The organism is Janthinobacterium paucivorans (assembly GCF_051380805.1).
Lineage (GTDB): Bacteria > Pseudomonadota > Gammaproteobacteria > Burkholderiales > Burkholderiaceae_D > Janthinobacterium > Janthinobacterium lividum_D.
The window spans coordinates 1-48484 of record NZ_JBNYXR010000023.1; the positions used below are offsets into that span (position 1 = coordinate 1).

General features: G+C 61.4%; 50 protein-coding genes and 1 rRNA gene. 18 read left to right on the top strand and 33 right to left on the bottom strand.

Annotated elements, in window-relative coordinates; translation table 11 throughout:
* Nucleotides 1–112: 112 nt before the first annotated feature.
* From ACQ4V8_RS20805 to rsmB, 8 genes are all read right to left on the bottom strand, one after another.
* Nucleotides 113–1393: an EAL and HDOD domain-containing protein gene (locus ACQ4V8_RS20805; protein WP_436572122.1), complete on the bottom strand. Its 1281-nt coding sequence runs from the start codon at nt 1391–1393 to the stop codon at nt 113–115.
* 148 nt (nt 1394–1541) lie between these two features.
* Nucleotides 1542–2321, bottom strand: a complete 780-nt coding sequence (locus ACQ4V8_RS20810) for a class II glutamine amidotransferase (protein ID WP_029496042.1) — start codon at nt 2319–2321, stop codon at nt 1542–1544.
* Between the two features lie 77 nt (nt 2322–2398).
* The gene (locus tag ACQ4V8_RS20815; RefSeq protein WP_010393222.1) at nt 2399–2656 is read right to left on the bottom strand and encodes a BTH_I0359 family protein; all 258 of its coding nucleotides are present in this window, start codon (nt 2654–2656) and stop codon (nt 2399–2401) included.
* 171 nt (nt 2657–2827) lie between these two features.
* Entirely contained in the window at nt 2828–3229 is a 402-nt protein-coding gene (locus tag ACQ4V8_RS20820) for a hypothetical protein (protein WP_010393220.1), read from the bottom strand.
* Nucleotides 3226–3945 (bottom strand): response regulator, encoded by a 720-nt coding sequence (locus ACQ4V8_RS20825; protein WP_010393218.1) that lies wholly within the window; start codon nt 3943–3945, stop codon nt 3226–3228. The genes ACQ4V8_RS20820 and ACQ4V8_RS20825 overlap by 4 nt, the downstream gene beginning before the upstream one ends.
* A 98-nt stretch (nt 3946–4043) precedes the next feature.
* On the bottom strand, nt 4044–6341 hold the full coding sequence (locus ACQ4V8_RS20830) for a sensor histidine kinase (protein ID WP_029496041.1): 2298 nt from the start codon (nt 6339–6341) through the stop codon (nt 4044–4046).
* Nucleotides 6341–6973, bottom strand: coding sequence for a DUF4390 domain-containing protein (locus ACQ4V8_RS20835; protein WP_010393214.1), 633 nt, complete (start codon nt 6971–6973; stop codon nt 6341–6343). Before ACQ4V8_RS20835 ends, ACQ4V8_RS20830 begins: the two co-directional genes overlap by 1 nt.
* Nucleotides 6945–8372, bottom strand: coding sequence for a 16S rRNA (cytosine(967)-C(5))-methyltransferase RsmB (rsmB, locus tag ACQ4V8_RS20840; protein WP_010393212.1), 1428 nt, complete (start codon nt 8370–8372; stop codon nt 6945–6947). The genes ACQ4V8_RS20835 and rsmB overlap by 29 nt, the downstream gene beginning before the upstream one ends.
* A 376-nt stretch (nt 8373–8748) precedes the next feature.
* Between rsmB and argS the strand changes: the two genes are divergently transcribed.
* The 7 genes from argS to ACQ4V8_RS20875 are packed head-to-tail and all read left to right on the top strand — an operon-like array spanning nt 8749 to nt 14979.
* Nucleotides 8749–10458, top strand: a complete 1710-nt coding sequence (argS, locus tag ACQ4V8_RS20845; protein WP_070345823.1) for an arginine--tRNA ligase — start codon at nt 8749–8751, stop codon at nt 10456–10458.
* A 20-nt stretch (nt 10459–10478) separates the two neighbouring features.
* Complete coding sequence (locus tag ACQ4V8_RS20850) at nt 10479–11195, top strand: SPOR domain-containing protein (protein WP_010393208.1); 717 nt, start codon at nt 10479–10481, stop codon at nt 11193–11195.
* A gap of 9 nt (nt 11196–11204) precedes the next feature.
* Entirely contained in the window at nt 11205–11876 is a 672-nt protein-coding gene (locus tag ACQ4V8_RS20855) for a thiol:disulfide interchange protein DsbA/DsbL (RefSeq protein WP_010393206.1), read from the top strand.
* 46 nt (nt 11877–11922) lie between these two features.
* Nucleotides 11923–12705: an SDR family oxidoreductase gene (locus tag ACQ4V8_RS20860; protein WP_070345825.1), complete on the top strand. Its 783-nt coding sequence runs from the start codon at nt 11923–11925 to the stop codon at nt 12703–12705.
* Nucleotides 12706–12720: 15 nt separating this feature from the next.
* Nucleotides 12721–13524, top strand: a complete 804-nt coding sequence (locus ACQ4V8_RS20865) for a biotin--[acetyl-CoA-carboxylase] ligase (RefSeq protein ID WP_070345826.1) — start codon at nt 12721–12723, stop codon at nt 13522–13524.
* 4 nt (nt 13525–13528) lie between these two features.
* Nucleotides 13529–14287: a type III pantothenate kinase gene (locus ACQ4V8_RS20870; protein WP_010393201.1), complete on the top strand. Its 759-nt coding sequence runs from the start codon at nt 13529–13531 to the stop codon at nt 14285–14287.
* Nucleotides 14281–14979, top strand: coding sequence for an SPOR domain-containing protein (locus tag ACQ4V8_RS20875; RefSeq protein WP_436572116.1), 699 nt, complete (start codon nt 14281–14283; stop codon nt 14977–14979). Before ACQ4V8_RS20870 ends, ACQ4V8_RS20875 begins: the two co-directional genes overlap by 7 nt.
* Nucleotides 14980–15048: 69 nt before the next feature.
* Here the strand turns inward: ACQ4V8_RS20875 and ACQ4V8_RS20880 are convergent, their stop codons facing one another.
* The 6 genes from ACQ4V8_RS20880 to ACQ4V8_RS20905 form a co-directional block, all read right to left on the bottom strand.
* Nucleotides 15049–16092 carry a septal ring lytic transglycosylase RlpA family protein gene (locus ACQ4V8_RS20880; protein ID WP_010393197.1) on the bottom strand — a complete coding sequence of 348 codons (1044 nt, stop codon included), beginning with the start codon at nt 16090–16092 and terminating at the stop codon, nt 15049–15051.
* Nucleotides 16092–17207: a rod shape-determining protein RodA gene (gene rodA, locus ACQ4V8_RS20885; protein ID WP_010393195.1), complete on the bottom strand. Its 1116-nt coding sequence runs from the start codon at nt 17205–17207 to the stop codon at nt 16092–16094. Before rodA ends, ACQ4V8_RS20880 begins: the two co-directional genes overlap by 1 nt.
* 73 nt (nt 17208–17280) lie before the next feature.
* Nucleotides 17281–19248: a penicillin-binding protein 2 gene (gene mrdA / locus ACQ4V8_RS20890; protein WP_070345828.1), complete on the bottom strand. Its 1968-nt coding sequence runs from the start codon at nt 19246–19248 to the stop codon at nt 17281–17283.
* A gap of 12 nt (nt 19249–19260) precedes the next feature.
* Nucleotides 19261–19773 carry a rod shape-determining protein MreD gene (mreD, locus tag ACQ4V8_RS20895; protein ID WP_010393191.1) on the bottom strand — a complete coding sequence of 171 codons (513 nt, stop codon included), beginning with the start codon at nt 19771–19773 and terminating at the stop codon, nt 19261–19263.
* Nucleotides 19770–20828, bottom strand: a complete 1059-nt coding sequence (gene mreC, locus ACQ4V8_RS20900) for a rod shape-determining protein MreC (protein WP_070345829.1) — start codon at nt 20826–20828, stop codon at nt 19770–19772. Before mreC ends, mreD begins: the two co-directional genes overlap by 4 nt.
* A 101-nt stretch (nt 20829–20929) precedes the next feature.
* On the bottom strand, nt 20930–21973 hold the full coding sequence (locus tag ACQ4V8_RS20905) for a rod shape-determining protein (protein WP_010393186.1): 1044 nt from the start codon (nt 21971–21973) through the stop codon (nt 20930–20932).
* Between the two features lie 351 nt (nt 21974–22324).
* On the opposite strand from ACQ4V8_RS20905, the gene gatC reads away from it, so the two are divergent.
* The 4 genes from gatC to ACQ4V8_RS20925 all read left to right on the top strand — a co-directional run bounded on the left by gatC (nt 22325) and on the right by ACQ4V8_RS20925 (nt 26844).
* Nucleotides 22325–22627, top strand: coding sequence for an Asp-tRNA(Asn)/Glu-tRNA(Gln) amidotransferase subunit GatC (gene gatC / locus ACQ4V8_RS20910; protein ID WP_010393184.1), 303 nt, complete (start codon nt 22325–22327; stop codon nt 22625–22627).
* 51 nt (nt 22628–22678) lie between these two features.
* Entirely contained in the window at nt 22679–24175 is a 1497-nt protein-coding gene (gatA, locus tag ACQ4V8_RS20915) for an Asp-tRNA(Asn)/Glu-tRNA(Gln) amidotransferase subunit GatA (RefSeq protein WP_010393182.1), read from the top strand.
* A gap of 37 nt (nt 24176–24212) precedes the next feature.
* Nucleotides 24213–25688, top strand: a complete 1476-nt coding sequence (gene gatB / locus ACQ4V8_RS20920; protein WP_436572123.1) for an Asp-tRNA(Asn)/Glu-tRNA(Gln) amidotransferase subunit GatB — start codon at nt 24213–24215, stop codon at nt 25686–25688.
* Between the two features lie 118 nt (nt 25689–25806).
* The gene (locus ACQ4V8_RS20925) at nt 25807–26844 is read left to right on the top strand and encodes an oxidoreductase (RefSeq protein WP_436572117.1); all 1038 of its coding nucleotides are present in this window, start codon (nt 25807–25809) and stop codon (nt 26842–26844) included.
* 59 nt (nt 26845–26903) lie between these two features.
* Here the strand turns inward: ACQ4V8_RS20925 and ACQ4V8_RS20930 are convergent, their stop codons facing one another.
* The 4 genes from ACQ4V8_RS20930 to ACQ4V8_RS20945 all read right to left on the bottom strand — a co-directional run bounded on the left by ACQ4V8_RS20930 (nt 26904) and on the right by ACQ4V8_RS20945 (nt 29509).
* A complete protein-coding gene (locus ACQ4V8_RS20930) occupies nt 26904–27368 on the bottom strand; it encodes a hypothetical protein (RefSeq protein ID WP_010393174.1) in 465 nt (154 codons plus the stop codon).
* Between the two features lie 65 nt (nt 27369–27433).
* Nucleotides 27434–27625, bottom strand: coding sequence for a YqaE/Pmp3 family membrane protein (locus ACQ4V8_RS20935; protein WP_010393172.1), 192 nt, complete (start codon nt 27623–27625; stop codon nt 27434–27436).
* Nucleotides 27626–27718: 93 nt separating this feature from the next.
* Nucleotides 27719–28594 (bottom strand): alpha/beta fold hydrolase, encoded by an 876-nt coding sequence (locus tag ACQ4V8_RS20940; protein ID WP_010393170.1) that lies wholly within the window; start codon nt 28592–28594, stop codon nt 27719–27721.
* A 21-nt stretch (nt 28595–28615) separates the two neighbouring features.
* Nucleotides 28616–29509 carry a LysR family transcriptional regulator gene (locus tag ACQ4V8_RS20945; protein WP_010393168.1) on the bottom strand — a complete coding sequence of 298 codons (894 nt, stop codon included), beginning with the start codon at nt 29507–29509 and terminating at the stop codon, nt 28616–28618.
* Nucleotides 29510–29634: 125 nt separating this feature from the next.
* On the opposite strand from ACQ4V8_RS20945, the gene ACQ4V8_RS20950 reads away from it, so the two are divergent.
* Together ACQ4V8_RS20950 and ACQ4V8_RS20955 are read left to right on the top strand one after the other, a co-directional pair.
* Complete coding sequence (locus ACQ4V8_RS20950; protein ID WP_128089100.1) at nt 29635–30378, top strand: sulfite exporter TauE/SafE family protein; 744 nt, start codon at nt 29635–29637, stop codon at nt 30376–30378.
* Nucleotides 30378–30620, top strand: coding sequence for a GNAT family N-acetyltransferase (locus ACQ4V8_RS20955; protein WP_436572118.1), 243 nt, complete (start codon nt 30378–30380; stop codon nt 30618–30620). The genes ACQ4V8_RS20950 and ACQ4V8_RS20955 overlap by 1 nt, the downstream gene beginning before the upstream one ends.
* Here ACQ4V8_RS20955 and pyrE read toward each other — a convergent pair.
* The gene (gene pyrE / locus ACQ4V8_RS20960) at nt 30617–31279 is read right to left on the bottom strand and encodes an orotate phosphoribosyltransferase (RefSeq protein ID WP_010393161.1); all 663 of its coding nucleotides are present in this window, start codon (nt 31277–31279) and stop codon (nt 30617–30619) included. The genes ACQ4V8_RS20955 and pyrE overlap by 4 nt on opposite strands.
* Before the next feature lie 108 nt (nt 31280–31387).
* On the opposite strand from pyrE, the gene ACQ4V8_RS20965 reads away from it, so the two are divergent.
* Nucleotides 31388–32164, top strand: coding sequence for an exodeoxyribonuclease III (locus tag ACQ4V8_RS20965; protein WP_010393158.1), 777 nt, complete (start codon nt 31388–31390; stop codon nt 32162–32164).
* Between the two features lie 6 nt (nt 32165–32170).
* Here ACQ4V8_RS20965 and ACQ4V8_RS20970 read toward each other — a convergent pair whose 3' ends face one another.
* The 13 genes from ACQ4V8_RS20970 to ACQ4V8_RS21030 form a co-directional block, all read right to left on the bottom strand.
* Nucleotides 32171–33049 carry a pseudouridine synthase gene (locus ACQ4V8_RS20970; RefSeq protein WP_208760700.1) on the bottom strand — a complete coding sequence of 293 codons (879 nt, stop codon included), beginning with the start codon at nt 33047–33049 and terminating at the stop codon, nt 32171–32173.
* Nucleotides 33050–33083: 34 nt separating this feature from the next.
* Nucleotides 33084–33986: a M48 family metallopeptidase gene (locus ACQ4V8_RS20975; RefSeq protein ID WP_010393154.1), complete on the bottom strand. Its 903-nt coding sequence runs from the start codon at nt 33984–33986 to the stop codon at nt 33084–33086.
* A complete protein-coding gene (locus tag ACQ4V8_RS20980) occupies nt 33967–35226 on the bottom strand; it encodes an AmpG family muropeptide MFS transporter (RefSeq protein WP_010393152.1) in 1260 nt (419 codons plus the stop codon). The genes ACQ4V8_RS20975 and ACQ4V8_RS20980 overlap by 20 nt, the downstream gene beginning before the upstream one ends.
* Nucleotides 35226–35837: a methionine biosynthesis protein MetW gene (gene metW, locus ACQ4V8_RS20985; protein ID WP_010393150.1), complete on the bottom strand. Its 612-nt coding sequence runs from the start codon at nt 35835–35837 to the stop codon at nt 35226–35228. Before metW ends, ACQ4V8_RS20980 begins: the two co-directional genes overlap by 1 nt.
* Nucleotides 35834–37033 carry a homoserine O-succinyltransferase MetX gene (metX, locus tag ACQ4V8_RS20990; protein ID WP_082260910.1) on the bottom strand — a complete coding sequence of 400 codons (1200 nt, stop codon included), beginning with the start codon at nt 37031–37033 and terminating at the stop codon, nt 35834–35836. The genes metW and metX overlap by 4 nt, the downstream gene beginning before the upstream one ends.
* Nucleotides 37034–37239: 206 nt before the next feature.
* Nucleotides 37240–38982 carry a phosphoenolpyruvate--protein phosphotransferase gene (gene ptsP, locus ACQ4V8_RS20995; RefSeq protein WP_070346564.1) on the bottom strand — a complete coding sequence of 581 codons (1743 nt, stop codon included), beginning with the start codon at nt 38980–38982 and terminating at the stop codon, nt 37240–37242.
* Between the two features lie 44 nt (nt 38983–39026).
* Entirely contained in the window at nt 39027–39296 is a 270-nt protein-coding gene (locus ACQ4V8_RS21000) for an HPr family phosphocarrier protein (RefSeq protein WP_010393142.1), read from the bottom strand.
* 92 nt (nt 39297–39388) lie between these two features.
* Nucleotides 39389–39793 carry a PTS sugar transporter subunit IIA gene (locus ACQ4V8_RS21005; RefSeq protein ID WP_029496035.1) on the bottom strand — a complete coding sequence of 135 codons (405 nt, stop codon included), beginning with the start codon at nt 39791–39793 and terminating at the stop codon, nt 39389–39391.
* A gap of 2 nt (nt 39794–39795) precedes the next feature.
* On the bottom strand, nt 39796–40764 hold the full coding sequence (gene gshB / locus ACQ4V8_RS21010) for a glutathione synthase (RefSeq protein ID WP_010393137.1): 969 nt from the start codon (nt 40762–40764) through the stop codon (nt 39796–39798).
* A 97-nt stretch (nt 40765–40861) separates the two neighbouring features.
* Nucleotides 40862–42160 (bottom strand): glutamate--cysteine ligase, encoded by a 1299-nt coding sequence (gene gshA / locus ACQ4V8_RS21015; protein WP_010393135.1) that lies wholly within the window; start codon nt 42158–42160, stop codon nt 40862–40864.
* Between the two features lie 204 nt (nt 42161–42364).
* Nucleotides 42365–43900: an ammonium transporter gene (locus ACQ4V8_RS21020; RefSeq protein ID WP_436572119.1), complete on the bottom strand. Its 1536-nt coding sequence runs from the start codon at nt 43898–43900 to the stop codon at nt 42365–42367.
* A gap of 11 nt (nt 43901–43911) precedes the next feature.
* Nucleotides 43912–44250, bottom strand: coding sequence for a P-II family nitrogen regulator (locus ACQ4V8_RS21025; protein ID WP_010393464.1), 339 nt, complete (start codon nt 44248–44250; stop codon nt 43912–43914).
* Nucleotides 44251–44261: 11 nt separating this feature from the next.
* Complete coding sequence (locus tag ACQ4V8_RS21030; protein WP_436572120.1) at nt 44262–45029, bottom strand: TorF family putative porin; 768 nt, start codon at nt 45027–45029, stop codon at nt 44262–44264.
* A gap of 269 nt (nt 45030–45298) precedes the next feature.
* Between ACQ4V8_RS21030 and ACQ4V8_RS21035 the strand changes: the two genes are divergently transcribed.
* The 4 genes from ACQ4V8_RS21035 to ACQ4V8_RS21050 all read left to right on the top strand — a co-directional run bounded on the left by ACQ4V8_RS21035 (nt 45299) and on the right by ACQ4V8_RS21050 (nt 48314).
* Complete coding sequence (locus ACQ4V8_RS21035; protein WP_029496062.1) at nt 45299–45547, top strand: accessory factor UbiK family protein; 249 nt, start codon at nt 45299–45301, stop codon at nt 45545–45547.
* Nucleotides 45548–45658: 111 nt separating this feature from the next.
* Nucleotides 45659–47179, top strand: a complete 1521-nt coding sequence (locus tag ACQ4V8_RS21040; RefSeq protein ID WP_010393461.1) for a YifB family Mg chelatase-like AAA ATPase — start codon at nt 45659–45661, stop codon at nt 47177–47179.
* A 64-nt stretch (nt 47180–47243) separates the two neighbouring features.
* Nucleotides 47244–47789 carry a hypothetical protein gene (locus ACQ4V8_RS21045; protein WP_436572121.1) on the top strand — a complete coding sequence of 182 codons (546 nt, stop codon included), beginning with the start codon at nt 47244–47246 and terminating at the stop codon, nt 47787–47789.
* Between the two features lie 180 nt (nt 47790–47969).
* Nucleotides 47970–48314: a DUF1840 domain-containing protein gene (locus ACQ4V8_RS21050; RefSeq protein ID WP_010393459.1), complete on the top strand. Its 345-nt coding sequence runs from the start codon at nt 47970–47972 to the stop codon at nt 48312–48314.
* Nucleotides 48315–48374: 60 nt separating this feature from the next.
* Here ACQ4V8_RS21050 and rrf read toward each other — a convergent pair.
* A 5S ribosomal RNA gene (gene rrf, locus ACQ4V8_RS21055) occupies nt 48375–48484 on the bottom strand; the annotation flags it as partial.

Here is a 48484-nt window from a genome sequence, read left to right on the forward strand (position 1 = left end):
GCTGATCATCGGCGCCATGATGCGCAAGCTGGTGCACGTGGCATTCGGCGTGCTCAGGTCAGGAAAAATATTTGATCCGACCTTGCACGCCGCTTGACGGGGATAACAGTATCTACAGCGCATACCTGACAACGTTATCGCTCCATTCGTAGGCAGCCATTTCCAGCTCCACCAGGTCGTCCGGCGACATGGCCAGGTCGCGCAAGGTTGGCACGATCTCGCCTTCCATGTCTTCGATGCGCTCGATGCATTCGGCCAGGCGCAGCAAGTCGCCGTAGAAGCCTTCGCGCGACAGCAGTGCGGCGGCCACTTCATCGGTGACTTCGATCTGCGTGAGGATTTCCGACATCGGCACGCCGAACAGGGTATCCATCAGGGACATGATGCCGACCGTAAAGGCGATATCGGCCAGATGGGCATTGTTAGGGCGCAGTTTATGCGCGAGCAGTTCAAGCAAGCGGCCGCGCGTGGTGGCCAGCATCAGCAGCGGCGTCATGCTGTGGCCGCGCTTGCTTGGCTCGGCGTAGAGCATGATTTGCAGCCAGCGTTGCAATTGGCGACGGCCCAATACGGTCACGGCCTGACTCAGCGAATCGATGCGCTGACGCGCGCCCACGGCAGGCGTATTCACCAGACGCAGCAGATTCAGGGCCAGCGACACGTCGCGTTTGATGGCGCGCTCGATATCCATATTGCCGGCATCGGACGTGACCAAGGTCATCAGCTCCATGACCGCCAGTTGCGAAGGCGACAGTTTCTTGCCCGTCATGATGGCGGGCTTGGCGAAATAATAGCCTTGGAAATAATCGAAGTCCAGGTCCAGCGCCAATTTGAATTCTTCGCGTGTCTCGACCTTTTCCGCCACCAGTTTCTTTTGTTCCTGCTTGAAACGGGGTGCCAGCGCTGCCAGCACTTGCGGGTCGACCGTGCTCATGTCCATCTTTACATATTGCACCAGTGGCAACAACTGCTGCACTTGCGACGTATCCGACACCACGTTTTCCAGCGCGAAGGCGAAGCCATGTCCGACCAGTTCGCTGATGCGCGCGCGCACCTCCGGCGTGACGAGCATCGATTCGACGATTTCAAGCACCACTTTTTCGCGCGGCAAAAACACGAAAATGTCGCTCATGATCACGTCGGCATCGACGTTGACGAAACCGAGCGCATCGCCGATGACCCGTTCCATTCCCAGTTGGGAGGCATGGGCGATCACGGATGCCGTGGCGGACAGGTCGCTGGAAATATTGGCGGGGCCTACCGGAGCATTGCGGAATAGCAACTCATAGCCAAACAGGGCTTGATTGCGGTCAAGGATAGGTTGTCGCCCCAGATAAAACTCGCGCACGCGCAAGGGTTTCGGGGTGATGTCGTTGCTGGAAATATCGATCATTAAGTCTTCATCAATCAGGTCGAGTGACACCGGCAGCGCGGCGCCCGCATCAAGGTTCACTATTGACAATACTTTAGCTGAATTTTTGCCCGCACTGTGAGTATTTTGGCAGTAATCAAGCGTATTGTCGTCAACAAATTAGGCCAAATCAGGCCACTGGCATCTCTTGCACTATTGCGTCGACAAATAATTTCAATTCGCCCGGCGCAAACGCCGTCCATTGCTCATTTGTCGTCAGCGGCTGAGTAGCGATCAAGGCCACGCGGTCCTGCGGCGTCGTCACCTGGGAAAAGTCCACGCTCAGGTCGTCGTCAGAGAGTTTAGCAGTTGGAAACGGATGTTGTCGCACCAAATAATGCAGACTGGTCGAGCAATGGGCAAACAGCGCCTCGCCGCTCGACAACATCATGTTGAAGGTGCCGTGGGCGGCGATGCTGGGCAACAACTGCGCCAAGGCAGCGTGCAGTTGCGGCAACGCCGGCGGGGCATCGCCAAAGCGCGCGTGCAGCTCCTGCAGCAGGTAGCAGAAAGCGAGCTCGCTGTCGGTGCAACCGACGGGACGGTAACTACCCGTCAGCACGGGAAAGAATTCTTTCAAATCGCCATTATGCGCAAACACCCAGTAGCGGCCCCACAGTTCGCGCACGAAGGGGTGGCAGTTTTCCAGCGCTACCCGGCCTTGCGTGGCCTTGCGGATATGCGCGATGACATTGCGCGACTTGATGGGATAGCGTTTGATCAGTTCGGCCACGGGCGAGGCGATCGCCGCCTGGTGGTCGACGAAATGGCGCACGCCGGCGCCCTCGAAAAAGGCGATGCCCCAGCCGTCGTGGTGGGTATCGGTCTGGCCGCCGCGCATGGCGAAGCCGGTAAAACTAAATACAATGTCCGTAGGAACATTGCAATTCATTCCAAGAAGTTGGCACATGGTCTGTTTGCAGCAGGATAACCGGGCCACCATACCATGCCGCCCGGCGGATTGGTATGGTGGTGATAGCCATGCGACTAGTGCAACAGCACTGGCTGGCTCATGAGGGAATCGTAGCTGCCCAAAAATTCATCGATTTCTTCCATGCTGGGTTCGCTGGCGATCAATTCGGTGACGTCGCGGCGGAAATGCTGGGCCAGGACGCCGGCGATAAAGGTTTCGCGCTTGCCACCCTTGTCGACGATTTCATAGCCGCCAAAACGCAGCGCTTCCAGGTCGACGTCGGCGCCAAATTCCACCACGCTGTATTGCTCGCTGTTATAGATCAGATTCATTTTGCATCCTTCGCTCAGGCAGGAGAGGCTCCTGCGGTTTCAGAACAGAGGTGGGGCTGACACGCCGCCATTTCAAGCGCCGCACCATCCAACGGGCTACACAGTTGTAACGAGATGCAAATGCAACTGCAACTGCCATCATTCCATGTTGAAATCGTCAATCAGTCGCGCTCAGGAAACCGCTATGTCGGCTTGCAGCGCCAGCAAGCCATCATAGGGGCTGGCCGTAAGCCAGGTGCGCAATTGTTCGATGTGCGAGGCGTCGGCCAAGCTGACGAACAAGCGCGCCGGTGGATGGCGCAGCAGACGATTCAATGTTACACGCAATACGAGATTACCGCTGCAGCATAGGCAGCCGGGTGCGATGCGCAACAATTGCAATGGAAACGCTAAAGAAGGGGGGACTTGCGCCGCCAGGTCGGCCAGGATGGCGTTGCCATCGGCCAATCCCTCGAGGATCACGGCAGCTGCTTCATGCGGCGCCAAGGCTTGCGCGATGGCTGCCTCTCGTGCGGCGGCGCTCCCGCCGCTGACCAGGGTCAGCGGCGTTGGACGCCGCACGCCTGTCGTCACAGGCTTTTCTTGGCCAGCTTGCCCGGTTCGACGCCTAGCTGTTTCAGCTTGCGGTACAAATGGGTGCGTTCCAGGCCCGTTTTTTCCGCCACGCGGGTCATGCTGCCGCCTTCGCGCCCGAGATGGTGTTCAAAGTACATGCGCTCGAACGCATCGCGCGCCTCGCGCAGCGGCAAATCGAACGACAGGTTGTAGCCATGGCCTTCGGCCACCGCCGCTACGGCGATGCCTGGACGCACCATCAGCTGTTGCGGCGCGCTGCCGCCAAAGCTAGGCACTGGATGGCTGCTTTCCTCGGCCACCACGGGTGCGACTGCACGCGGCGCCACACTCGGCGCGCGCACGGTTTCCTGTGCCCGCGTCAAGCCTTGCTGGACCGCTTTCAGCAGTTTTTGCAGGGCAATCGGTTTTTCCAGGAAGTTCATGGCACCGATGCGCGTCGCCTCGACTGCGGTGTCGATGGTGGCGTGGCCCGACATCATGATCACCGGCATGGTCAACAAGCCATCGCGCTGCCACTCCTTGAGCAGGGTCACGCCATCGGTGTCGGGCATCCAGATATCGAGCAGTACCAGATCCGGCGCGCCCGCGGCACGCGCTTCACGCGCCTGCTGCGCATTTTCGGCCAGCTGGATAGCATGTCCTTCGTCTCCCAATATTTCCGAGAGCAACTCACGGATACCCATTTCATCATCCACTACGAGTATGTTTGCCATTCGTGTCTTGCCTTCCTCATTTCGCCGGCCGTCGCGCACAAGATGCACACGGCGGACAACTATGATTTTATTAGTGTTTTAAATACTAAACCAGACCCTCACGCCAGGAAATCCTGCGCGGAAGTGTCGGGAGCTAACTTTAACAGCAAAATGACCAGCGAAGCGCCATTGCCGTCGACCCGGTTCTCGATATCGATGCGTCCGCCGTGTTCATCGATAATTTTCTTTACCATCGCCAGGCCCAATCCCGTGCCGCGCGCCTTCGACGTCACATAAGGTTCGAAGGCACGCGCCAGGATTTTTGGCGCGAAACCAGGGCCATTGTCGGTGATGGCGAGCCGCACGGCGATTTTCACGCCGCCGTCCGCACTGCGATAATGAATTGCTTCCGTCCTTACGTCAATCCGCGGATGCGGCGAGTCCGGCAGCAGGTCGGCCATGGCGTCCTGCGCGTTCTGCAGCAAGTTATGGATAACTTGGCGCAGCTGGGTCGGATCGCCCATCACCATCGGCAGATTCGGCGCCAGCTGCGGGTGGATGATATCGCCATCATCGCCGCGCAGATAGAGATTCAGGATCTCTTCGATCAGTTCGTTCAGGCGCAAGGGCATGAGCACGGCCGGCGGCGTGCGCGCATAATCGCGGAAGTCATCGACCATACGCTTCATCGCGTCGACCTGCTTGACGATGGTGCTGGTGGCGCGGTTGAGCAGGTCGGCGTCGGACTGCTCCAGCTTGCCCTCCAGCTTCATCTGCAGGCGCTCGGCCGACAACTGGATGGGCGTGAGTGGATTCTTGATTTCATGCGCCAGGCGGCGCGCCACCTCGCCCCAGGCGATCGAGCGCTGCGCGGAAATGACGTCGGAAATATCATCGAACACGACGATGTAACCGCTGCCAGACTCCAGCGGCAAGCGCGAGCCGCGCGTCAGCAAGGTGATGTCATGCTCGTCGGCGCTACTGCCGAGGCGGCGCGGAATCTCGATCTGGCGCTGCCAGTGCAGGCGCTGCTGGTTGCGTCCCGAGGCCGATTGCGCGCTTTGCGCCGTGAAGGCGCTGATGATGGCACCGCCAAACTCTTCCATTCCAGTAATATTCGCCAACGGCTGCCCCACCGTGCTCATGCCCGAATGCTGCAAGATGCGCTCGACCGATTCATTGCACGTCACCAGTTTGAAATCGCCGTCGAGTACCATCACGCCAGCCGACATGTTCGCCAGCACCGATTCCAGGTGGGCCTTGGCGTTTTGCAACGCGGCGCGGTTGCTTTCCACGGCCGTGCGCGCGTCGAGTAACTGACGCGTCATGATGTTGAACGATTGCGTCAGTGTGCCCAGTTCATCCTTGGTCGCGACGATGGGGCGCGGCGACAGGTCGCCCTCGGCCACGGCACGCGTGCCTTCGGCCAGCAGCAGCAGAGGCTGGGCCAGCTTCCCGGCGATCAGGAAAGCGCTGCCGATGGCGCCAAAGATCGCCAGCAGCAGGGTCAAGGTGAGAATTTCCATGTACATCTTGCGCAAGCCCACGCGCGCGACAAAACGTTCTTTGTATTCGCTGTAGGCGGCGCGCAGCACCTCGCCATTGGTCGCCAGTTTGGGCGGCACCGCCTGCAGCAGTTGCAGGTAGCGTGGTGAGACGGAGGGTCCCGGCACGCCCACCAGCACCCGCAGGCGCAGGCTGGCGGCCGTTCCCAGCGATGCCGGCATGCCACCACGGAAACCACCACCACCCGACTCCGTGCCATCGTCGTGCAATTCCAGCCCCCCTTCGGCGGAGGCATAACCGGCTGGCGCAGCAGCCTGCACCAGCATGGCCGGGGTGGGTAAGTCGGCCGCACTGTGCGGCCCGGCGCTGGCCAGCAGCACGCCGTCGCCGCTGACAATCATCACATTTTGCATGCCCTCTTCGCGCAACAGGCTCGTCAGCACGGCCGGACTGGTCACCGGGTCGGCACCAAGTTCCTTGACGGCCTTGTGTCCCCGGTGGTCCAGTTCGACCAAGGCCGCATCGAGGCCGGCGCGACCCAGCTCAATCCCCGATTCCAGCGCCGCTTCGATCTTGACGTTGAACCAGGATTCGATGGAGTGGGATACGAATTGCACGGAGACAAGGAAAACCACCAGCCCCGGCAGGATACCGACGGCGGCGAACAGCATCACCAGGCGCGTCATCAGCTTGGAACCAAATTTGCCGCTCTTGTAGCGCGCGTACAGGCGTCCCAGGGAAATGCCCACCAACGCCAGCAGGGCCACGGCCACGGCGGCGTTCAGGCCCAGCAGCCAGGTGTAATAGCGGTCGAAAAAGCCGGAATTATTGGAAGCCGACGCCAGCAGGAACAGCAAGATACTGACAATGCCGCCGCCCACCACCAACAGATAGCGCAATACTTGACTCACTACTCCGCCGTGTACAAGAAGGTTTTTTTATTCGAAGCCAGGCGCCAGTCGCTATTGTTGAAGGCATTGACCTGTATCGGCTTGGGCAGGTAATCGCGGTCCATGCCCATGCGCAAGGTGACGTTATACGTCTGTCCCACTTTCAGCGCGCCGCGGCGCGCCACCTGCCAGCGGCTGGGACGGCGGATCAAAAACAATGCGTCGTCGAGCGTGGGGAAACTTTGTTGCAAGCCACCACCTGACACATGATACTGGCGCGTCAACACGTTGTACGACAGCTTGCTGGTCTGGCGTGCCACGATGGCTTTTTCATCGAACCAGTACCAGCGAGGCCGGGTCAGTTCGATTTCCGTCGTGAAATACAGCGGCACGCCATGCTGCACGGCATCATCGAGGTCGTGATTGAGATCAAACGAATAACTGGCGGCCAGCTTGTAGCCCTCCTCACTCGACTCGATGTAGGCACGGGTGATGTCGACCACGTCGGCGGCATGCGCGCGCGGCATGCTGCATGCCAGCATCAGCAACAGGGCCAGGAGTCGGAAGATGCGTGTTGTCACGAGTGTGCCGGTGGTGTCGGTAGGAAAAGGTTCGACGGATCGCTCAAGCCGCATTTTTTTGGAATAGCGCATAGAACAAACCGTCATGGTCCTGCTCCGCGCTGCCAGTCGGCAACAGCTGGCCAGGCGCTGTCAATCGGGTGGCATTATTGCGCACCGCAAATGCCGCCGCCTGCGCCTCGGACTCCTGCGGCCACAATGAACATGTCACGAATAACAATTTACCATCGGGGCGCAGCATCTGCCACAGGTTGTCCAGAATTTTGGCGGAAAGTGTTGCAAGTTGGAACGCATCACCCTTGCGGCGCAACCAGCGAATGTCCGGATGGCGGCGCACGATGCCCGAGGCAGTGCACGGCACGTCGGCCAGGATGCGGTCGTACTGCTGGCCGTCCCACCACGCGCTCGATTGCGCATCCTGCGCCTTCAAGCTTGCGTCCAGGCCCAGGCGCTCGAGGTTTTCCGCGATGCGCGGCAGGCGCTTGGCGTCGGCGTCGATGGCGGTGACCTGCACATCGGCCAGTTCCAGGATATGGCAAGTCTTGCCGCCGGGCGCCGCGCAGGCGTCGAGCACGCGCATGCCATCTTGCAAGTCCAACAGCGGTGCGGCCAGTTGCGCACCGGCATCCTGCACGGAAACGACGCCCTGCTCGAAGCCGGGAATCAGCGCCACGCCGATGGGCTTATCCAGGCGCACGGCAAACGGTCCCACCTGACGCGCCGCGATACCCGCTTCGGCCAGCACGGCCAGATACGCTTCGAGCGTGCTCTTGCGACGATTCACGCGCAGGGTGAGGGGCGGCACGGCATTGCCGGCCGTCAAAATGGCTTGCCAGTCGCGGGGATAGGCCAGGCGCAGTGAATCGATCCACCATTGCGGATAATTCCATTGCGCCACCGGTTGCTGCAGGGCCGCTTCCAGCAAGGACTTGCGCTCACGCAAGAAGCGACGCAATACGGCATTCACCATGCCCTTGGCGTGCGCCAGGTCAGGATGCGAGGTGGCCACCGTGACAGCTTGGTCGACCACGGTGAATTCTTCGTACGGCTGCTCGTCCGGCTCGGCCGACATCAGCGACAGTGCGCAGCACAGCAGCGCGGCGAGCATCGGCGGCTCGGGCGCCTTCGACGTCATCAGGCCGACCAGGGTTTCGCTGCGGCCCAGCTGGCGCATGGTGCGGTAGGAAATATCCTGGATTGCGCCGCGCGCCTGCGGGCTGGCATTCGATTGCGTAAATACCTTGGCCAGCGCCTGCGGCAAGGCCGTGCCCGTGCGCACTTGCGCCACGGCATTGGCGGCGCCGAGCAGGCAGAACGCCAGCGAGTCGGCGCGCAAATCGGGCTGGAAGCCTGGCTGCAAGACCGGTTTCAGGTCAGGATGATAGCTGGGACGCAATTTCGGTGCGGCAGAGGCGGACGCCTGGCCTGGCGCCGGCTTGGTTTTCAATTTCAGCGTGGGGCGCTTGTTCATAGTTATCCGGTGTGGCTGCGCGCGGCTGGCGGCATGGAGGAAAATACGCGGCCGCGCGTCATCAATAAAGGGTCGATTGTAGCGTTTGTGGCGCCCTCTGGCCCAAGCGATTGCAGCGATAAGGGCAATTTACGGAAAAAAACTGCATATATACAAGCAGAATGGGTCATGCTGATGTTTTCATGCACCAACATGGGCATATTATCCTGACAATATCGAGAAATGTGCTGGCTCGGCAACCTTGCCAGCAAGCGTATTGTTCCCGCCGGCAAACCAGTATAATTGACGCAGTCTGGGCGGCCTCGGTACTGGCCGTCCGTTTTGCTTTGTGATTCATTCTATTCATTCTTAACGCGGTTCCACCGCCATCCTGCTCATGCTCGCCCAACAGAAACAAGAAATCATCGCCCTGTTCCAGGCCGCCCTCGCTCCCGTCCTGGCCGGCACTTCGCTTGAGCCATCCGTGGTGCTCGAGCGACCACGCGACGCATCGCATGGCGACGTCGCCTGCAACATCGCCATGCAACTGGCCAAGCAGCTGAAACAGAATCCCCGCGAACTGGCGCAAACCATCGTCGCGGCCGTACTGGCCAATCCGGCTGGCCAGGGCCTGATCGAGGCAGTGGAAATCGCCGGTCCCGGCTTCATCAACGTGCGCGTCTGCGCCGCCGCCAAGCAGGCCGTGGTGAAGGCCATCCTCGGTGCAGGCGACAGCTATGGCCGCGGCACGGCAGGCGCCGGCCAGCAGGTCATCCTGGAATTCGTCTCGGCCAACCCGACCGGTCCGCTGCACGTGGGACACGGCCGGCAGGCAGCGCTGGGCGACGCGCTGTCCTCGCTGTTCGACGCGCAAGGCTACCAGGTGACGCGCGAGTTCTACTATAACGACGCGGGCGTGCAGATCCAGACCCTGGCCAATTCGGTGCAGGCGCGCGCGCGCGGCTTCGTGCCGGGCGACGCCGAATGGCCCGAGTCCGCCTATAACGGCGACTACATTGCCGACATTGCCAACGACTTCAAGGCCGGCAAGACCGTCTCGGCCAGCGACGGCCAGCCTGCCACTGCCAATGGCAACATCGATGACATCGAGTCGATTCGCCCGTTCGCCGTCACCTACCTGCGCAACGAGCAGGATATCGACTTGCAGGCGTTTGGCGTAAAGTTCGACAATTACTACCTCGAATCGTCGCTGTACGCGGACGGCAAGGTCAATAGCGCGGTCGAAACGCTGATCAAGGCAGGCCACACCTACGAGCAAGATGGCGCACTGTGGCTGCGCACCACCGACTTCGGCGACGACAAGGACCGCGTCATGCGCAAGACGGACGGCAGCTACACGTATTTCGTGCCGGACGTGGCGTATCACCTGGTGAAATGGCAGCGCGGCTTCATACAGGCCATCAATATCCAGGGCAGCGACCACCACGGCACCATTGCGCGCGTGCGCGCCGGCCTGCAAGCGGTCGACATGGGCATCCCGCAAGGCTACCCTGACTACGTGCTGCACAAGATGGTCACCGTCATGAAGGACGGCGAAGAAGTAAAAATTTCCAAGCGCGCCGGCTCCTACGTCACCGTGCGCGACCTGATCGAATGGTCGGGCGGCGGCGACATCACCAAGGGCCGCGACGCCGTGCGCTTCTTCCTGATCTCGCGCAAGGCGGACACGGAATTCGTCTTCGACGTCGACGTGGCGCTGAAAACTACGGATGAAAACCCGGTGTATTACGTGCAGTACGCGCATGCGCGCATCTGCCGCATCCTGGAAAACTGGGGCGGTGATGAAAGCACGGTCGCCGGCGTTGACTTGTCTCCCCTGACGGCGCCGACCGAAGCGACCCTGCTGGCGACCCTGGCCGCCTATCCGGAAATGCTGGCGCGCGCGCAAGCGGAACTGGGACCGCATCAAGTCGCCTTCTACCTGCGCGACCTGGCTGCCAACCTGCACAGCTTCTACTTCGCCGAAAAAGTGCTGGTCGAGGACGAAGCCGTCAAGCTGGCCCGCCTGGCCCTCGTCATCGCCGCGCGCCAAGTGCTGCGCAACGGTCTGGCACTGATCGGCGTGTCCGCGCCGAACAAAATGTAATCGCGAAGGTCATACCGCCTATGAATCACGCTTCCTCTTGCGCTTCGCGCGCCTGGCCGATCCGACGCCAGCAGGGTAATACCCTGGTCGGCATCATCATCGGCCTGGTCATCGGCCTGGGCATCGCCGTGGCGGTTGCCCTGGTGATCACCAAGGGTGCCTCGCCCTTCACCGACAAGTCGGGCAAGGCTGGCAAATCGGCCGAACCGACGGCCGGCCAGATCAGCGACCCGAACAAGCCGATGTACGGCAACAAGGAAGCGGCCAAGGAAGCGGCGCGCGACTTCTCCAAGGAGCCACGCGAGATCGTCACGCCGACGCAGCCAGTGGCGCCCGCGACAGCTACCGCGCAGCAGCCGAAGGCACCGCCGCCGGACGCATTACAGGAATTGATCGGTACCCTGAAAGACAAGCCGACGCCGAAAACGCCGGCCGCCGCGCCGGCAGTGCAAGCCAAGGCCGAAACGAAGGCTGAAGCCAAGGCCGATGCCGCCAGCGAAAAATGGATTTATTATTTGCAGGCCGGCGCCTTCCATGACATGTCAGATGCCGAAAGCACGCGCGGCAAACTGGCGCTGCTGGGCTTCGAAGCGGCCATCAGTGACCGCAGCACCGATGCCGGCGTGCTGCACCGCGTGCGTATCGGTCCGTTCAACCAGCTCGAATCGATGAATCGCGCGCGCACCAAGCTGTCTGAAAACGGCATCGATGTCGCCGTCGTGCGCAACCAAAAATAAGGAACCAGCATGCGTTTTTTGAAGCAAGTACTGTTTGCCGCCGCCCTGTGCACTGCGGCCCTGGGCGCATCGGCCTCGCCGGCCGAGCCGAAGAATGGCGTCGAGTACGAAACCCTGGCCACGCCGCAGGCGACGGAGTCGGGCAAGAAAATCGAAGTGACAGAATTTTTTGCGTATTACTGCCCGCATTGCAACGTACTCGAACCGCAACTGGCGGCCTGGGTCAAGAAACAGGGCGACAACATCGTCTTCAAGCGCGTGCACGTATCGCGCGATGACAGCGTGGCGCCACAGCAGCGCTTGTTCTTCACGCTGCAAGCGATGGGCCTGCTCGACAAGTTGCACACCAGCGTCTTCCACGCCATGCATGTGGAGCGCAACCGCCTGGCCACCGACGACGCCGTATTCGACTTCGTCGCCAAGCAGGGCGTGGAACGCCAAAAATTCATCGACACCTACCGTTCGATGGGGATCTCGGCGCGCGTGCGCCGTGCCGACGCCATGATGCAAGGCTATAACGTCAGCTTCTGGCCCATGATCGCCATCGATGGCCGTTACATCACGTCGCCGTCGCAAGCCGATCAAGGCAGCAAGTCGGCCAAGAACGAAGAGCAGCTGAATGCCCAGGCGCTCAGCGTGATGGACGTGCTGCTTGCGAAAGCCAAAGCGGAAAAGAAATAAGCATGTCTAGCTCCCTGGCGCTGCCCTGGCACGCGCGCATCGCCTGATGCGCAGCGTTTTCATCACCGGGGCGTCGAGCGGACTGGGCGCCGCTCTGGCGCGGCAATACGCGCGCCAGGGTGCCAGCCTCGGTTTGCTGGCGCGCCGCGGCGATACGCTGCAGCAGCTGATCGCCTCCCTGCCCCACCCTGAACGCCACCGCGCCTACGCCGTCGATGTATGCGACCACGCCGCGCTGAAAAACGCGGCGCAGGACTTCATCGCCCATGCCGGGCAAATCGACATCGTCATCGCCAGCGCCGGCGTGTCGTTCGGCACTCTGACCGAACACGCGGAAGACCTCGACGCCTTTGCGCGCCTCATCGCCATCAACGTCACGGCCACCGTTGCCACCTTCGCTCCCTTCATCGCTGCCATGAAAACCCAGGGCAGCGGACGCCTGGTGGGCATCGGCAGCGTGGCCGGCATACGCGGCCTGCCCGGCGCCGAAGCCTACAGCGCCTCGAAGGCAGCCGTCATCAGCTACTGCGAATCGCTGCGCCTGGAACTCAAGCCGGCCGGCATCAAGGTCGTCACCATCACACCCGGCTACATCGACACGCCGATGACGCGCCTCAACGCCTACCGCATGCCCTTCCTGATGCCGGCCGAAAAATTCGCCACGCGCGCCGCGCGCGCCATCGCCGACGGTGACAGTTACCGCGTGATCCCGTGGCAGATGGGCGTCGTCGCCAAGCTGCTGCGCGTGCTGCCCAATGCCATCTACGACATGGCCTTCGCGAATGCGCCGCACAAGGCGCGTAGCAAGCCATCCGGCGACAGCCAGTAAAACCACCCAAAAAAAATGACGAAGCACTCAGACCTGAACAGCGCGGCCATCGCCGCCCATTGCGCCGCGGGCGCCTCCCACGTAGCCATCGAAGTAGTCGGCGAAACTGGCTCGACCAACGCCGACCTGCTGGCGCGCTGCGCCACACTGACTGGGCCGACCCTGCGCATCGCCGGCCAGCAGACGGCCGGACGCGGACGCGCCGGAAGGCGCTGGGTGTCGCAGCCGGACGCCAGCCTGATGTTCTCGCTAGCCTGGCGCTTCAAGGGGCCGCTGCATCAACTGGTCGGTCTGCCGCTGGCCGTCGGCGTGGCGCTGGCAGAAAGCATGACGTCCCTGGGCGTGCCGGTGCAATTGAAGTGGCCGAACGACATACTCAAGGATGGCCATAAACTGGCCGGCATCCTGGTCGAGACGCAGCAGGCACAGGGCAACGACAGTGGCGGCGTGTGGGCCGTGATTGGCTGTGGCATCAATTTGCTGATGCCCGATGCGCTGGAACAGCAGATCGGACGCAGCGTCTCGGCCGTACCCTGGCTGGCGCAGATGGAACGCAATACGCTGGTGGCGGCCCTGCTCAGCCGTCTGGCCGGCGTGCTGGCCGAATTCGACGACACCGGCTTCGCGCCGTTTACCGAACGCTGGAATCTGCTCCACGCCTGGCAGGGCCAGCGCGTGAACATCCTCGACAACGGCCAGCTGCTGCAGCAAGGCATGGCTGCTGGCGTGGACCAGCTGGGACGCCTGCTGCTGCACACCGAGGGCGGCTTGCAGGAAATCATATCGGGCGACGTGTCGCTGCGCCTGAGCGGGGAGTAAGCACATGCTACTGCTGATAGACGCCGGCAATACGCGCATCAAATGGGCACTCGTGGCCGCCGAAAGTGACGTCGGCGGCTGGCTGGCCAGCGGCGCTGTCGCGCATGCGCAGATCGACACGCTGGCAGGCCAATGGGCCAAGCTCGCCATCAGCGCAGCGCTGCTGTCGAACGTCGCGGGCAGCGCCATCGGCATGCGCCTGCGGGCCATGCTGCCGGTAGCTGCGCGCGACTTTGCCTCACTGGCGCAACTGGCCGGTATCAGGAACGCTTACCGCGAGCCGTCGCAGCTGGGCTGCGACCGCTTTGCCGCCGCTATCGGCGCGCGTGTGCTGGCGCCTGGCCAAGCTGTCATCGTCGCCAATTGCGGCACCGCCACCACCATCGATGCCATCACGGCCGATGGCGTTTTCCTCGGCGGCATGATCTTGCCAGGATTGCGATTGATGGCCAGTTCGCTGGCGCGCAACACAGCGCAGCTGCCGCAAATCGCCGGCGACATCACGCTGCCAGCCGGCTTTGCCGACAACACGGACGATGCCATTTTGAGTGGATGCCTGGCCGCGCAAGCGGGCGCCATCGAACGGGCAGTGCGCATGCACGGCGCCAGCGCCTGCCTGCTGTCAGGCGGCGCCGCCGCGCGTATCGCGCCGGCGCTGGCACTGGCGGTACCGCTGCAACTGGTGGACAATATCGTCATGCTCGGCCTGCAGGCATCCGCGCGCGCCGGTGCCGCAGGAACACAAGGAAACCACGTATGCTGAAATTCGTCTTCTGGCTGCTGGCCGGCATCAACCTGCTGGTCTTGGCCATCGGCCAGGGTTATCTGGGTAGTTTTCGCAGCGAGACGCGCGAACCGGCGCGCCTGAAAAACCAGCTGCAGGCGGGCAAGCTCAGCTTGCTGACGCAGGAGCAGGCCATGACACCGGCTGCGCCAACGCCCGCCGAGGCAGCTGCGACGCCAGCACCGGCCGTACCGGAGCCGCCAACATCGTATGCCTGCACGGAGGTGGGCAATTTCCTGCTCGCTGACGGGCGCCGCTTCGAGGCACAAGTGGCAGCGCTGGACCTGGGCGAGCGCCAGTCGCGCCGCAACGTGGCCGGACAAGACATTTCCAGCTACATGGTGTACATCCCGCCGCAGGGCAGCAAGGAAGGCGCCGACCGCAAGGCCGGCGAGTTGAAGCAGCTGGGCGTGACGAATTACTTCATCATCAATGAAGGCAGCGCGCTGCGCTGGGGCATTTCACTGGGCGTCTTCAAGTCGGAAGGCGGCGCGCAAAACCAGCTGGCATCGCTCAACAGGCAGGGCGTGCACAGCGCCCGCATCGCGCCACGCTACAGCGCCAGCAAGCAGATGGCCTACCAGTTCCGCGACCTCGATGCCGCTACGCGCGCGCGCCTCGAAAAGATCAAGGTACAGTTCCCGGACCAGGAACTGCGCAGCTGCAAGTAAGCACCTGACCAAACCTGGTGCGCGTCGCGATGGCAAGCTGCGATGCTCGCTACGCTTTTGTCAGGTGCTTTATCTTTGAATGACGATGGGTTTGATGCCTGTCGATTCCGGCAAATTCGCCGCTGCGCGGGCCGCATCGGCACGGCTGGAGAACGGTCCGCCGTACAGACGGAACAAATTGCCTGCCTGCACCACCGCCAGCGTACCGAGGCCCGCCGCGTACGGTGCCAGGCGCGCACGCCCGGTTTCCGCATTATCGGCGCGCGAGTAGGCACCCAACTGCAAATAAAAGCCGCTCAGCAGCGCCGCCGGAGCCGGCATCGCCAGCGTCGCATCGACGGGCAGCATTTGCGTCGACACCTGCGGCTGCAGCACGGTGCCCGTTTCCACTGGCGTATCGATGGAGATGGCCACCACCGACGGTACAGGCTTGGGCGCCGCTCGCGCCGCCAGCATGGCGTCGATATCGGCTGGCAGCAAGCGTTCCACCACTACCTGATGGCTACCCTTGCCCAGAAAGCCCAGTTTCAGCGCCGCCGTGTAGGATACATCGATCGCACGCGTGGCGTGGAAGGGACCACGGTCATTGATACGCACGATCACCTGCGCGCCGCTGTCGATGCTCGTCACGCGCGCATACGAGGGAATCGGCAAGATCGGATGGGCCGCCGTCATCTTGTACATATCGTAGATTTCACCCGACGAAGTGCGCTGGCCATGGAATTTCTTGCCATACCAGGTGCCCGTGCCCTTCTGCGTGAACGGTTCGTTGTCGGTAATCGGCGTGTACGTCTTGCCAAACACCACGTAGGGACGATTCGAGCGCGTCGAATACGGCTCGTTGCGCACTTCCGCATCCGGCACATCGCGCAGGTTGGCCGGCGGATTGTCGCCCGGGCCATCATCCTTGTAGTAGCCGCCGCGCCCGGAGCCGGCCGCCGGCAACACCGGCAGGGTCGGATCCGGGCGCGCGGCGGACTTGGCCTTGCCGCCTGACGGCAGCGGCACATTATTGGCTGCAGGCTTGAGCGGCGAGGTGCCGCAGGCGGCTAGGCTCAGCAAAGCAAGCAAGCCCAGCCCGCGCATGGCGAAGGTATCGAAAGGCGCGCGCATCAGGTCTGCACCAGCTTGCGATGACGCTGGATGCTCATCAGGATACCGGTGGCCACGCCCAGCGTCAGCAGCGCGGTACCGCCATAGCTGAGGAAAGGCAGGGGAACGCCGACCACCGGCACGATGCCGCTGACCATGCCCATGTTGACGAACGCATACGTAAAGAAAATCATTGTGATCGCTCCTGCCAGCAGGCGAGTGAAAAAACTGGGGGCGTTGGCGGCGATCATCATGCCCCGTCCCACCAGCAGCAAATACATCAGCATCAGCATCAGATTACCCACCAGACCGAACTCTTCCGAATACACGGCGAAGATGAAATCGGTCGTGCGCTCCGGGACAAATTCCAGGTGCGCCTGGGTGCCGTGCGTCCAGCCCTTGCCCGTCATGCCGCCGGAGCCGATGGCGATGATGGACTGGATAATATGGAAGCCCTTGCCCAGCGGGTCCTTGGTCGGGTCGATCAGCATCATTACACGGTCGCGCTGGTAATCATGCAGATGCGACCAGGCGATCGGCAGGCAGCAAACAAAGGTGATCAGCAAGCCGGCCAGTACTTTCCATGACAGGCCCGCCAGGAAGATGACGGTAAAGCCGGCCGCCACCACCAGCAGTGCCGTGCCCAGGTCGGGCTGGCGCGCGATCAGGTAGACGGGCACCAGCAACAGCACGGCCGCCATCAGGAACGATTTCCAGCGCAGGGCGCCCGCATTGTGCTGGAAGAACCAGGCCAGCATCAGGGGCGTGGCGATCTTCAGGAACTCGGACGGCTGGATGTCGATCACGCCGAGATGCAGCCAGCGCCGCGCACCGAGCTTGATCGTGCCGAACAACGCCACGGCCACCAGCAGTATCACCGATACCGTGTACGCGGGCACGGCGATGCGCATCATCATCTGCGGCGTGACGTTGGCTGCCACCCACATGACGAAAAAGCACAGCAAGATGTTGCGCAGGTGGTCCTCGATCTTGCCGGGAATGCCGATGCTGGCAGAATACAGGGTCAGCAGGCTGGTACAGAGCAGCATCAGGATGATGATCATCAGCGGCGGATCAAACACCGCCAGATAGGGCTTGGCGCGCCGCCACAGCGAGCGCCTCTCGTTAATGGGCATGTGCTTCCTTATTGCCTTGGGGTCTGGCGCGCCGCCATCGCGTGCGCCTCGCGTAATGGGAAACGTTTCATTGTTACCTGGCAGGCGCCGCCGGGGCAGCCTGCTCATCAGTGATTTCTTCCAGGGTGCGCACTTCGTCGACATCTTCCTTCGGCACCTTGGTAGTGTCTTTTTCCTTGTCGCTTGGGCGCTTGCCCAGCAGGTAATAGTCGAGCGCCTTGCGCGCAATCGGCGCAGCCACGCCGGCACCGAAGCCCGCGTTTTCCACCACGATGGCAATCGCGATGCGCGGCTTGTCGGCCGGCGCGAAGGCCGTAAACAAGGCATTGTCGCGCAGGCGCTCGGCCAGCAGCTTGGCATTGTACTTCTCGTTTTTCTTGATGCCCACCACCTGCGCCGTACCCGTCTTGCCGCCCACCGTATACTGCACGCCAGCGAAGATGCGCGCGGCCGTGCCGCCCTGTTCGCTGGTCACGCCCACCATGGCGCGCTTGATGGTATCGATGTTTTCCTGCTTGAGCGCGATGCGGTAACTTTCCTTCGGCACCGTCAGGGTACGCGCGCGCGTGGCGGCGTCTTCGATGATCTTCACCAGATGCGGCTTCATCACCACGCCGTTATTGGCCAGGTTGGCTGTTGCGTGGGCGATTTGCAGCGGCGTATAGGAATTGTAGCCGGAACCGTTACTCACCGAAATCGTGTCGCCGCCCACCCATTTTTTCTGCTGTGGCGCCTTGAAGCGGTTGCGCTTCCATTCCATCGACGGCAGCACGCCCGTCTTTTCATTATTCAGGTCGATACCCGTCAACTGGCCGAAGCCAAACGGCTTCATGAAGTCGTGGATGGCATCGATGCCCATATCGCGGCCCAGCTGATAGTAATAGGTGTTGCAGGATACGACGATGGACTTGTGCATATCCACCGTGCCATGGCCACCCACCTTGTCATCGCGGAAGGTGTGGCCGCCCAGGATGAAGAAGCCGGGATCGGCAATCGACTGGCTCGGCGTACGCTTGCCCAATTCAAGGGCGGCCAGCGCCATGAAGGGCTTGAAGGTCGAGCCTGGCGCGTAGGTGCCCGATAGGGGGCGATTCACCATCGGCCGGTCCAGCGAGGTATTGAGTTCATTCCAGCTTTGCTGGTCAATGCCGTCGACAAACAGGTTAGGGTCGTAGCCGGGCTTGGAGACGTAGGCCAGGATATCGCCCGTGGCCGGATCGATCGCCACGGCCGCACCGCGCCATTCGCCAAACGCTTCCTCGACCACTTTTTGCAATTCGATGTCGATCGACAGGATCAGGTTATTGCCAGGCGTCGCTGCCGTGCGCGACAAGGTGCGCATGGCGCGCCCGCCGGCCGACACTTCCACTTCTTCGTAGCCGGTGGTGCCATGCAACTGCTTTTCATAGCTTTTTTCCAGGCCTTCCTTGCCGATATGGTCGGTGCCGTTGTAGTTTGCCGCGTCATCGCCCTCGTCCAGCGCCTTGGCTTCATTGCGGTTGATGCGGCCAATGAAGCCGACCACGTGCGACGCTACCTCGCCCATCGGATACTGGCGGAACAATCGCGCCTGCACCTCCACGCCGGGGAAGCGGAAACGCTGGGCCGTGAAACGGGCCACTTCTTCATCCGTCAGGCGCGTGCGCAGAGGCACGCTGACAAAATTCTTTGATTCTTCCAGCAGCTTCTTGAAGCGGCGGCGATCCTTGATGTCGATCTGCACCAAGGTTGACAGCTCGTCGATCACCGAATCGAGGCTGGTACTCAGTTTCGATGGCGTGATTTCCAGCGTATAGGCCGAGTAATTGCGCGCCAAAACCACGCCGTTGCGGTCAAGGATCAGACCGCGCGTGGGCACGATGGGCACCACGGCGATGCGGTTGTCTTCGGCCTTGGTCGCGTAGTCTTCGTGTTTGATCACCTGCAGCCAGATGAAGCGTGCCAGCAGTAGTGAAAAGCAGAGAAAGACAAGCGCGCCCAGGATGCTCAGGCGCATGCGGAAAAAATGCAGTTCGCGCTCGGTATTCTTAAGTTCAGTCATGGCAGGCGCGCGTCAAATCGGCCGGTTATGGTCACGGTCCACGGCGCGGCGCTGCGGCGCCAGCAGGAGCCATGTAACGAAGGGCCACAGGGCCACGGCGACGAAGCTCTCGATGAAATTGAGCCAGCCGGGGAAACGGCCCGAGACGATCAGGCGCGTCAGCAACTGCAAGGCCTGCGTCAGCAGCAGCAGCGGCAGTACGTGCAGCGCCTGGGTCAGGATGGGGAACCACAGCACGCGGCGGTGCATCATGATGGCGAAGTAGGACAGCAAGGTGTAGGCCAAGGCATTCTCGCCCAGCAGGGTCGAGTCGTGCACGTCCATCATCAAACCCATGAAGAACGCCATACCGATGCCGACCTTGCGCGGCTGGTGGACACCCCAGAAAACCAGCACCAGGGCGACGAAATCAGGCACGCCGACGAACTGCCCCCACGGCAGCAGGTTCAGCAGAAAAGCGCACAGCAGGGAAAAACCGATGAACAGGGGGCTGACCGGCAGCAGGATGTAATGCGGGCGGTTCATCGTGTCGCTTCCTTCGGTGGCACGGCAACTGGTGTGGTGGCAGCCGCAGGCGCCGCCGGTTTGGGAAGCGGGCTGGCGGGTGGCTTGACGGCCGGCGTGGCGGGCGCCGGCACGGGCGCGGCACCGGCAGCAGGCTCCTTGGCCGCTTCCTTGATCGGCGCCATCTTGCCAGCGATCTTGCGGCCCGTCTTGACTTCTTCGCTCGGCGGGCGGGCCGGCATCTCGGGCGAGGTCATCAAGATCAGCAGTTGGGTATTGCGTTCGATGCCGGCCAGAGGCTGGCACACGACGCGGCCAAATGGACCATGCGCATTGCGCTCGACCAGCGTCACGCGCGCCACGGCCAGGCCGGCCGGGTACAGGCCGTCGAGGCCCGAGGTAATAACGATATCGCCGATCTGGATGTCGGCGGTGGGGGCCGTAAAGCGCAGCTCCATGGTGCCGGACTTGCCGCGGCCGATGGCCACGCTGCGCACGCCGTTGCGCAGCAGCTGCACCGGAATGGCCTGTTCTTCATCGGTCAGCAAGGTCACTTCCGAGGTGAACGGAAACACGCGCGTGACTTGTCCCACCACGCCCAGGTTGTCGATCACGGGGCGGCCCAGCTCGACGCCATGCTGCATGCCCCGGTCCAGCACGAGCTTGCGCGTGGCAGAATCGCGCGTGTCATACAGCACTTCAGCCATCAGGGTCTTGACGGGCACGCGTTCGCGCGCCTCCATCAATTTACGCAAATGGTTGTTTTCAACGATATTGAGCTGCGCCTGCTGCATGATCTGTGCCGAGGCGATTTGTTCGTGCTTCAGGTCGCGCACCTGTTTTTCCAGCGCGGACAGCGAAGAAAAGTAGTTGCCGACGCCAAGCACCACATCGCGCGGCACCAGGGCAGCCATCTGCACCGGGTACAGCACGGTGCCGACTGCCTGGCGCACGGCCGTCAAGGCGTGCATGCGCGAATCGAGCAGCAACAGGGCGATAGAAATGCCGGCGAACACCATCATCTTGACGCGGGCGGAAGCGCCTTGTTTGAAAAGTGGCGGAGGACTGTATTCCATGACATCCAATAATCAGGCGCAGTACGCCAACGTGCAAGCCCCGGTCGAACGCCGGCGCCAAAACCAAAGCCGGAGACCCGCTCTCCGGCCCGTTGATCCGATTATTCGTAGGAGAAGATCGAGCCGAGCTTGTCCATACGCTCCAGGGCCATCCCGGAACCGCGCACCACGCAGGTGAGCGGGTCCTCGGCCACCAGCACCGGCAAGCCGGTTTCCTCCATCAGCAGGCGGTCCAGGTCGCGCAGCAGTGCGCCGCCGCCTGTCAGCATCATGCCTTTTTCGGCGATGTCGGCGCCCAGTTCCGGCGGAGTCTGTTCCAGCGCGTTCTTCACAGCCGAGACGATGTTGTTCAGCGGGTCGGTCAGCGCTTCGAGAATCTCGTTGCTGGAAATGGTGAACGAGCGCGGAATGCCTTCGGACAGGTTGCGGCCCTTGACTTCCATTTCCTTCACTTCCGAGCCAGGGAAAGCCGAACCGATGGCCTTCTTGATGGCTTCGGCCGTTTGTTCGCCGATCAGCATGCCGTAGTTGCGACGGATGTAGTTGACGATGGCTTCATCGAACTTGTCGCCGCCCACGCGCACGGAACCCTTGTAGACCATGCCGCCCAGCGAAATGATGCCCACTTCCGTGGTACCGCCACCGATGTCGACTACCATCGAGCCGGTCGCTTCGGACACGGGCAAGCCCGCGCCGATGGCCGCAGCCATCGGTTCTTCGATCAGGTAGACCTGCGATGCGCCGGCGCCGAGCGCCGATTCGCGGATTGCGCGGCGCTCGACCTGGGTCGAACCGCACGGCACGCAAATGATGATGCGCGGCGATGGACGGAAGAATTTCGAATCGTGCACCATGCGAATGAATTGCTTGAGCATCTGCTCGGTCACGGTGAAGTCGGCGATCACGCCATCTTTCATCGGGCGGATCGCTTCGATATTGCCCGGCACCTTGCCCAGCATTTGCTTGGCTTCCTTGCCGACTGCCTGAATGGTCTTCTTGCCGTTCGGACCGCCTTCCTGGCGGATGGCGACGACCGATGGTTCGTCCAGGACAATACCGAGGCCGCGCACATAGATAAGGGTGTTGGCCGTGCCTAAGTCAATGGCCAGATCGGTGGAGATATACCTGCGTAAAAAACCAAACATGAGTGTCCTGTAGCGCATCGAGCTGCGCAAAAGCTGTTTATGGGGAGTTTCAAAGCGGGCGCTTTCAGGCCCCATGAAAATCCATGAAGACGATTTTCTCGGGTGTCGCTTAGCGCTTGCGCAATCTTTTCTATGCTGCGGCAGCAGTCCATCAGCGCCGGCAACGCATTAACCCGCCATTCTACCTTATAATTTGAATGCGATTTGCTCAAAAACCATGGAAAAGTGCGACTCTTGCAGCCGCAAATTACGCGGCATTCCTTGGCTTTTATGCGCAAAAGAGCAGTACATACTCGCGTTTTATCAAAACGCCAACTTAATACTAATGCGCGGCACTCCGCGCCATTCGCCATGTCCCTGACACTCTCCGACGTAAAACGCATCGCCCACCTGGCACAACTCGAAATGGCCGACGATCAGGCCGTCACGTCGTTGGCCCAATTGAACAAGATTTTTGCACTGGCGGAACAAATGCAAGCCGTCAATACCGATGGCGTGGCCCCCCTGAGCCATCCGCTGGCCGCCCACATGGACAATATCGCCTTGCGCTTGCGCGAGGACATTGCCACCGAGGCAAATCGCCGCGAGGCCTACCAGGCCGTGGCACCGAAAGTCCAGGATGGACTCTATCTGGTACCAAAAGTAATCGAGTAAAGCGCAGCTCCATGCTTTTGTCTTCCCGTCGAATATCAAAATAGAAACGCCATGCATACAAAATCCATCAAACAGCTGTCCACGCTTTTGCAGAACAAGGAAATTTCCGCCGTTGCACTGGCGACGCACTTCCTCGACCGCATCGCAGCGGACACTTCGAACGCCTTCCTGCACGTCGACCGTGATCTGACCCTGGCGCAAGCTGCCGAAGCCGATGCGCGCATCGCCGCCGGCACGGCCACGCCATTGACGGGCGTGCCGATCGCGCACAAGGACCTGTTCGTCACTAAAGGCTGGCGCACGACGGCCGGCTCGAAGATGCTGGCCAACTACGCCAGCCCGTTTGACGCCACCGTGGTGGAAAAATTCCAGGCGGCCGGCATGGTCACCCTGGGCAAGGTCAATTGCGATGAATTTGCCATGGGTTCCGGCAACGAGAACTCGGCCTTCGGCGCCGTCAAGAATCCTTGGGATACAACAGCAGTGCCTGGCGGCTCGTCCGGCGGCTCGGCCGCCGCCGTTGCTGCCGGCCTGACGCCAGCGGCCACCGGCACCGACACGGGCGGCTCAATCCGCCAGCCGGCCGCGTTTTGCGGCATCACCGGCATCAAGCCCACCTATGGCCGCGTCTCGCGCTTCGGCATGATCGCCTTTGCCTCGTCGCTGGACCAGGGCGGCCCGATGGCCCGCTCGGCCGAAGACTGCGCCCTGCTCTTGAGCGCCATGGCCGGCTTCGACGAACGCGACTCGACCAGCCTGTCACCGCAACAGGGCGGCGTGGCGGAAGATTTTTCACGCGAACTGGGCCAGCCCCTGACGGGCTTGCGCATCGGCGTGCCGCGCGAATACTTCGGCGAGGGCCTGGCCAAGGACGTGGAAGCGGCCGTGCGCGGCGCGCTGGCGCAATATGAAAAGCTGGGCGCCACCCTGGTCGACATCTCGTTGCCGAACACCGCCCTGTCGATTCCCGCCTACTACATGATCGCGCCGGCCGAAGCGTCGTCCAATCTGTCGCGCTACGACGGCGTGCGCTACGGCCACCGCGCCACCGAGTACAAGGACTTGCAGGACATGTACAAGAAATCGCGCGCGCAGGGCTTCGGCCCGGAAGTGCAGCGCCGCATCATGGTCGGCACCTATGTGCTGTGCCACGGCTACTACGACGCCTACTACCTGAAGGCGCAAAAAATCCGCCGCCTGATCGCGCAAGATTTCGACGCCGTACTAAATGGCCCGAACGCCGTCTGCGACGTCATCATGGGACCGGTCGCGCCAACTGTCGCCTGGGACCTGGGCGACAAAACGGACGATCCGGTGGCGAACTACCTGGCCGACATCTACACCTTGTCGACCAGCCTGGCCGGCCTGCCCGGCATGTCGATCCCTTGCGGTTTCGGCAGCGGCGAAAAAAATGCCAAGCGCCCCGTCGGCCTGCAAATCATCGGCAATTATTTTGGCGAAGCCAAGCTGCTGAACGTGGCCCACCAGTTCCAGCAAGTGACAGACTGGCATACACGCGCTCCAGGCAACGCAACTGCCGGCATCTAAGAAAAAATTCGCGCCGCCATGGCGGCGCCACCAAAAAATAAGCGAGAACACTATGCAATGGGAAGTCGTCATCGGTCTTGAGAACCACGTGCAGCTCACGACCGAATCCAAAATTTTCAGCGGTTCGCCGATCAAGTACGGCGCCGACGCCAACACACAGGCCAGCCCCGTCGACCTGGCGCTACCGGGCGTGCTACCCGTCATGAACAAGCAAGCCGTCGACCGTGCGATCCGCTTCGGCCTGGCCGTTGGCGCCACGGTGGCGCCGCACTCGGTCTTCGCGCGCAAGAACTATTTTTATCCCGATTCGCCCAAGGGCTACCAGATCAGCCAGTTCGAAGACCCTGTCGTCATCGGCGGCGCGCTGACCTTCGGCTATGAAAAGGATGGCCAATTCGTCACCAAGACGGTGAACCTGACGCGCGCCCACCTGGAAGAAGACGCCGGTAAATCGCTGCACGAAGACTATGCGGGCATGAGCGGCATCGACTTGAACCGCGCCGGTACGCCACTGCTGGAAATCGTCTCGGAACCGGAAATCCGCAGCGCCGCCGAAGCCGTGGCCTACGCCAAGGCCCTGCACTCGCTGGTCATGTGGCTGGGCGTATGCGACGGCAACATGCAGGAAGGCTCGTTCCGCTGCGACGTCAACGTCTCCGTGCGTCCCGTCGGCCAGAAAGAATTCGGCACCCGCTGCGAAATCAAGAACCTGAACTCCTTCCGCTTCATCGAGGAAGCCGTGCACGTCGAAGTGCGCCGCCAGATCGAGCTGATCGAAGACGGCGGCAAGGTGGTGCAAGCGACGCGTTTGTACGATCCGGATCGCAAGGAAACGCGCGAAATGCGCAGCAAGGAAGACGCTCAGGATTACCGCTACTTCCCGGACCCTGACCTGCCGCCGCTGGTTATCTCGCCAGAGTGGATCGCCACGGTCAAGGCCTCGATGCCGGAACTGCCAGCGGCCATGCGCGCGCGCTTCATCAGCGAATACGCGCTGCCTGAATATGATGCTCTGGTGCTGACGCAATCGAAAGCCATGGCCACCTATTTCGTCGCCGTGGTCGACAAGGCCGGCAAGGAAAACGCCAAGGCCGCCGCCAACTGGCTGATGGGCGACGTATCGTCGACCCTGAACCGCGAAGGCGTGGACCTGGACGACGCCCCCGTCTGCGCCGCGCAGCTCGCTGCCATGCTCAAGCGCATCGCCGACGGCACGATCTCGAACAAGGCGGCGAAAGAAGTCTTCGCCGGCATGTGGGAAGCCAAATCAAACGACGAAAATCTGGTCGATACCATCATCGATGCCAAGGGCTTGAAACAGATTTCGGACACGGGCGCACTGGAAGCCATCGTCGATGAAGTCCTGGCGGCCAACGCCAAGTCGGTAGAGCAGTACCGCGCAGGCAAGGAAGCGGCCATCAACGCGCTGATCGGACAAGCCATGAAGGCATCCAAGGGCAAGGCCAATCCGGCCCAGCTGACGGAACTGCTGAAAGCCAAGCTGGCGGGATAAGCGCCTGTGTACCAAGAAGGGATGCTGCGGCATCCCTTTTTTTATGCGCCGCATCGGCGCTGGCGACGCACGCTTGCGGGTATGATCATGGATTCTTCCACGCACCTGTGAGCCCGCCATGAACAAGATCAAAACCGGCCTGGTCGGCTACGGCTTTGCCGGCGCCACCTTCCACGCCCCCGTGCTGTCCAGCGTCGACGCCCTGGAACTGACGGCCGTCGCCTCCAGCAAACCGGAGCTCGTGCTCAAGGATTGGCCGAATACGACCGTGTATGCGCAAGCGGCGCAGCTGTTTGCCGATCCGTCCATCGAGCTGGTCGTCATCGCCGCGCCCAATGAAGCGCATTTCAGCCTGGCCCTGGCGGCCCTGCAAGCGGGCAAGCATGTGGTGGTCGACAAGCCATTCACCATTTCCAGCTTTGAAGCGCAGAGCCTGATCGCGCTGGCGCAGGAACGCAAGCTGGTGCTCAGCGTGTACCACAACCGGCGCTGGGATGGCGACTTCCTGACCCTGAAGGCGTTGCTGGCGCAAGGCACGCTGGGGCGCATCACCAGCGTCGAATCGCATTTCGACCGTTTCCGCCCCGAGATCCGCCAGCGCTGGCGCGAGTCCGACGCGCCCGGTGGCGGCTTGCTGTACGACCTGGGCCCGCACATGCTGGACCAGGCCATGCAGCTATTCGGCCGGCCGCAAAAACTGTCTGCCGATATCGTGCTGCAGCGTGATGGCGCCCAGGCAGTCGATTATTTCCACCTTGTGCTGTACTACGAGCGCCTGCGCGTCGTGCTGCAAGCCGGCTGCCTGGTGAAGGCGCCGACGGCGCGCTTCGCCGTGCATGGCGACAAGGGTAGTTTCGTCAAGTTTGGCCTCGATCCGCAGGAAGATGCACTGAAGGCGGGCGGCAGGCCGGGACAGCCTGGCTGGGGCAAGGACCCCGTGCGCGGCGCGCTACACCTGGGCACGCAGCCGGACGGACATTGCGAACACCTGGAAATGCAGGCGGGCCGCTACCAGGACTTTTACCAGGGCATGGCCGACGCGATTCGCCACGACGCACCGGCGCCCGTGGCAGCCGAAGATGCGGCGGCGACGATACGCCTGATCGAACTGGCACTGCAAAGCGCGGCAGAAGGCCGCGTGCTCGCGGTCAGCTGATGCAAGCTCAGTGGATCAGGGTCAGCTGATGAAGGCGGCCAGCAGCACGACGCGCGGCATCAAGACTGGCCCTGGTTCGTTCCCGCCGGCCAGACCAGTTCCACGCGCGCCGACGATCGCGCCTTGACCTGCACCTGGCGTTCCAACGTCTGGCCGGCCAGGGTGGCGCGCAGGCTGTAGCTGCCAGGCGCCAGTTTCGCCAGCAGGAATGGTCCGCTGGCCGTCGTTTCCAGCACCATGATGCCCTTGGCATCGCGTATTTCCAGCTTCACGTCGGAGGCAAATTGCGCCTTGCCCGCCGTTTGCACGGAAAACACCAGGCTCAAGGGCCAATGCCGGCTCGCACTCTTGATGGCAGACGACTCATCGAGGCCGATGCCGCCGCTCAGGTATTGCACCGCGCCGCTCTTTTGCACAGGCGGCAAAGCGCTAACACTCTGCGCCTGCGCTGCACTTCCCAACAACAGCGCGCCGGCCAGCATCGCCGCCGCCAGGCTCAAGGTACCGCGTTTGTCTGGTGCCATCTCACTGTCCTTATGTTGTTTGAATCAAGATGGGAAACGCAGCTTAAGCCAGCGTTAGAACACGATCAGCGGCGGCGCATGGCCTCGGCGATTTTCTGGTCCGTCTTGTACTGGCTCAGCGCATACACGGCCCAGATCGTCGCTGGCAGCCAGCCGATCACGGTGATTTGCAGGATCAGGCAAATGATGCCGGCAATCGGGCGGCCGATGGTAAAAAAGGTCAGCCACGGGAGTATCAGGGCAATCAGTAAGCGCATCGTTCGTTCCTTGAGTATTCCCCTGTGCCGCGGGGACCGGGCCGGCACGCCGGCAGTCAATTCAGCTAAGCCGATTATAACGATACCTGTGCCTCACACTGCTGCTGGCACACACAGTTTTTCCATCCAGGCCAGGATCGCGGCAAAGATCGTCTCGCGGTTCACTTCATTGAAATTCTCGTGGTAATTGGCCGGGTAGAAATGGTAGTCGAGCAGGCCATCGGGCACGCTGCGCAGCAGGCTTTCCGTGGCGCCGCTGTTGGCCAGCTTGTCGTCGCCCGCCACTGCGGCAAACAGGGGGAAGCGCCAATCCGACAAGCCACCCGCCAATTGCTTTTGCGCCGACGTCAATGCATGGGCGAAGCGTACCGACGCGGCGCTGGCGCGGATGCCGTCGCGCTCGTCCTGGAAATGGCGTGCAGTGATGGCTTGATCGTGCGTCAGCAACATGGTCAGATTGCCCAGCGGCACTTTCATCAGGGGGAAACGCCTGGCCAGCCAGCCCGACAGCATCTGCAGCACCTGCGGCACGGGAATCGCATTCACGTAGTACGGCGATGAAATGACAAATCCCTTGATGGCCGGGTCGCCCGCAAAACGCCGCAGTCCCAGGTGGGTGGCGATCAAGCCCCCCATCGAGTGGCCCATGACAAAAATCGGCACGCCCGGATACGTTTGCTTGACCCAGGCGAGGAACAGTTGCGCGTCGTCGAGGAAGGCGTCGAAGGAAGCGATATCGACCTTGCGCTTGCCATCGTGGCCGACCATGTCGAAGCTGACGGTGGCGATGTCGTGCTGGCGGAAGAACAGCGCCGGCGTGACATAGTCGCCCGCATGCGCCATGCCGCCGTGGATCGCCAGGATCACGGCGCGCGGCTGTAGTGGCGGTGGCGGCTGCCAGATGTGGATGGGCCGCTCGACCCGGTCGCTGCACAGCAGGCTGGCCATCTTGTCTTCTGAAAAACGCATCGCTGCTCCTGTCATGCCCTGTCACGCTTTCAAATGATCGATCAACTGGCGCGCATACAGGGGTAATTCACTGAACTGGCGCACGCAAATAGTCAGATTGCGTACCGACCAGGGATCGGATAATTCCAGGCAGCGCAGCGCCATCGTCTGCTGGCAGCGGCTTGCCGCCGCCAGAGGCACCACGCTGATGCCAACGCCGCTGGCCACCATGCGGCACACGGCATCGAAACTGCGCAGGCGCACGCGCACCTTCAACGGACGGCCCAGGCGCGCCGCGTGCATGCCCAGGTACTGCTGCATCGCGCTGTCGTCGGCCAGGCCGATGAAATCATGATCGAGCAAGCTGGCAAAGTCGACGGCGCCATCATGGCCCAAGGCGCGGTGATGCACGCCATCGGCCGCCGTGATCACCACCAGCCGGTCAGGGCGGAACAGAAACGTCTGCAAGCCGCGCATGTCGACCGAGTCGGACACGATGCCCATATCGGCCAGCCCTTCCGAGACGGCCTTGACGATATCGTAACTGAGGCGCTCTTCCAGGTCGATGGTCAGGTTCGGATGGCGGTCGAGGAAAGCGCCCAGCGCCTCGGGCAAAAATTCGCTGAGTGCAGCCGTGTTGCACAGCAGGCGCAACTGCCCTTTCAAGCCAAGCGCAAATTCGCCGAGCTCACCGCGCATTTTCTCCATTTGCAGCAACACGAGGCGCGCGTGATGCAGCAGCGTCTGCCCTACCGGTGTCGGCGCCACGCCGCGCCGCCCGCGCAGCAGCAGGGGCATGCCCAGCATCTCTTCCATGCCGCGCACGCGTGCACTGCTGGAGGCCAGCGCCAGATGGCTGCGCGCGGCGCCCGCCGTCAGGCTGCCCGCCTCCACCACGTTGACAAACAGCTGCAAGTCGACCAGATCAAAACGCATGACAGCTCTCCTTTTCGCCATCTTATCAGCCTTCGGCTATCCCTTAGGCTGACTCAACATAATCCATCTTGGCGAAAGTCACGGGCAAGCGCAGAATCCACGCAAAATCAATTTGGAATAGAAAGATGGAGATGTCATTCCTGCTGGCCGTCGGCGCCAGCTTCCTCGTCGCAGGCTTCGTCAAGGGCGTAGTCGGACTGGGCCTGCCGACCGTGGCCATGGGCACACTCAGTCTCGTCATGCCGCCCGTGCAGGCGGCAGCGCTGCTGATCGTGCCGTCGCTGGTGACGAATGTCTGGCAGCTGGCGGCCGGTCCCGGCCTGCACGCCCTGCTGCGCCGTTTGTGGCCCATGCTGGCCACCGTCATGGCCGGCACGCTGGCAGGTGGCGCCCTGCTGACGCAGGACAGCGGTATCGGGGCCGTCGTCGCACTGGGCGTGGCGCTGATGCTGTATGCGCTGGCGGGATTATTCTCGCTGCAGTTGCGCGTGCCGGCGCGGCACGAAGCCTGGCTGGGCCCCATGGCGGGCGCGGCGACGGGGCTGGTGACGGCCGCCACGGGCGTGTTCGTCATCCCCGCCGTGCCGTATCTGCAGGCACTGGGACTGCCACGCGATGCGCTGGTGCAGGCGCTGGGACTGGCTTTTACGGCATCGACCATTGCGCTGGCGGCCAGCCTGGCCGTGCACGGCGACTTCAGCCTCGGTGCGGCCGGCGCTTCCGCGTATGCGCTGCTGCCGGCGCTGGCCGGTATGCTGGCCGGTCAATGGCTGCGCGGGCGCATCGCACAAGAAGTATTCAAGCGCTGCTTTTTTACCGGGCTGTTCGCCCTCGGCCTGCATGCGGCGCTCAAGCCATGGCTGGCGTGATGCACATCGATTGGCAAGGCGACAGCGCGCTGTGCGCGTGGATCGACGGCCAGCAAGTGGCCATGCTCGACATCAGCAAGTACGCGGACGGGGTGACGGTGAACATGCTGTTCGTGAAACCGCCGTTCCGGCGGCGCGGCATCGGCGGCGCGCTGTTGCGGCGCTTGTTGCAATGCCACCCATCGGCCAGCGCTACCTGCAGCGACCCGCGGCTGCGGGCGCTGCTGGAGAGGACTACTTAAATTCCATACCGATTGCGGTATGCGGAAACAGCCTCTTTATATTTCAGCAGTTCCGGATCGGCGCCCGCGCCATTCAGGTAGCCGAACAAGTCGTCCAGGTTGCCGATCGAGATGACGGGAATGCCATACTGTTTCGATACTTCCTGCACTGCCGAACTGGGCGACAGCTGGCCGTCCGGACCCGAACGCTCCATGCGGTCCAGTGCGATCAGCACGGCGCATGGCTCGGCGCCGGCGGCGCGGATCATGTCTACCGATTCGCGCACCGAGGTGCCGGCCGAGATCACATCGTCGATGATGACGACCTTGCCATGCAGCTTGGCACCGACGATGGTGCCGCCTTCGCCGTGGTCCTTGGCTTCCTTGCGGTTAAAGGCGAACGAGGTGTTGCGGCCCTTGCCGGCCAGCGCCACGGCTGTAGCCGACGCCAGCGTGATGCCCTTGTAGGCGGGGCCGAACAGCATGTCGAATTCGACGCCCGAGTCGAGCAGGGTCTGCGCGTAGAACTGCGCCAGCTCGGCCAGGGTGGCGCCGTCATGGAACAGGCCCGCGTTAAAGAAGTACGGCGACTGGCGTCCGGCCTTGGTGGTGAACTCGCCAAACCGCAAGACTCCCTTGGATACTGAAAACGCGATAAACTGCTGGCGTAAATTATTCACATTAGCCTCATTTTTTAAAAGTGCCTGTATTTTAATCCGCGCGCACCGGCGAGACAATCGCCATGCCGCGCCCGCCGGCCCAGGCCAGCGTCCTTTCACTCTAGACCTATGCCAAAAATTATTTCTGCCAACCTGAACGGCATCCGTTCCGCCGCCAAAAAAGGCTTTTTCAACTGGATGGGCACGCAAACGGCCGATTTCATCTGCGTGCAGGAATTGAAGGCGCAACTGCCCGACATGACGCCGGAATTCCTCAACCCGCACGGCTATCATGGCCATTTCCACTACGCCGAGAAAAAAGGCTATTCGGGCACGGGCGTGTACAGCAAGGTGGAACCGGACGCCGTGCATATCGGTTTCGGCAGCCCCGAATTCGATGCCGAAGGGCGCTATGTGCGCTGTGATTTTGGCAAACTATCCGTCATTTCCGTGTACTGCCCGTCCGGCTCGTCCGGCCCGGAACGACAGGAAGCCAAGTTCCGCTTCATGGAGCTGTTCCTGCCGCACCTGCTGGAATTGAAGGCCCTGGGACGCGAAGTGGTCATTTGCGGCGACTGGAACATCGCCCACCACGAAATCGACCTGAAAAATTGGAAGGGCAACAAGAAAAATTCCGGCTTCCTGCCGGAAGAGCGCGCGTGGCTGACGCGCGTCTTCGACGAAGTGGGCTATGTTGACGTGCACCGTGGCCTGGATAAGCGCGAAGAGCAGTACACGTGGTGGAGCAACCGGGGCCAGGCCTACGCGAAGAACGTGGGCTGGCGCATCGATTACCACGTCGCCACCCCTGGCATCGCGGCGCAGGCGCATACGGTCAGCGTGTACAAGGACGAACGTTTTTCCGACCACGCGCCCTTGATCATCGATTACACCATCAAGGCGTAAGCGCCCTCACAGGCTGCGCCGGCTCTCAAAGTGGCGCGGCTCGCCGCTCAAAGGGTCGGTGAAATCGATCGCGCGTGCCAGCAACTGCAAAGGCTGCGACATATCGTCTGCCTTGCACGGCAGGGCCAGCGGGTAAAACGCATCGTTGACGATGGGAATGCCGAGTGCCGCCAGGTGCACGCGCAACTGGTGCTTGCGCCCCGTATGCGGCTGCAGACGGTACAGGCACAGGTCGCCGCGCCGCTCGATCACATCGATGACGGTCTCCGAGTTCGGCTCGCCCGCTTCCTCGCGCATGAGGAAAAACTGCTCGCCCTCGACCATGCGACTGCGGTAAGTGAACGGAAAATCGAGCGGAAAATCGCCGCGCCTCAGGATAGGCGCCAGCGCCTCGTACGTCTTGCGCACTTCGCGGCGCTGGAACAGCGACTGATAGGCGCCGCGACTGGCTATCTGACGCGAAAAAATGACCACGCCAGCGGTCTCGCGGTCGAGGCGGTGGATCGGCGTCAGGTCGGCACTGTCGAGCTGTTTCTTCAGTCGCGTCAGCAAGGTCTCCTGCACGAAGCGCCCGCCCGGCGTCATGGGCAGAAAATGTGGCTTGTCGACGACGAGCAAATGCGCGTCCTGAAACAGGATCTCCTCGTGAAAGGGGATCGGCGTTTCGCGTTCCAGCTCGCGGTAATAAAAAATGCGCATGCCGCGCCGGTAGGCGCTGTCGGGGCCCAGCACGGCACCGTCGCCGTTGACCACTTCGCCGCGCCCCATGCGGTCCTGCCATTGCGCGGCGCTGATCTGCGGATAGCGCTCGAGCAGGAAGCTGATCATGTCCGGCCACTGCCCCTCCGGCAGCCACAGATAGCTGGGCGCGACGCCGTCGCGCATGGGTAGCGGCACAGGGCTGCGAAGCGAAGACATCCTAGCGCGCGGCGATGGCGCTGCTGCGGTACGGCGGCAAGGCGTCCACGCTGACGCCCTTGCTGCGCGCGTACAAGGGCAGCACTTGCGCCATATGGCTATTCATCTGCGAGATGCGGTCCTTGCCGGAAGGATGAGTCGAGAGGAATTCCGGCGGCGCGCCCTTGCTTACGGCAGCCATTTTCTGCCACAGGATCACGCCGGCCCGCGGGTCGAAGCCGGCGCGCGCGGCCAGGTCCATACCGATCAGGTCGGCCTCGCGTTCGTCGTCGCGCGAGAACTTCAGCATCACCCCCTGCGCCGCCATATTCGTGGCGGTGCTGGTGATGCTCGGATCGATGCCCAGCCAGGCCGACAAGCCGGCGCCGGCCAGCTTGGCGCCGACGGCCGCCAGGTTGCCCTTGCCGGCCTGCGCCTGTGCGTGTTCGCGCAGCGCGTGCGAAATTTCATGCCCCATGACGATGGCTACTTCATCGTCGGTCAGATTGAGCTTGTCAATAATGCCGCTGTAAAAGGCGATCTGCCCACCCGGCATGCAAAAAGCGTTCACCTCGTCCGAATTGAGCAGGTTGATCTGCCAGTTCCAGTTGGCCGCCGCCTCGTTCCAGCGCGTAGCGAAGGGGATGATGCGCTGGGCGATGGCGCGCAGGCGCCTGACCTGCGGGTCGCTGGCGGGCAGCAGCGCATTTTTTTCTCTCGCTTCGTTGACCAGCTGCGTGTATTGCTGCTTCGATTGTTCATTGAAATCGGCACCGCCGGCAAAGATGCGCGAACTCGACAAGGGACGCACATTAATGCCGTCTTGCACCACCTGCTGCTGCGAGTGGGCAGATAGCGGTGCCAGCGCGGTGGCCGCGCACAGGCTGGCCAGGACGACATAACGTTTAGGGAATATTGGTGCCATTGGCAGACCTCCATGGGGCAATTTTAGGTAGCATCATCATGGCCGGGAAGGCCAGGAAAAAGCAAACAATGAAAAACGAGAACCAGCCAAGTTCGGCGACCAGAAAGCCCACCGAGGCATTGATCAGGGTGCGCGGCACGGCACTCAAACTGGAAAACAGCGCATATTGGGTGGCCGTGTAGCGCGGGTCCGTGGTGCGCGACAGGAACGCGACAAAGGCAGCCGCACCCAAGCCCAGGCTGGCAAAAGCTTCAAAACCGATCACGGCGCTCAATAGCATGGTGTTCGGCCCCACCTGCGCCAGCCAGGCAAAACCGAGGATGGCGATCGCCTGCAGCGCGCCAAACACCCACAGACCGCGGTTGATGCCCAGCTTGAGCATCCACACACCGCCCACCACGCCACCGGCCAGGCTGGCCCAGAAACCCGTGGTGTTGGCGGCCAGGCCGATCTGCGTCATGGAAAAGCCCAGGTCGAGATAGAACTTGGTCGCCAGCGCCGTGGCCATGCTGTCGCCGATTTTGTAGAGTAATACGAAGGCGAGAATCCACATTGCGTTACGCCAACCATCGCGGGCGATGAATTCCTGGAACGGCAAAATGATGGCTTCGCGCATGGTCTTTGGCGGCGTGCCGTAGACGGTGGGCTCCTTGATCAGCAAGGTACAGACGAGGCCAGGCAACATGAAAGCGGCCGTGATCCAAAAGACGGGCTGCCACGGCATGCGGTCGGCCAGGATCAGCGACAGTGCGCCCGGCACCATGCCCGCCACTTTATAGGCATTGACGATCACGGCGGCGCCCAGACCCTGCTCGTTATCGGCAAGGATTTCGCGCCGGCAGGCATCGATGACGATATCCTGGCTGGCCGACAGAAAGGCGACCCAGCCGGCGGCAGCGGCAATCAGGCCGATCTGCGTGAGTGGATCGAGCATGCCCATGGCGCCGATAGAGAAGAACAGCGCCACCTGCGTCAGGGCCATCCAGCCGCGCCGGCGCCCCAATCCCAGAATGCGGTAGCGGTCCATCAGGGGCGCCCACAGAAATTTCCAGATGTAGGGGAACTGCACCAGCGCGAACAGCCCCAGTGCCTTGACGTTCAAGCCCGACTTGGCCAGCCATGCCTGCAGCAAGTACAGCAGGATGAACAGGGGCAGGCCGGAACTGAAGCCCAGCACCAGCACGGCCAGCATGCGGCCATTGGCGTAGGAACGCCAGCCTGGCGCCGGACTGATCGTCATCAATGCACCGCTTTTTTGCGCAGGCGGAAGACGGCCAGGTCGCCGCGCAAATTCGGCAGCACGGAGACCATCTTGCCTTCGGCCAGGGCCACGCAGTCGATCACTTCCAGGCCGCATTCCTCGGCCAGTTCGCGGAAATCATTGATGGTAGCGCAGCGCACATTGGGCGTGTCATACCACTGGTAGGGCAACGATTTCGACACCGGCATGCGGCCTTTGAGCAATGCCACGCGGTGTGGCCAGTAGGCGAAATTGGGGAACGAAACTATGGCTTCGGCACCCACGCGCACGATGTCGCGCAGCAGCGGCTCGACCTGCTTCATCATCTGCAGGGACGACAGGCACAGCACCGTGTCAAAGCTGTTGTCGCCAAAAATGGCCAAGCCTTTTTCCATGTCCTGCTGAATCACGTTGACGCCACGCAGGGTGCTGGCCAGCACCTTGTCGTCGGCAATCTCGATGCCGTAGCCGCTGCACTCCTTGTCGCTTTGCAGATACTGCAGCATCACGCCTTCGCCGCAGCCCACGTCCAGCACATGTGCCTTGTTCGGCACCCAGTGGGCGATGAAGGCCAGGTCGGGGCGCAGGGCGCTCAATTCGTCAAAAGTCATGCTGTCTCCTTGGCGCCCTGGCGCACGGCGGTGTTCTTGGCTGCTGCATGCGCGCCTACGTTGATGTCATTCCATACCTGGCCATAATAGGCGCGCACCATGTTCATGTAGCGCGAGTCTTCCAGCAAAAAGGCGTCGTGACCGTGCGGCGCGTCGATTTCCGCATAGGTCACCTGGCGGCGGTTGCACACCAGGGCCTCGACGATTTCGCGGCTGCGCTCGGGCGAGAAACGCCAGTCGGTAGAAAACGAAGCGAGGAAAAACTTGGCCTGGGTGCCCGACAGGGCCTTGGCCAGGTCGCCGCCATGCGCGCGCGCCGGATCGAAATAATCGAGCGCCTTGGTAATGAGCAGGTAAGTATTGGCGTCAAAATACTCGGAAAACTTGTCGCCCTGGTAGCGCAGATACGATTCGATCTCGAAGTCGATGCCGAAGCCGAACTTGTAGTCGCCCGTCTGCGCCGCGTCGCGCAGCTTGCGGCCGAATTTCTCGGCCATGTCGTCATTCGACAGATAGGTGATGTGCCCCACCATGCGCGCCACGCGCAAGCCGTTCTTCGGCACCACGCCGTGCGCATAAAAGTCGCCGCCGCGGTAATCGGGGTCGGACAAGATGGCTTGGCGCGCCACGTCATTGAAGGCGATATTTTGCGCCGACAGCTTGGCCGTCGAGGCAATCACCACGCAATGACGCAAGCGCTCGGGGAACATGATGCTCCACGCCAGCGCCTGCATGCCGCCCAGAGAGCCGCCCATCACGGCGGCGAACTGGGTGATGCCCAGTTCATCGGCCAGGCGCGCCTGTGCGCTGACCCAGTCTTCCACCGTGACGACGGGGAAGGAAGCGCCATACGGCTTGCCGGTCGCGGGATTGGTGTGCATGGGCCCCGTCGAGCCGAAGCAGGAGCCCAGATTGTTGACGCCGATGACGAAGAATTTGTCCGTGTCGAGCGGCTTGCCGGGACCGACCATATTGTCCCACCAGCCCGTGCTCTTTGCTGCGTCGGCATACACGCCGGCCACGTGGTGCGAGGCATTGAGGGCATGGCAGACCAGCACCGCGTTCGATTTGTCGGCGTTCAGGGTGCCGTAGGTTTCATACATCAACATATAGTCCCGCAGCGATGCTCCGCTTTGCAGCTGCAGGGGTTGCGCAAAATACATAGTTTGCGGCGAAACGATTCCAATGGATGACATGTGTGTCGGTTTATAAAGGAGGCGGCCCCACGGGCCATAGTCGATGCAAAACCCCGATGATAGGTTTTGCAACATGAGTGCATAACACCTCGCAAAATCGTAGCGAGCGGCAGTGAGTTGTGGCCGAGAAGCGCAGCTGTGCTTGAGCACAGCGAGCATCGCAGGCCGCAAATCGCGACGCGCAGTAGGTTTGGCGAGGTGTTAGTTTACATGAGCTGCAACTGCTGGACAGCTTCCGCGATCACATTTGGTTCCATGGAACGCATAATTTTGCGCATTTGTGGTGCAATCAGGCCCAAATCGCTATTGAGTATCTCTTGCTTGACCGCCAGCAGTTGCGCCGGGTGCATGGAAAACTCGCGCAAGCCCATCCCCAGCAGCAAGCGCGTGAGCTTCACGTCGCCCGCCATTTCGCCACACACGGCCACATCGATGCCCGCCTTGTGGCCAGCCGCGATCGTCATGGAGATCAGCTGCAGCACAGCCGGATGCAGCGGATTGTACAAATGCGCCACTTCGTAATCGACGCGGTCGATCGCCAGGGTGTACTGGATCAGGTCATTCGTGCCGATCGACAGGAAATCCATGCGCTTGACGAACATGGGCAGCGCCAGCGCAGCAGCCGGTATCTCGATCATGGCGCCCACTTCGACGGCATCGTCGAACTTGACACCGTCCTCGCGCAGGCTGGCCTTGGCTTGCGCGATCATGGCCAGCGACTGGTCGATCTCGAAGGCATGCGCCAGCATGGGGATCAGGATGCGCACCTTGCCGAAGGCCGAGGCGCGCAGAATCGCACGCAACTGCGTCAGGAACAGCTGCGGCTCGGCCAGGCAGTAACGGATGGCACGCAAGCCCAGGGCAGGATTCAAGGCCGTATGGTCGGACTGGTCGAGCGGCTTATCGGCGCCGATGTCGAGCGTGCGGATAGTCACCACGCGCCCTTTCATCGACTGCACCGTGTTGCGGTAAGCCTCGAACTGCTCATCCTCGGTGGGAATCTTGTGGGCGCGACCCATGAACAGGAATTCGGAACGGAACAAGCCCACGCCGCTGGCACCCGATTCCAGCGCAAACACGCAATCTTCGGGCAATTCGATATTTGCCAGCAGGGTCACCGGCGTACCGCACCTGGTGACGGCCGGCGTTTTTTTCAGTTTGCCCAGCTTCTTGCGCGCGCGCTGCATGGCCACCTGGCGCTCGCGATACTGCTCCAGCACCAGTGCGCTGGGGTTGGCAATGACGACGCCAGCGTCGCCGTCGATGATCAGCCAGTCGTCCTGCCCGATCAGCATCGAGGCCTGCGACATGCCGACGGCTGCCGGGATATCGAGGCTGCGCGCAACAATGGCCGTGTGCGAATTCTGTCCGCCCACATCGGTGATAAAGCCGATAAAGGAACGGTCGCGGAACTGCAGCATGTCGGCCGGCGAGATATCGTGCGCGACGACGATCATCTGCGCCAGCAATTCATCTTCGGCGGGCGCTTTCGGCAGCAGCTGCTCGGTGCCCAACAAGACCTTCAGCACGCGCTCGGCCACTTGCTGGATGTCGGCCTTGCGTTCGCGCAAATACGGGTCTTCGATTTCGTCGAACTGCGCCGACAATTCATCGATTTGCGTCAGCAGCGCCCATTCGGCGTTGTAATGGCGCGAACGGATGATGTCGAGCGGCGCTTCGGCAATCAGCGGATCCGACAGGATCAGCGCGTGCACGTCGATGAACGCGCCCAGTTCGGTGGGCGCATCTTTCGGCAGTTCGTTCCACAGGGTTTGCAGCTCTTTGTGGACGGCAGCAATGGCGTTTTGCAAACGCTGGACTTCGGCTTCGATCTGTTCCTGGGCGACCAGGTAATGTTTGACGTCTAGGGCGGCCGGCGCCAGCAGATGCGCGCGGCCAATGGCGATGCCGCGGGAGACCGGGATGCCGTGGAGCGTGAAAGATGCCATGGGGTGACCTGTCGGAAGGCGGCTGCGGCTGCGTTCGGCGGGCATTACTCGCCTTCGCCAAACCTGTCATTAATCAGGGCGGTGAGCGCATCGACACATGCTTGCTCATCATCGCCCTCGGCTTCCAGGGTCACTTTCGCGCCCTTGCCGGCGGCCAGCATCATGACGCCCATGATGGACTTGGCGTTGATGCGGCGCGCGTTACGGGTCAGCCAGACGTCGCTCTTGAACTTGGCGGCGAGCTGGGTAAATTTGGCGGAGGCGCGAGCATGCAGTCCCAGCTTGTTGATGATTTCGAGTTCTTTTTGAATCATTTTTATATGGTCTCTATCCCTGAATGCACTACGCTGATGACAATCTTGGTCTATAAAACCCGCCGCCTTCAGGGCGGCGGCCATGTACTTCCTTATTCGCCCACGCGGATACGGTTATCGACGCGCACAGCGCCGCTTTGCGCACCTGCCAGCGCCATCTCCACCACCACGTCGAGCGTGTCGCGGCGGTACGTGATGGCGCGCAGCAGCATGGGCAGGCTGATGCCGGCGATGACTTCCACCCGGCCCGCATCGGCCAGCTTGTTGCAGCAGTTCGACGGCGTGCCGCCCTTCACATCGGTAATCACCAGCACGCCGGAGCCATCGTCGAGGCGGCAGATGGCTTCGGATGCCAGCTTTTGCACTTCCGCCAGGTCCTGGTCTGCGACGACGTCGATAGCTTCAAAACGTTCCGTTGGCCCGCGAAACACATGCGCGCAGGCGGCGATGAACGCCTGTCCCAGCGGTGCGTGGGTCATGAGCAAAATCCCTACCATGGTCATTGCACCTTTTGACGCTGCTGCGCTTGCGCAACGCCATGCTCGACGGCGTCGACAAACATGGCAGCGACATCGAAACCGGTCTGCTGCATGATTTCCTGGAAGCAGGTCGGGCTGGTGACATTGACTTCCGTCAGATAGTCGCCGATGACGTCCAATCCTACCAGCATCAGGCCACGCGCGGCCAGGATCGGGCCCAGTTTTTCAGCAATTTCCAGGTCGCGCGCCGTCAATGGCTGCGCCACCCCCGTGCCGCCGGCGGCCAGGTTGCCGCGCACTTCGCCCGCCTGCGGGATGCGCGCCAGCGCGAACGGCACCGGCTTGCCACCGATGACGAGGATACGCTTGTCACCCTTGACGATATCGGCAATAAAACGCTGCGCCATGATGGTCTGCGCGCCATTCTCGCTCAAAGTCTCGATGATGGCGCCCAGGTTCAGGCCATCGGCCTTGACGCGGAAGATGCCCGTGCCGCCCATGCCGTCGAGCGGCTTGAAGATGACGTCTTGGTGCTTGGCGTGAAAGGCGCGCAGGCGCGCTTCGCTCGACGTCACCAGGGTCGGCGAAGTGAATTCGGAAAACTGCGCAATGGCCAGCTTTTCATTATTGTCGCGGATCGCAGACGGCTTGTTGAAGACGTGTGCGCCCTGCTTTTCCGCCAACTCCAGCAAATACGTGCCATACACATATTCCATGTCAAACGGCGGGTCTTTGCGCTCGATGATGGCGTCCAGGGCCGACAGGCGCACTTCTTCGCTCGATACGATTTTATACCAGTCGTGTTCATCGCCGGTCAACTCGATATGCTGTACCAGTGCCGTGACGATGCCCTCTTCGAGCGCCATGTCCTTCTGCTCGAAGGCGTAGATGGCATGACCGCGCCTGGCCGCCTCGCGCATCATGGCGTAGGTGGAATCTTTGTAAGTCTTGAAGCCTGCCAGCGGGTCGGCAAGGAATGCAATTTTCATGGTGCGTCCAATCGGGGAACCTGGATAAGGAATGCATGATTCTAGCCGAGATCGCCGGGCGCAGTCGTCATCGCGCCCGGCAAACCGCAGTGATGAATCAATACACCTCGGGATTCGGGTCCGTGCGCTCCATTTCCAGCGACGCGGCCAGCAAGGCCAGGCGCGCCACCACGCCATACACATAGAAGCGGTTCGGCGCGGCCGTGCCCGGCTTGGCCTGCAGGTCCGGTACGGCATGCTGCTGGGCAAACGCCAGCGGCACGTACTGCGAGCCGGGCGCGTTCAGATTCTGATCCACGCCGCGCTCCGCATGCACGCGGTAGTAGCCGCCCACCACATAGCGGTCGATCATGTAGACGACAGGCTCGGCGACGGCATCCTTGATGCTTTCAAAGGTCGGCACACCTTCCTGGATGATAACGTCGGTGACGATCTTGCCATCCTTGACGATGGACATCTTGTCACGCTGCTTGCGCGACAAGTCGCGCACTTCGCTGGCGTCGCGCACCGTCATGATGCCCGTGCCATACGTGCCTGCATCGGGCTTGACGATGACGAAGGGCTTTTCCTTGATGCCGTATTCCTTGTATTTTTTGCGGATCTTGGCCAGCAGCACGTCGACGCTGGCGGCCAGCGCGTCTTCGCCCTCGCCTTCCTGGAAGTTAACGTCGCTGCACTTGGCGTGGAAAGGGTTGAGCATCCAAGGGTCGACATCGATCATCTTGCCGAATTTTTTCACCACTTCATCGTACGCTGTGTAGTGGTTGCTCTTGCGGCGCAAGGCCCAGCCAGCGTGCAAGGGCGGCAGCAGGCTTTGTTCATGAATGTTTTGCAAGATATCGGGGATGCCGTCCGACAAGTCGTTATTCAGCAAGATGGTGCATGGATCGAAATCCTTCAAGCCCAGGCGACGGCCATTGTTCAGGCGTACGAGGGGCTCGATGACGAGCATATTGCCATCTGGCAGTGCCAATGGCGTCGGCTGCGTGATCTCGGGCAACCACGAGCCGAGGCGCACGTGCAGGCCCGTCTGGCGGAAAATCTGCATCAGGCGCGCCACGTTTTGCAGGTATTGCGGCGTGGTGTTGTGCAATTCCGGCACCATCAGCAGATTGCGGGCGTCCGGACAATACTTGTCGATGGCAGCCATGGCCGCCTGCACGGACAAGGGCAGCATTTCCGTGGCCAGGTTATGAAAACCACCGGGGAACAAATTGGTATCGACAGGCGCCAGCTTGTAGCCCGCGTTACGCAAGTCTACCGAGCAATAGAACGGTGGCGTGTGCTCTTGCCACTCCATGCGGAACCAGCGCTCAATGGCCGGCGTCGCGGCCAGAATCTTTTTTTCGAGGTCGAGCAGCGGTCCGGTCAGGGCCGTGACGAGATGGGGAGCCATAGTTACATCCTTAAATTATGTGCAGTATTCAAAAAAGCACACAGAACTACCGACTATATTACCGTGTAAGTAGCCTACATCGGGGCAAAGGCCTTGTTTTAAAGACCTTTACGGTTCCCACAATGAAAAAAAGGCACCTCGATGAGGCGCCTTTGCACACCAGACATGCCGCAGCGAAACGCTGGCATGCCTGATTATTATCATTTAACCATGATAAGCCTGCTCACCATGGCTGGTGATATCGAGCCCTTCACGCTCTTCTTCTTCCGGCACGCGCAGGCCGATGACGATATCAACCAGTTTATAGGCGATGACGGAGACCAGGGCCGACCAGATGATGGTGGTGCCGACCGCTTGCGCTTGCACCCACACTTGGTGGCCGATGGAATAGGGATCAGCCGACATTTTGTTGGTAACATAGTCGAAGATACCTTGACCGCCCAGCTGTGGTGCAGCAAACACACCGGTCAGCAGGGCACCCAGGATGCCGCCTACGCCATGCACGCCGAACACGTCGAGCGAATCGTCGGCGCCGATCAGGCGTTTCAGGCCGTTCACACCCCACAGGCAGACGATACCGGCCAGCAAGCCGATGACCAGGCCGCCCATCGGGCCGACAAAGCCGGCCGCAGGGGTGATCGCCACCAGGCCGGCAACGGCGCCCGACGCACCACCGAGCATGGATGGCTTGCCTTTGCTGATCCACTCGCCGAACACCCACGACAGGGTGGCTGCGGCCGTGGCCAGCAGCGTGTTGATGAAGGCCAGGGCCGCCACGTCGCCCGCTTCGAGCGAGGAACCGGCATTGAAACCGAACCAGCCCACCCACAACAGGGAAGCGCCTATCATCGTCATCGTCAGCGAGTGCGGCGCCATCGATTCACGGCCGTAGCCGACGCGCTTGCCAATCATGATCGCACCGACCAGGCCGGCGACGGCAGCATTGATGTGCACCACGGTGCCGCCCGCGAAATCGAGCGCGCCTGTTTGCCAGATCCAGCCTGCCTTCAGGGCTTCGCTGGCCGAGGTGGCAGCGTTGGTGATCAGGTCAGGCCCGGTCCAGAACCACACCATGTGCGCCGCTGGCAGGTAGGCAAACGTGAACCACAGCACGACGAAGGCCAGCACGGCGGCAAACTTGGCGCGCTCGGCAAAGGCGCCAACGATCAGCGCGCACGTGATGGCGGCAAATGTGCCCTGGAAAGCCACGAAGATGAACTCGGGAATGACAACACCCTTGCTAAAGGTGGCGGCGGCGGCAAACGTGCCCTTGGCGGGATCCCAGATGCCGTTCAGGAACAAGCGGTCGAAGCCACCGAAGAAGGCAGTTTTTTCCGTGAAGGCGATCGAGTAACCGTAGATGCACCACAGAACGATGATCAGCGCGAACACCATGAACACTTGCATCAGCACCGACAACATATTCTTGGAGCGCACCAGGCCGCCGTAGAACAGAGCCAGGCCGGGAATCGTCATCAAGATCACCAATAAGGTACTGATCATCATGAAGCTGGTATCGCCCTTATTGGCGACGGGCGCGGCCGCTGGCGCGGCAGCGGCCGGCGCCGGCGCCGCAGCAGCGGGCGCAGCGTCAGGCACCGGCGTCACGGCAGCTGTGGCGACGGCAGCCGTCGTGGCCGCCTCCGTCTTGGCGGGGGCATCGGCAAAGCTCGGCGTAGCGACGCCAAACGCACACAGACAGGCTATCCCAGCGAGTAATTTTGTTATATTTTTACGCATCAATATTCCCCTTAGAGTGCTTCGTTGCCGGTTTCACCGGTGCGGATGCGGATGACCTGTTCCAGGTTGTAGACGAAAATCTTGCCGTCGCCGATCTTGCCGGTACGCGCTGCGCCTTCGATCGCTTCGATGGCCTGGTCCACAATGGCGTCATCGACGGCTGCTTCAATTTTGGTTTTTGGCAAGAAATCAACGACATACTCAGCGCCACGATAGAGTTCCGTGTGACCTTTCTGGCGACCGAAACCTTTGACTTCGGTCACGGTAATGCCTTGCACATTGATAGCCGACAACGCTTCGCGCACTTCGTCCAGTTTGAACGGTTTAATGATTGCAGTAATCATTTTCATGGCAATCTCGCTTAAAAGGTTTTGGATACAGTCAGCACGAGACCGGATTTCGCCAGGTTCTTGCCATTCGGTGCCAGCAACGTGATGTTGGCTTTGACGGCGGCCAGCGCTACGGTCACCACGCCGAAATCCTTGCTCACGCCGATCTTATAATCGTTATAACTGAGGGCATCGTTGTGCTCGACCTTCTGACGCCCGGCATGCAGGTTCAAGATATAGCCATCATGCACGTCGATGTTGGCGCCCACATCGAGGTAGCCGCTGTTCTTGCTGTCGGCGACACCGAACAGATTGGTCGTCGAGTGCGAATACTTGATATAGGCCGGACCATAGCCGAGCTGGCCATACAACTCGAAGGTGTTGGCATTGGTGCTCAATCCATTCGAGGGATAGAAGTAGTACAGGCCGCCCACGTCATAGGTAAAATCCTTGCTGATTTCACCGCGCTTGCCGGCGTAGATATCCCATTCCAGGTTGGTGTCGCCGCCGCTATCCTTGATCCATTTAATGCTCGACAGCCAAGTGCCCACATACAGGCCCGTCGGATTATGGGTATAGTCGGCACCGGCGCTGATGGCAGGGTCGAGACGGCTTTGCGACACACCACGGTAACGGTAGTCGCTGCTCAGCGCCACGTTGTAGCTGACCACGTTATCGGCTACGGCTTCGGCCGCAGCAGGCGCTGCCACGGCATCCTGGGCCATGGCGCTATCGCAAACAGCGGTCATGGCCAGCGTCAACGCTGCGACTAAAGTCATGTTCTTGGACAGATTCTTCATGGCGATTCCCTTTTATTGAACTTTTAAAGCGGTTGAGGTTTAAAATCTTGGCTGGAGATCACAAAGCGTTCATGACATCTTTAGCAGAATACGTGCCAGCTCTCTTGTTAGCTTGACTGGCGCATTTCCGTCCATACTTACCCTGCAAGCCGCCAGGACTGGGGCCACGGCCTGCTGAAGAACAATGAAGTGCCCAGTTGCGCACCAGATTAACACCGCTGTGCACCGCAATGGTGCGATGCACAGGCCGCACCATACAAGGACTGACCGTGGACATGAATACCTTCTTTAACGACTTGCAAGGCAAGATCCATCAAGCCATCGAAAACTCGCCCGCCAAGGATATCGAGAAAAACGTGAAATCGATGATGACACAGGGCTTTGCCCGTCTCGATCTGGTCACGCGCGAAGAGTTTGATATCCAGGCACAAGTACTGGCCAAGACCCGCGCCAAGCTCGATGCACTGGAACTGCGCCTAGTCGAACTGGAAACCCGCCTGAACGAGCCAAAGGCATAAAGTATCGTCAGCAAGGTCGCGTGATAGACGGCCTTGCTGGCATACCTCAAGCCTGACAGCGTTTCAAGCGCTAGACTGATCCCGAGCGCGCTCGCGCTACGGGGGAGTCTGATGAGTCTGGCCGTCCTGAAAAGCCGTGCCTTGGCCGGCATGGAGGCACCCGAGGTAAGTGTCGAAGTGCACCTTGCCAATGGCTTGCCGTCATTTACGATCGTTGGCCTGCCGGATACGGAAGTGAAGGAATCGCGCGACCGCGTCCGCGCCGCGCTGCAAAACTGCGGCTTTGAGATGCCGGCGCGGCGCATTACAGCCAATCTGGCGCCGGCGGACTTACCCAAGGAATCGGGCCGCTTCGACTTGCCGATTGCGCTGGGCATCCTGGCTGCCTCCGGCCAGTTGCCGAGCGAACAACTGCAGCACTACGAATTTGCGGGCGAACTATCGCTTTCGGGCCAACTTCGCCCCATCCGCGGTGCTTTGGCCATGACTTTTGCCATGCAGCGCAGCCAATCGGGGCCGCCACGCGCCTTCATCCTGCCGCGGGCCAACGCGGACGAGGCGGCGCTGGTCAGAGACGCCTGCATCTATCCCGCCCACAGCCTGCTCGAGGTCTGCGCGCATTTTGCCGTGCCCAACGGCCAGGCCGCCCTGCAGCGCCATCAACCGGTGCTGGCAGCGCAGGCGTTTACGTATCCCGACTTTGCCGACGTGCAAGGGCAGTTGCAAGCGCGACGCGCACTGGAAGTGGCGGCCGCAGGCGGGCATAACGTCTTGATGGTGGGCCCGCCGGGCGCAGGCAAGACCATGCTGGCCAGCCGCTTCCCCGGCGTGTTACCGCCCATGAGCGATGACGAGGCGCTGGAATCGGCCGCCGTGCATTCACTGGGTGGCCATTTTAAAGTGGAACACTGGAAACGTCGTCCCTACCGTGCACCGCACCAAACGGCATCTGGCGTCGCCTTGGTGGGCGGCGGTAACGTACCGCGTCCGGGAGAAATCTCGCTGGCCCATTGCGGCGTGTTGTTTCTCGATGAAATCGCCGAATTCCAGCGCCGGGTACTCGATGTCTTGCGCCAGCCCATGGAGTCGGGCATCATCAGCATTTCGCGCGCGGCCCGCCAGGCCGAGTTTCCTGCCCGCTTCCAGTTAATCGCCGCCATGAATCCCTGCCCGTGCGGCTATTTGGGGCACGCTTCCGGTCGTTGCCGCTGTACGCCAGAGGCGGTGCTGCGTTATCACAGCCGCCTGTCCGGCCCGCTACTTGAGCGCATCGACTTACAAATCGAAGTTGCCGCCATACCGCCCGCGGCGCTGGGACGGCACGCAGGCAGCGGCGAAAGTACGCAAGCCATCGCGGCCCGCGTGGCGGCAGCCTTTTCGCTGCAGCTGGCGCGCCAGGGAAAAACAAACCAGCGCCTGAGTAGCACGGAAATCGAACAGCACTGTCGTCTGGAAACACATGGTGAACAACTACTAGATGGCGCCATGTCACGCCTGCACTGGTCGGCCCGCACTTACCACCGGGTACTGCGCGTGGCGCGCAGCATCGCAGACTTGGCGGGGAGTCCCGCGATCATGCAGCCGCACGTTGCCGAAGCGATCCAGTATCGGCGTGTACTGCATGAAATATAAGGCGAGCGCTGAAAGCCACAAGTGCGCGATTGCGCGTGGCTGGCGTCACTGCTACCATCTGCTGATGAAAAAAACATCACTTGCGATCTTCCTGGCCGCGCTCGCTACCGCCTGCACGCTCTGCGCATGCAGTCCGAAATTCGACTGGCGCGACTATCGCAGCCCCGACGCGCAGTTCACAGCCTTGTTTCCAGGCAAGCCGGCAGTGTTGACACGCACGGTCGATCTCGATGGCAAAAAAATCAGCCTAACCATGACGGCGAGCGAAGTCGATGGCAGCACCTTTGCCATCGGCAGCGCCGTGCTCGACAGCGCAGAACAGGCGCAAGCGGCCCTGCCAGCCATGCAGACAGCGCTGTTGAAAAATATTAACGGCACCGTGCGCAGCGAAAAATCGGTCTCGGCGGCCAGCAGCAATGCTGCCGGAACGCACCAGCGCAGTTCGCTCAGTATCGAGGCCAACGGCACGCAGCAAGGCAAGACTGTCTTGCTGGTCGGCCGTTTTGTGGCACAGGACAAGCACCTCTTCCAGATCATCATTCTCGGTGAAGAGCGCAAGCTGTCGCGTGACACCATCGACACTTTCATGGACTCGGTGAAACTGGATTGAGACTTAACGATCGCTTAAACAGGCGATAGCCTGGAATAGCCGCTCTTGTAAATACGTGGATAGTCCAACAGATGACGGTAAACGGCACGCAGATGTGCAATTCGGACAATTCGACAGCCTGTGTGATATTTCAAGTCGTGATATTGTTTCGACACTAACAACAAGTCTTAGAAAGCACGTATGTTGATCTCATTCAAATCCAAATCCTCCCCTGAAGTGCTGATGTTCCAGGAACATGCCCAGCGTATCCTCGACATCCTGCACAAGAATCCTACGCGCGGCGTCATCACGCCTACAGAAGCGGGAGATGCCTTGGTCCTGCTGGAAAAGGAAGTCGCGGAAAGCAGATTGCATCCGGAAAATGACATCGAACACGATGCCCATACGCCAGAAACGCTGGAAGATGGCGAGACCGGCACCCATGCGCGTGCACAGAAAGTGCATTTTTCGCAACGCGCCTATCCCCTGATGGAAATGTTGCGCTCAGCCAGTGCAGAAGGTGAAAGCATCACCTGGGGCATCTAGTGCGGTGCACGCTGCAGACGAAAAAAAACCCCGCATCCGCGGGGTTTTTTTATATAACAAGCCTGACGATAACCTACTTTCACACTGGTTGCAGCACTATCATCGGCGCAAAGTTGTTTCACGGTCCTGTTCGGGATGGGAAGGGGTGGGACCAACTTGCTATGGTCATC

Coding starts and splice junctions, on each gene's coding strand:
- ACQ4V8_RS21045 (WP_436572121.1), top strand. CDS start 47,244: ATGAAAAAAACATCACTTGCGATCTTCCTGGCCGCGCTCGCTACCGCC.
- ACQ4V8_RS20950 (WP_128089100.1), top strand. CDS start 29,635: ATGGAGATGTCATTCCTGCTGGCCGTCGGCGCCAGCTTCCTCGTCGCA.
- mreC (WP_070345829.1), bottom strand. CDS start 20,828: ATGGAATACAGTCCTCCGCCACTTTTCAAACAAGGCGCTTCCGCCCGC.
- gshA (WP_010393135.1), bottom strand. CDS start 42,160: ATGGCTCCCCATCTCGTCACGGCCCTGACCGGACCGCTGCTCGACCTC.
- ACQ4V8_RS20905 (WP_010393186.1), bottom strand. CDS start 21,973: ATGTTTGGTTTTTTACGCAGGTATATCTCCACCGATCTGGCCATTGAC.
- ACQ4V8_RS21030 (WP_436572120.1), bottom strand. CDS start 45,029: ATGAAGAATCTGTCCAAGAACATGACTTTAGTCGCAGCGTTGACGCTG.
- ACQ4V8_RS21025 (WP_010393464.1), bottom strand. CDS start 44,250: ATGAAAATGATTACTGCAATCATTAAACCGTTCAAACTGGACGAAGTG.
- ACQ4V8_RS21000 (WP_010393142.1), bottom strand. CDS start 39,296: ATGATTCAAAAAGAACTCGAAATCATCAACAAGCTGGGACTGCATGCT.
- ACQ4V8_RS20815 (WP_010393222.1), bottom strand. CDS start 2,656: ATGAATCTGATCTATAACAGCGAGCAATACAGCGTGGTGGAATTTGGC.
- ACQ4V8_RS20825 (WP_010393218.1), bottom strand. CDS start 3,945: ATGGCAAACATACTCGTAGTGGATGATGAAATGGGTATCCGTGAGTTG.
- ACQ4V8_RS20870 (WP_010393201.1), top strand. CDS start 13,529: ATGCTACTGCTGATAGACGCCGGCAATACGCGCATCAAATGGGCACTC.
- rsmB (WP_010393212.1), bottom strand. CDS start 8,372: ATGAACAAGCGCCCCACGCTGAAATTGAAAACCAAGCCGGCGCCAGGC.
- ACQ4V8_RS20940 (WP_010393170.1), bottom strand. CDS start 28,594: ATGCGTTTTTCAGAAGACAAGATGGCCAGCCTGCTGTGCAGCGACCGG.
- gatC (WP_010393184.1), top strand. CDS start 22,325: ATGTCCCTGACACTCTCCGACGTAAAACGCATCGCCCACCTGGCACAA.
- metW (WP_010393150.1), bottom strand. CDS start 35,837: ATGACTTTTGACGAATTGAGCGCCCTGCGCCCCGACCTGGCCTTCATC.
- ACQ4V8_RS20835 (WP_010393214.1), bottom strand. CDS start 6,973: ATGCGCTATTCCAAAAAAATGCGGCTTGAGCGATCCGTCGAACCTTTT.
- ACQ4V8_RS20980 (WP_010393152.1), bottom strand. CDS start 35,226: ATGACGATCAGTCCGGCGCCAGGCTGGCGTTCCTACGCCAATGGCCGC.
- gatA (WP_010393182.1), top strand. CDS start 22,679: ATGCATACAAAATCCATCAAACAGCTGTCCACGCTTTTGCAGAACAAG.
- ACQ4V8_RS20865 (WP_070345826.1), top strand. CDS start 12,721: ATGACGAAGCACTCAGACCTGAACAGCGCGGCCATCGCCGCCCATTGC.
- metX (WP_082260910.1), bottom strand. CDS start 37,033: ATGTCATCCATTGGAATCGTTTCGCCGCAAACTATGTATTTTGCGCAA.
- gshB (WP_010393137.1), bottom strand. CDS start 40,764: ATGAAAATTGCATTCCTTGCCGACCCGCTGGCAGGCTTCAAGACTTAC.
- ACQ4V8_RS20970 (WP_208760700.1), bottom strand. CDS start 33,049: ATGCGCGACGGCGTCGCGCCCAGCTATCTGTGGCTGCCGGAGGGGCAG.
- ACQ4V8_RS20925 (WP_436572117.1), top strand. CDS start 25,807: ATGAACAAGATCAAAACCGGCCTGGTCGGCTACGGCTTTGCCGGCGCC.
- argS (WP_070345823.1), top strand. CDS start 8,749: ATGCTCGCCCAACAGAAACAAGAAATCATCGCCCTGTTCCAGGCCGCC.
- ACQ4V8_RS20955 (WP_436572118.1), top strand. CDS start 30,378: ATGCACATCGATTGGCAAGGCGACAGCGCGCTGTGCGCGTGGATCGAC.
- mrdA (WP_070345828.1), bottom strand. CDS start 19,248: ATGACTGAACTTAAGAATACCGAGCGCGAACTGCATTTTTTCCGCATG.
- ACQ4V8_RS21020 (WP_436572119.1), bottom strand. CDS start 43,900: ATGCGTAAAAATATAACAAAATTACTCGCTGGGATAGCCTGTCTGTGT.
- ACQ4V8_RS20930 (WP_010393174.1), bottom strand. CDS start 27,368: ATGGCACCAGACAAACGCGGTACCTTGAGCCTGGCGGCGGCGATGCTG.
- ACQ4V8_RS20850 (WP_010393208.1), top strand. CDS start 10,479: ATGAATCACGCTTCCTCTTGCGCTTCGCGCGCCTGGCCGATCCGACGC.
- ACQ4V8_RS20975 (WP_010393154.1), bottom strand. CDS start 33,986: ATGGCACCAATATTCCCTAAACGTTATGTCGTCCTGGCCAGCCTGTGC.
- ACQ4V8_RS20935 (WP_010393172.1), bottom strand. CDS start 27,625: ATGCGCTTACTGATTGCCCTGATACTCCCGTGGCTGACCTTTTTTACC.
- ACQ4V8_RS21050 (WP_010393459.1), top strand. CDS start 47,970: ATGTTGATCTCATTCAAATCCAAATCCTCCCCTGAAGTGCTGATGTTC.
- ACQ4V8_RS21005 (WP_029496035.1), bottom strand. CDS start 39,793: ATGGTAGGGATTTTGCTCATGACCCACGCACCGCTGGGACAGGCGTTC.
- ACQ4V8_RS21040 (WP_010393461.1), top strand. CDS start 45,659: ATGAGTCTGGCCGTCCTGAAAAGCCGTGCCTTGGCCGGCATGGAGGCA.
- mreD (WP_010393191.1), bottom strand. CDS start 19,773: ATGAACCGCCCGCATTACATCCTGCTGCCGGTCAGCCCCCTGTTCATC.
- ACQ4V8_RS20855 (WP_010393206.1), top strand. CDS start 11,205: ATGCGTTTTTTGAAGCAAGTACTGTTTGCCGCCGCCCTGTGCACTGCG.
- ACQ4V8_RS20805 (WP_436572122.1), bottom strand. CDS start 1,393: ATGATCGATATTTCCAGCAACGACATCACCCCGAAACCCTTGCGCGTG.
- rodA (WP_010393195.1), bottom strand. CDS start 17,207: ATGCCCATTAACGAGAGGCGCTCGCTGTGGCGGCGCGCCAAGCCCTAT.
- ACQ4V8_RS20880 (WP_010393197.1), bottom strand. CDS start 16,092: ATGCGCGCGCCTTTCGATACCTTCGCCATGCGCGGGCTGGGCTTGCTT.
- ACQ4V8_RS20875 (WP_436572116.1), top strand. CDS start 14,281: ATGCTGAAATTCGTCTTCTGGCTGCTGGCCGGCATCAACCTGCTGGTC.
- ACQ4V8_RS20810 (WP_029496042.1), bottom strand. CDS start 2,321: ATGTGCCAACTTCTTGGAATGAATTGCAATGTTCCTACGGACATTGTA.
- ptsP (WP_070346564.1), bottom strand. CDS start 38,982: ATGGCATCTTTCACGCTCCACGGCATCCCGGTCTCCCGCGGCATCGCC.
- ACQ4V8_RS20965 (WP_010393158.1), top strand. CDS start 31,388: ATGCCAAAAATTATTTCTGCCAACCTGAACGGCATCCGTTCCGCCGCC.
- ACQ4V8_RS20860 (WP_070345825.1), top strand. CDS start 11,923: ATGCGCAGCGTTTTCATCACCGGGGCGTCGAGCGGACTGGGCGCCGCT.
- ACQ4V8_RS20945 (WP_010393168.1), bottom strand. CDS start 29,509: ATGCGTTTTGATCTGGTCGACTTGCAGCTGTTTGTCAACGTGGTGGAG.